48 protein-coding genes and 3 tRNA genes (2 of these 51 running past the window's edge) are annotated in these 57,671 nt (G+C 65.6%); 16 read left to right on the plus strand and 35 right to left on the minus strand.

Going from position 1 to position 57,671, the window contains the following annotated elements; genetic code table 11:
* The 3 genes from LTH96_RS06740 to LTH96_RS06750 form a co-directional block, all read right to left on the minus strand.
* Window positions 1–452 carry the beginning of an acyltransferase family protein gene (locus LTH96_RS06740; RefSeq protein WP_370644407.1) on the minus strand. The gene continues 1,744 nt to the left of window position 1, outside the view, so the window shows 452 of its 2,196 coding nt (coding positions 1–452); the start codon lies at window positions 450–452; its stop codon lies off the left edge, out of view.
* Window positions 364–1,587, minus strand: coding sequence for a polysaccharide pyruvyl transferase family protein (locus LTH96_RS06745; protein WP_241464951.1), 1,224 nt, complete (start codon window positions 1,585–1,587; stop codon window positions 364–366). Before LTH96_RS06745 ends, LTH96_RS06740 begins: the two co-directional genes overlap by 89 nt.
* Before the next feature lie 280 nt (window positions 1,588–1,867).
* Window positions 1,868–4,657 (minus strand): glycosyltransferase family 2 protein, encoded by a 2,790-nt coding sequence (locus LTH96_RS06750; protein WP_241464952.1) that lies wholly within the window; start codon window positions 4,655–4,657, stop codon window positions 1,868–1,870.
* A gap of 107 nt (window positions 4,658–4,764) precedes the next feature.
* On the opposite strand from LTH96_RS06750, the gene LTH96_RS06755 reads away from it, so the two are divergent.
* The 3 genes from LTH96_RS06755 to LTH96_RS06765 all read left to right on the plus strand — a co-directional run bounded on the left by LTH96_RS06755 (window position 4,765) and on the right by LTH96_RS06765 (window position 9,006).
* Window positions 4,765–6,885 (plus strand): acyltransferase family protein, encoded by a 2,121-nt coding sequence (locus LTH96_RS06755; protein WP_241464953.1) that lies wholly within the window; start codon window positions 4,765–4,767, stop codon window positions 6,883–6,885.
* A 148-nt stretch (window positions 6,886–7,033) separates the two neighbouring features.
* Window positions 7,034–7,972: an ABC transporter permease gene (locus tag LTH96_RS06760; RefSeq protein WP_241464954.1), complete on the plus strand. Its 939-nt coding sequence runs from the start codon at window positions 7,034–7,036 to the stop codon at window positions 7,970–7,972.
* On the plus strand, window positions 7,969–9,006 hold the full coding sequence (locus LTH96_RS06765; RefSeq protein WP_241464955.1) for an ABC transporter ATP-binding protein: 1,038 nt from the start codon (window positions 7,969–7,971) through the stop codon (window positions 9,004–9,006). Before LTH96_RS06760 ends, LTH96_RS06765 begins: the two co-directional genes overlap by 4 nt.
* 102 nt (window positions 9,007–9,108) lie before the next feature.
* On the opposite strand, the gene ndk is transcribed toward LTH96_RS06765, so the two are convergent.
* The 4 genes from ndk to ileS form a co-directional block, all read right to left on the minus strand.
* Complete coding sequence (gene ndk / locus LTH96_RS06770) at window positions 9,109–9,522, minus strand: nucleoside-diphosphate kinase (protein WP_241464956.1); 414 nt, start codon at window positions 9,520–9,522, stop codon at window positions 9,109–9,111.
* Entirely contained in the window at window positions 9,515–9,994 is a 480-nt protein-coding gene (locus LTH96_RS06775) for a DUF4233 domain-containing protein (RefSeq protein ID WP_241464957.1), read from the minus strand. Before LTH96_RS06775 ends, ndk begins: the two co-directional genes overlap by 8 nt.
* Window positions 9,995–10,080: 86 nt before the next feature.
* Window positions 10,081–11,457, minus strand: coding sequence for a folylpolyglutamate synthase/dihydrofolate synthase family protein (locus LTH96_RS06780; RefSeq protein ID WP_241464958.1), 1,377 nt, complete (start codon window positions 11,455–11,457; stop codon window positions 10,081–10,083).
* The gene (gene ileS, locus LTH96_RS06785; protein ID WP_241464959.1) at window positions 11,454–14,828 is read right to left on the minus strand and encodes an isoleucine--tRNA ligase; all 3,375 of its coding nucleotides are present in this window, start codon (window positions 14,826–14,828) and stop codon (window positions 11,454–11,456) included. The genes LTH96_RS06780 and ileS overlap by 4 nt, the downstream gene beginning before the upstream one ends.
* Window positions 14,829–15,453: 625 nt before the next feature.
* Here ileS and LTH96_RS06790 point away from each other — a divergent pair.
* The 3 genes from LTH96_RS06790 to LTH96_RS06800 all read left to right on the plus strand — a co-directional run bounded on the left by LTH96_RS06790 (window position 15,454) and on the right by LTH96_RS06800 (window position 18,112).
* On the plus strand, window positions 15,454–17,160 hold the full coding sequence (locus LTH96_RS06790; RefSeq protein ID WP_241464960.1) for a sodium:solute symporter family protein: 1,707 nt from the start codon (window positions 15,454–15,456) through the stop codon (window positions 17,158–17,160).
* On the plus strand, window positions 17,157–17,288 hold the full coding sequence (locus LTH96_RS06795) for a putative transporter small subunit (RefSeq protein WP_241464961.1): 132 nt from the start codon (window positions 17,157–17,159) through the stop codon (window positions 17,286–17,288). Before LTH96_RS06790 ends, LTH96_RS06795 begins: the two co-directional genes overlap by 4 nt.
* 116 nt (window positions 17,289–17,404) lie before the next feature.
* On the plus strand, window positions 17,405–18,112 hold the full coding sequence (locus LTH96_RS06800; protein ID WP_241464962.1) for an MgtC/SapB family protein: 708 nt from the start codon (window positions 17,405–17,407) through the stop codon (window positions 18,110–18,112).
* 142 nt (window positions 18,113–18,254) lie between these two features.
* Here the strand turns inward: LTH96_RS06800 and LTH96_RS06805 are convergent, their stop codons facing one another.
* Complete coding sequence (locus tag LTH96_RS06805) at window positions 18,255–19,559, minus strand: thermonuclease family protein (RefSeq protein ID WP_241464963.1); 1,305 nt, start codon at window positions 19,557–19,559, stop codon at window positions 18,255–18,257.
* Window positions 19,560–19,671: 112 nt separating this feature from the next.
* Window positions 19,672–22,359 (minus strand): valine--tRNA ligase, encoded by a 2,688-nt coding sequence (gene valS / locus LTH96_RS06810; RefSeq protein WP_241464964.1) that lies wholly within the window; start codon window positions 22,357–22,359, stop codon window positions 19,672–19,674.
* A gap of 81 nt (window positions 22,360–22,440) precedes the next feature.
* On the opposite strand from valS, the gene LTH96_RS06815 reads away from it, so the two are divergent.
* On the plus strand, window positions 22,441–23,205 hold the full coding sequence (locus LTH96_RS06815) for an SDR family oxidoreductase (protein ID WP_241464965.1): 765 nt from the start codon (window positions 22,441–22,443) through the stop codon (window positions 23,203–23,205).
* 165 nt (window positions 23,206–23,370) lie between these two features.
* On the opposite strand, the gene LTH96_RS06820 is transcribed toward LTH96_RS06815, so the two are convergent.
* From LTH96_RS06820 to LTH96_RS06835, 4 genes are all read right to left on the minus strand, one after another.
* Window positions 23,371–23,973 carry a DsbA family protein gene (locus LTH96_RS06820; protein WP_241464966.1) on the minus strand — a complete coding sequence of 201 codons (603 nt, stop codon included), beginning with the start codon at window positions 23,971–23,973 and terminating at the stop codon, window positions 23,371–23,373.
* Window positions 23,974–24,179: 206 nt separating this feature from the next.
* Window positions 24,180–25,628, minus strand: coding sequence for a mycothione reductase (locus LTH96_RS06825; RefSeq protein WP_241464967.1), 1,449 nt, complete (start codon window positions 25,626–25,628; stop codon window positions 24,180–24,182).
* A gap of 265 nt (window positions 25,629–25,893) precedes the next feature.
* Entirely contained in the window at window positions 25,894–26,172 is a 279-nt protein-coding gene (locus LTH96_RS06830) for a hypothetical protein (RefSeq protein WP_241464968.1), read from the minus strand.
* Between the two features lie 321 nt (window positions 26,173–26,493).
* Window positions 26,494–27,399 carry a DUF4190 domain-containing protein gene (locus tag LTH96_RS06835; RefSeq protein ID WP_241464969.1) on the minus strand — a complete coding sequence of 302 codons (906 nt, stop codon included), beginning with the start codon at window positions 27,397–27,399 and terminating at the stop codon, window positions 26,494–26,496.
* A gap of 253 nt (window positions 27,400–27,652) precedes the next feature.
* Between LTH96_RS06835 and LTH96_RS06840 the strand changes: the two genes are divergently transcribed.
* Both LTH96_RS06840 and LTH96_RS06845 read left to right on the plus strand, forming a co-directional pair.
* Complete coding sequence (locus LTH96_RS06840) at window positions 27,653–27,982, plus strand: putative quinol monooxygenase (RefSeq protein ID WP_241464970.1); 330 nt, start codon at window positions 27,653–27,655, stop codon at window positions 27,980–27,982.
* A gap of 65 nt (window positions 27,983–28,047) precedes the next feature.
* Complete coding sequence (locus tag LTH96_RS06845) at window positions 28,048–28,833, plus strand: ParA family protein (RefSeq protein WP_241464971.1); 786 nt, start codon at window positions 28,048–28,050, stop codon at window positions 28,831–28,833.
* 66 nt (window positions 28,834–28,899) lie between these two features.
* Here LTH96_RS06845 and LTH96_RS06850 read toward each other — a convergent pair whose 3' ends face one another.
* From LTH96_RS06850 to LTH96_RS06915, 14 genes are all read right to left on the minus strand, one after another.
* Window positions 28,900–29,505 (minus strand): MerR family transcriptional regulator, encoded by a 606-nt coding sequence (locus LTH96_RS06850; protein ID WP_342357718.1) that lies wholly within the window; start codon window positions 29,503–29,505, stop codon window positions 28,900–28,902.
* 193 nt (window positions 29,506–29,698) lie between these two features.
* On the minus strand, window positions 29,699–30,202 hold the full coding sequence (locus tag LTH96_RS06855) for a bifunctional nuclease family protein (protein ID WP_241464972.1): 504 nt from the start codon (window positions 30,200–30,202) through the stop codon (window positions 29,699–29,701).
* Window positions 30,203–30,216: 14 nt separating this feature from the next.
* The gene (locus LTH96_RS06860; RefSeq protein WP_241464973.1) at window positions 30,217–30,981 is read right to left on the minus strand and encodes a MerR family transcriptional regulator; all 765 of its coding nucleotides are present in this window, start codon (window positions 30,979–30,981) and stop codon (window positions 30,217–30,219) included.
* 91 nt (window positions 30,982–31,072) lie between these two features.
* Window positions 31,073–31,516: an FHA domain-containing protein gene (locus tag LTH96_RS06865; protein WP_241464974.1), complete on the minus strand. Its 444-nt coding sequence runs from the start codon at window positions 31,514–31,516 to the stop codon at window positions 31,073–31,075.
* A 36-nt stretch (window positions 31,517–31,552) separates the two neighbouring features.
* Window positions 31,553–31,939 (minus strand): glycine cleavage system protein GcvH, encoded by a 387-nt coding sequence (gcvH, locus tag LTH96_RS06870; protein ID WP_241464975.1) that lies wholly within the window; start codon window positions 31,937–31,939, stop codon window positions 31,553–31,555.
* 161 nt (window positions 31,940–32,100) lie between these two features.
* The gene (locus LTH96_RS06875) at window positions 32,101–33,348 is read right to left on the minus strand and encodes an ABC transporter ATP-binding protein (protein WP_241464976.1); all 1,248 of its coding nucleotides are present in this window, start codon (window positions 33,346–33,348) and stop codon (window positions 32,101–32,103) included.
* 21 nt (window positions 33,349–33,369) lie between these two features.
* The gene (locus LTH96_RS06880) at window positions 33,370–34,221 is read right to left on the minus strand and encodes a carbohydrate ABC transporter permease (RefSeq protein WP_241464977.1); all 852 of its coding nucleotides are present in this window, start codon (window positions 34,219–34,221) and stop codon (window positions 33,370–33,372) included.
* A 2-nt stretch (window positions 34,222–34,223) separates the two neighbouring features.
* Window positions 34,224–35,234, minus strand: a complete 1,011-nt coding sequence (locus LTH96_RS06885) for a carbohydrate ABC transporter permease (protein WP_241464978.1) — start codon at window positions 35,232–35,234, stop codon at window positions 34,224–34,226.
* Window positions 35,231–36,541 carry an extracellular solute-binding protein gene (locus tag LTH96_RS06890; RefSeq protein ID WP_241464979.1) on the minus strand — a complete coding sequence of 437 codons (1,311 nt, stop codon included), beginning with the start codon at window positions 36,539–36,541 and terminating at the stop codon, window positions 35,231–35,233. The genes LTH96_RS06885 and LTH96_RS06890 overlap by 4 nt, the downstream gene beginning before the upstream one ends.
* A gap of 135 nt (window positions 36,542–36,676) precedes the next feature.
* Complete coding sequence (clpX, locus tag LTH96_RS06895) at window positions 36,677–37,969, minus strand: ATP-dependent Clp protease ATP-binding subunit ClpX (RefSeq protein ID WP_241464980.1); 1,293 nt, start codon at window positions 37,967–37,969, stop codon at window positions 36,677–36,679.
* 122 nt (window positions 37,970–38,091) lie between these two features.
* Entirely contained in the window at window positions 38,092–38,760 is a 669-nt protein-coding gene (locus LTH96_RS06900) for an ATP-dependent Clp protease proteolytic subunit (RefSeq protein WP_304653911.1), read from the minus strand.
* 65 nt (window positions 38,761–38,825) lie between these two features.
* Window positions 38,826–39,434: an ATP-dependent Clp protease proteolytic subunit gene (locus LTH96_RS06905; protein ID WP_241464981.1), complete on the minus strand. Its 609-nt coding sequence runs from the start codon at window positions 39,432–39,434 to the stop codon at window positions 38,826–38,828.
* A gap of 203 nt (window positions 39,435–39,637) precedes the next feature.
* Complete coding sequence (tig, locus tag LTH96_RS06910) at window positions 39,638–41,038, minus strand: trigger factor (protein WP_241464982.1); 1,401 nt, start codon at window positions 41,036–41,038, stop codon at window positions 39,638–39,640.
* A 40-nt stretch (window positions 41,039–41,078) separates the two neighbouring features.
* A tRNA-Pro gene (locus tag LTH96_RS06915) sits at window positions 41,079–41,152 on the minus strand.
* Window positions 41,153–41,446: 294 nt separating this feature from the next.
* Between LTH96_RS06915 and LTH96_RS06920 the strand changes: the two genes are divergently transcribed.
* Window positions 41,447–41,519, plus strand: a tRNA-Lys gene (locus LTH96_RS06920).
* Between the two features lie 308 nt (window positions 41,520–41,827).
* Here the strand turns inward: LTH96_RS06920 and LTH96_RS06925 are convergent.
* A complete protein-coding gene (locus LTH96_RS06925; protein WP_241464983.1) occupies window positions 41,828–42,349 on the minus strand; it encodes a hypothetical protein in 522 nt (173 codons plus the stop codon).
* A gap of 87 nt (window positions 42,350–42,436) precedes the next feature.
* Here LTH96_RS06925 and bcp point away from each other — a divergent pair, with 87 nt between their 5' ends.
* The 5 genes from bcp (at window position 42,437) to LTH96_RS06950 (ending at window position 47,737) form a co-directional block, all read left to right on the plus strand.
* Window positions 42,437–42,904, plus strand: a complete 468-nt coding sequence (gene bcp, locus LTH96_RS06930; RefSeq protein WP_241464984.1) for a thioredoxin-dependent thiol peroxidase — start codon at window positions 42,437–42,439, stop codon at window positions 42,902–42,904.
* Window positions 42,905–43,055: 151 nt separating this feature from the next.
* A tRNA-Leu gene (locus tag LTH96_RS06935) sits at window positions 43,056–43,139 on the plus strand.
* A gap of 529 nt (window positions 43,140–43,668) precedes the next feature.
* Entirely contained in the window at window positions 43,669–45,315 is a 1,647-nt protein-coding gene (locus LTH96_RS06940) for an ABC transporter substrate-binding protein (RefSeq protein WP_241464985.1), read from the plus strand.
* Window positions 45,316–45,433: 118 nt separating this feature from the next.
* A complete protein-coding gene (locus tag LTH96_RS06945; RefSeq protein ID WP_241464986.1) occupies window positions 45,434–46,945 on the plus strand; it encodes a malate:quinone oxidoreductase in 1,512 nt (503 codons plus the stop codon).
* Window positions 46,946–46,948: 3 nt separating this feature from the next.
* Entirely contained in the window at window positions 46,949–47,737 is a 789-nt protein-coding gene (locus LTH96_RS06950; protein ID WP_241464987.1) for an alpha/beta fold hydrolase, read from the plus strand.
* A gap of 9 nt (window positions 47,738–47,746) precedes the next feature.
* Here the strand turns inward: LTH96_RS06950 and LTH96_RS06955 are convergent, their stop codons facing one another.
* The 3 genes from LTH96_RS06955 to LTH96_RS06965 are packed head-to-tail and all read right to left on the minus strand — an operon-like array spanning window position 47,747 to window position 53,507.
* Window positions 47,747–49,123, minus strand: coding sequence for a hypothetical protein (locus tag LTH96_RS06955; RefSeq protein ID WP_241464988.1), 1,377 nt, complete (start codon window positions 49,121–49,123; stop codon window positions 47,747–47,749).
* Window positions 49,120–52,293: an AAA family ATPase gene (locus LTH96_RS06960; RefSeq protein ID WP_241464989.1), complete on the minus strand. Its 3,174-nt coding sequence runs from the start codon at window positions 52,291–52,293 to the stop codon at window positions 49,120–49,122. Before LTH96_RS06960 ends, LTH96_RS06955 begins: the two co-directional genes overlap by 4 nt.
* A complete protein-coding gene (locus LTH96_RS06965; protein ID WP_241464990.1) occupies window positions 52,290–53,507 on the minus strand; it encodes an exonuclease SbcCD subunit D in 1,218 nt (405 codons plus the stop codon). Before LTH96_RS06965 ends, LTH96_RS06960 begins: the two co-directional genes overlap by 4 nt.
* 67 nt (window positions 53,508–53,574) lie before the next feature.
* On the opposite strand from LTH96_RS06965, the gene LTH96_RS13290 reads away from it, so the two are divergent.
* Window positions 53,575–54,429 (plus strand): ADP-ribosylglycohydrolase family protein, encoded by an 855-nt coding sequence (locus tag LTH96_RS13290; RefSeq protein WP_241464991.1) that lies wholly within the window; start codon window positions 53,575–53,577, stop codon window positions 54,427–54,429.
* On the opposite strand, the gene LTH96_RS06975 is transcribed toward LTH96_RS13290, so the two are convergent.
* The 4 genes in view from LTH96_RS06975 to LTH96_RS06990 are tightly spaced (each overlapping or abutting the next) and all read right to left on the minus strand, a layout consistent with a single transcriptional unit that may run on beyond the window.
* Window positions 54,413–55,525 (minus strand): exonuclease domain-containing protein, encoded by a 1,113-nt coding sequence (locus LTH96_RS06975; protein ID WP_241464992.1) that lies wholly within the window; start codon window positions 55,523–55,525, stop codon window positions 54,413–54,415. The two genes, LTH96_RS13290 and LTH96_RS06975, sit on opposite strands and share 17 nt — an antisense overlap.
* Window positions 55,522–56,160 (minus strand): RdgB/HAM1 family non-canonical purine NTP pyrophosphatase, encoded by a 639-nt coding sequence (rdgB, locus tag LTH96_RS06980; RefSeq protein WP_241464993.1) that lies wholly within the window; start codon window positions 56,158–56,160, stop codon window positions 55,522–55,524. The genes LTH96_RS06975 and rdgB overlap by 4 nt, the downstream gene beginning before the upstream one ends.
* Window positions 56,157–56,897, minus strand: coding sequence for a ribonuclease PH (rph, locus tag LTH96_RS06985; protein WP_342357719.1), 741 nt, complete (start codon window positions 56,895–56,897; stop codon window positions 56,157–56,159). Before rph ends, rdgB begins: the two co-directional genes overlap by 4 nt.
* Window positions 56,894–57,671: the 3' portion of an MBL fold metallo-hydrolase gene (locus LTH96_RS06990; protein ID WP_241464994.1), read on the minus strand. It continues 56 nt past the right edge of the window; only the last 778 of its 834 coding nucleotides appear in the window; the start codon falls outside the window, past its right edge; the stop codon is at window positions 56,894–56,896. The genes rph and LTH96_RS06990 overlap by 4 nt, the downstream gene beginning before the upstream one ends.

Genomic DNA, 57,671 nt, shown 5'->3' on the forward strand with positions numbered 1-57,671 from the left:
ACGAAGAACCCGACCACAGTGGTGACGCCAATCACCAGCACTGCGGGTGCAAGCAATCTTCGAGCAAGTCGAGACAAGTACCGACCCACGTCGATTCGTCCACCAGTCTCGGCAGCTTCCCTAAGGAGCATCGCAGTGAAGAGGAAACCGGAGACTGCCAGGAAGATGTCGATTCCACCGGAAACCCGTCCTGCTCCGAAAAGATGGAACAACACGACGCCGAGGATGGCCAGCCCCCGGAGACCATGAAGTTCTGGGCGGAATCGACGCCCGGGAAGACCGCGGACTAGTTGCTGTTCCTGCAGCCGAGCTGTATCGCTCCCGCTAAAGCTGGATTCCGCTCCAGGCCTAGAGGCCGTGACGTCACTTCTCACTGAACATCTTTGAGATGCGGCGCTGTCCGGACCTGACCACTCGCTTGCCGAAAAGTCCCAAGTCGTTCCCGCGAGCACTGAGACGAGTACGCAACGGGTATCCGGACCAGGAAAACTTCACTTTGGCCTTGGGCATCGCGGGTTCTGTACTACGTGGCCCCGTGATGGGGAGCGCCGCCTCGAGGGCATCGAGATCGATACTCAGACGAGGCAGGGTTGCCTGTTTGCTCACCTTCAGGAGTTCGAGGGTCTCGAGCTCAGTCGACACCATCTGATGTTCCGCAACAACCGAGGCGTCGAGCGTGGAGAAGTAGTCATCGAACTTGAAGCGTGCGCCAGCCAGCGCTTCGTCTGTGACGTTCAGCCACACCCAAGGCACGCCGAACGCCTGGGCAATGATCAGTCCGTGCAGCGATGTAGAGACGCAGATGTCGGAGCTTGCGATCTGATCGATCACTGTGGTCAGGTCATTCCGCACGTCGACCACGCTCACACCGTCGGTAGAGAGGGAGTCCAGCCATTTCCGATGTGAGTAGTGCGGAACGAACGACACGCCGGAAGTTCCGACATTCTCGACAGTCGGTGTGTATACACGCGGAAGCAGCAGAGCCGGATCTCCGAACACCTCTGGCACATCCCAGTCCAGCTGTGATGTCAGTTGGGCGTGTGTGAGCTTTCCTCTGACCGCATGCACACGAACGCCCTTGAGCTGCGTCAGATCGTGCAGATGCTTTTCGTTGATCTCACGGATGAGTCCACTTCCCCAGATGTCAGCGTTCGGACGCTTGATCATTTGAATCACAGAACCCACGCTGACCAACGTGCGTCCCGGGACCTTCATGAATCGAGCGTTGACCGTCGGCCGGCCGGAATACGCCGAGATTACCCAGGGACCGATAGAGTCTCCGAAGTTCGAGCGCTTGTCCCACCAGAATCCGGCGACGGGGTTCCTCGTTGGATGCGCCTTGCCCGCCTTGAGCAGCTCAAGAGCTGAGCTTTCCGAGATGAGAAACTGAGCCCACCCCGCAACGCGGTCCAAGACCGTCCGCGAAGACGCTGTCTCAGAGAAGTGCTCAATGACGTGGTGCTCACGAGGCTCAGCCACCAGCAGGGCTTGACCCAGAAGCGTGTTCCGGAGGAAGCGTTCGCTGGAGTCGGACTCGCCAAAAGCAATGAGTTCGGCTCCCCCAGCCTCGTTGGTGCGCAGCTCCAAAGACACGGTTCCATCACGCGTCTCCAACTCGAACACAGCTGAAGCTCGCTGGGACTTCCAACGGATGGCAACGCCCAAGACGCTCAAGGGCCGATGGTCTCGTGCTGCGGCGTGTGCTCTGCTAGCCGGTTGGGGGGCGCTCATTGTTCTCCAAATAGTTGCTTCTTGATTGGGCTCGACGAAACGCTACGCGCACCTCTCGGGACACTTCCACGATCGAACTCGTCAACGGTCCTCCGGTGATGATATGCGGACTGCCATAGTGCTCGGAATCAGTGCGTCACCCGATCCGGTGCAGGTAGTCGCTGACAGTGCGATGTGACTGGACGAACGCCAGACCACGTTCCTGTTGCGCGACGTACTCCTGAGGATTCCACGAACTGTCAATAACTTCGGGCACTTCGCGCGGCTCGGCGTAGATCGCTGCCTCACCGAACTGTCCTCGCAGCCGGGGCGGAAGGATGCAGACTACTCCCTGCCGCATTGCTTCGACGATGTAGGGTTCGGTCGATTCATCGGCCGAGTCACGGGTGTGTCCGAGGTAAAAGTCGATCCGACCCAGATATGCGCTCGGTCCTTCGGGAGAGGGATACTCGATGGTCCAACCCAGCGGGGCCAGCGGTTCCGCGAGAATACGCTCTCGGACCATCAGTTCCGGGCGACCCTCGAGAAGAACTTCAGCAGATCCGTTGGTCGGCAGGAGCGACTCCCGTGCCGACTTGGTCTTAGGCCAGTTCCGTTCCTCCTCATCCATCGGACGTCCCAAGATTGGTCGATTTCCAAAGTCGGGAACACGCGTCGGTCCATCTTTGGGCGCGATGCCTAGCCAGAGTTCTTTGGAGAGCTGAGTGCTGGGCAACATCGCACGCAAAGCCTCGTAGATGAAGGACGACTGGGCCGCCCAGACTGGGTGCTGTCCAAAGATCTCGCCGCAGTTTCGAGAGACGTCCGCGGCGTCGTAACTCTGGCGACTCTGTGACATGAGGCCAGGCAGCTGATTTGCGACGACCACAATCCTCTCCGGCTGTATGGCTGATTCGGCTGCGGGCAAGAGTTGCATCACTGTGGGCCAGTGAATGAGCATCAGCTCTGCAGTCGCAACTCGGTCCAGTGTCAACCTGTCTACGGAACCGTCGAGGAAGAGACGTTCCAACACTGGAACTATCCTGCGCTTAGATGCGCTCGGTATCAATCCGTTCTGAAGGGCGACGATTCCTACCTTGAGCCCGGAGTCCAAGGCAGTGCGAATCTCACGTTCGAGTGTGAGAGCGTTGCCTCCCTGAAGCCCGAATTCCGAAAGATAGATGACGTCGTAGTGCGGTACGTGACTCTTATCGCGTTCCGGCAAGAATGACGTCGGTCCCACGAATCTTCTGTCACCGGGATCTTCAGGCATGAACGGAGATGCCCCGCTTCGAATGCGCTTGTGCCAATCACCGTAGGCATCCTGGTAGATCTCTCGATCAGGATGCCGGTAGCCCAAACCGAAGTCGTTGCTCGTCAGATTCCCGTCACCCAATAGAGAGAACGCCATGGGGACATGATCAGTGGCGACCAGCTTCTCGCCGAAGGCGATCTCAAATCTTGTCCGATACTCCCCATCTGCGGACTTCCGCACAGCATCCCAGTAGCCGAGTTTTTCCATGACTTCAACACGTCGATACATGATCGACGCGAAGCTGGGATGCACTACTCGATCAGGACCCCACCGGACGAGGAACTTGAGGTCTTCGTCAACTCGAACCCAGTTGACGATGTTGGCGTGCTTTCGGGGGTGTGCCTGGAGATCTCGTGCTTGACGCTCGATCTTCTGTGGATGATGCCAATCATCTTTGTCCGCCACAGTGACAAATTCGCCCTGAGCCGAAGCGAATGCCTCGTTTCGAACGGCGTACGCCCCACGGTTCTGCTCGCAGAAGGTCAGTCGGATACGAGAATCCGTCCGGGCCCAAGCTTCTAGCTGCTGCCGATACGGCGTCGAAGTCCCATCCTCGAAATACTGCGGTGAGGCGTCGTCGATGATCAAGACCTCGATGTTGGTCCATGTCTGATTCAGAAGCGACTGGATGGCAACATCTGTGGAGGCATCTGGTTCGTAGATCGGCATGATGATCGAGACAAGCGGCAGATCCGGTTCCTCGAGAGGCTGAGCACGCACTCGGATCTTGTCGAACGAAGGACTGTCGCCCTCTTCGAAATCCAACGGTGCCAGTCCGATCTCGGTGAATCGTTCGTTCAGGCGGGCCAGCCATTCACCCTTCTTGTGAGGCAACCCTGTGACATTTGGGTTGACTGCATTGAGCTGAAGAAATCTTTGCGAGAACGCGCGCCATTCGACTGGTTCTCGATAGTCCAACACCTCATCCGCACGAGAAAACTGCGCATTCCACGTGAGAAGGTCCGAGTATAAGGAACGGTCGACGCCGTCGAAGTGCCGATCGATGTTGTAGATGCGGTTGGCAAGCTCGTAGAGAGTGAGGCAATTCCTCAGATCCCATTCGCTCAGTCGCTGACTGTAGAGAACGCGCGCAAGCCCGAAGAATCCCGGTCGCCACAGGGCGCGTCTCAACGCAGCCTGCTCTTCGAGGTTCTCGGGATGAAGAAGGGCCTGTTCCGCGAGCTTCATCAAAGTGCGATAGCCATAGGCCCCGTGTGTGGCACTCAGCGCCAGCACCTCTCGAGATCCTCGGGATCGCGTTTCACGCGCAAGCCTGATGAACCAATTAAGGCGATCGGGCCTTGAGCGTAGTTCCGCTGCCCACTGGTGCAGCACCTCGTCTGCCTCGAGTGCCTGTTCCTGCCGCTCCAACGAAGGCTGTCGCCCCATCCGACGAGGAGCAACGCGGTCTAGCCTGCGGTTTATCCGTCTCGTCAGCTGTCGGAAGCCGAATATCTCGACAGCTAGAAGAACCGCGAGCCCAAGGAGCAATCCGAGAACCACCATGCTCAAAACGTCGGCGGTTGACCCAATCAGGGCTACGGCGGCAGCCAAAACGAACACCGTTACTGCAGTCCACTGCATCTTCGTCAGACTGCGGATCTTGCCGGCTAGCGGGCGGACAAAACTCACGGTGGGAGGTTCCTTAATGTGGTCGCCGGTCAGGTTACGAAATCGACGGTAAGTATAGATGAGCCGAAGCAGTCGGCCTGGAATGCACTCCAGTAGCCTAGGCCACTATGCCCCGAAAGCCTCTTGACCTGAATCCGCGCGCCGTCGCAAGACCGGCCGTATCCCGCTGGGATCTTCCGGAGCGCCGCTACCGACCAGAGCTGCACGGCCTGCGCGGGCTCGCCATCGCCGGAGTGGTGCTGTTTCACCTCTTTGGCGCGGGCCGGGTCTCCGGTGGCATCGACATCTTTCTCGCTATCTCAGGCTTTCTCTTCACCGCCATGCTGCTGCGCGAGGTGGGCACCACCGGGCGCATCGACCTCATCCGCTACCTTGCGCGGCTGGCCCGAAGAATCCTCGCTCCCGCGGCGCTGGTCATTGCCGTGACCACCCTGGGGGGGCTGCTGCTGCTGCCGCTCACCCAGCACGCACAGCTTCTCACCGAGGCTCGAGCATCGCTTCTGTACTTCGAGAACATCGAGCTCATCCGCTCGCAGCTCTCCTACGAAGCTGCCGGAGCCGAGACGAGCCCCTTCCAACACTTCTGGTCCCTCTCCGTGCAGGGCCAGTTCTACCTCGTCTGGCCCGTCGTGGCGCTGCTCGCCGTCTGGCTCGCACGCCGGACCAGGTTCTCCCTCACCGTAACGATGGCCTCGCTGATCGGCCTGCTCATGGCGGCCTCGTTGACGACGGCCATCGTGGTCCAGCAGCAAAACCAGCAGGAGGCCTATCTTCTGACCCAGGCACGCATCTGGGAGCTTGGATTCGGCGGCCTTATGGCGCTTATCGGGGCCAGGCTCGTGCTGCCTGCTCGACTGCGAACCCTCGCGGGATGGCTGGGGCTTGCGCTCGTCGTCAGCTGTGGATTCGTCCTGGACGGGGCCGCGCTCTTCCCGGGTCCGTGGGCGCTCTGGCCGTTGGCCGGCATAGCGCTGATCTTCGCCTCGTCATCGCCCGGAGAGTCGGACCGGAACCCAGTGCATCGCGGCACCGCCGCCGGCCTGCTGGCCAGGGCCCCCTTCACCAGGCTCGGCGATATTGCCTACGGCCTCTTTCTCTGGCACTGGCCGCTGTTGATCTTCACCTTGGAATTCCGGGACGCCCCCGCCCTCTCCCTCGTGGACGCAGCGATCCTGCTCGCCGTCTCGCTCCTGCTGGGCTGGCTGACTTTCCGCTTCGTAGAAGAGCCGCTCGCTCGTGCGAGGCGCTCCCCTGAGCGACCGGCCCGCAAGGCGGGGCTCGTGACGCTTTCCCTGGCCGCCGGCACTCTGGTCATCGGCGGGGTCACAACTACGACTTATGTGCAGATGACCACCGCTCCCCAGGAGGACGGGATGGCGATGGCGGGCGTGGACCGCTTGCTCTATCCGGGTGCTGACATCATCCAGGCCGACGAATCCGCCCTAGACGTTGAGTTCTATCCCGAGCTTGGCGGCATCTCCCGCCGGGTGCCCGAGTATGCCCGGACCGACTGTCACCAGCCCACCGGCGATCAGCCCGGTACTGGAGAGGTCCTGGTCTGCGAAGATGCCGCACAGCCGCAGGAACCCGCCCAGACGATCATGCTTGCAGGCGGTTCGCACGCGGGACATTGGCACAACGCGTGGATCATCCTGGCCGAGAAGCACAACTGGGAGGTCCTGGTGTCGACCAAGGGCGGATGTGTCTTCCGCGCAAATGACCCCGCGGAGACCTCGACCTGCGATGACTGGAACGACCAATTCCCAGAGGTGCTGGCCGAACGGGAGCCAGATCTGGTGGTCACACCCGGCACGGCGATCCCCCGAGAAAACGGGAATGAAGAGATCCACCACGGCGCGCAGGAACGTTGGAAACAGATCACCGACACCGGGAGTCATCTTCTTCTCATGCGCGGCACTCCCCGCACCGAGGAGAATATCCCGGACTGCTTGGCAGATGGCGGGGATGAGCTCTCCTGCGCCCCAGAGTTCGGCAAGTACGCCGACGTAGATCCGTTGAGCCAGCTCAACCTCCCGGAGAACACCTACATCCTTGACCTCACCGAACACTTCTGCCCCGAGCAGAAGTGCTCAGCGGTCATCGGCAACGTCTTGGTCTACCGAGACAGCCACCATCTGACGAACGAATACGTGGAGACGATGGTTCCCCACCTCGAACGCGCGCTCCAGAAATCGGTTCCGGAACTCTTCGCCTCCCAGGCAAGTTGACCCAGGGAAGAAGAAGGTGCGCTGATAGACTGACTCGCGCTCGGTCGGTCTCAAGTCTCAGCACCGCTCAGTGGCAGATCCAGAATCTTTGGCTCAGAGTATGAAATCGCGCACCCGCCCGGTTGAGGCATCAGAAAGGAAGTCAGTGATGGCCGCACCTGCTCTAGAGCGCGCCGATGAGACCCCGGAACCTGGCGAAAGGGGCAGAGTCGCCCAGCTCGATGGCACGGGGCTCATCCGCGTCGGTGCCCGGCCCCGGCTCTTCGGCTATATTCGCGAGATCTGGTCCTTCCGCCATTTCTTGTACTACGACTCACACTCCCGAGTCGCTTCGGCCAACAGCTACGACTCCCTGGGCCGAGTCTGGATGATCCTGAACCCGATGTTCATGGGGTGCGCGTACTTCTTCATCTTTGGGCTGTTGCTACAGACCGGTCGAGGAATCGATAACTTCATCGGGTACCTGATCATCGGAGTGTTTACGTTTCGGTTCTTCACGACTGCAGTCTCAGGCGGGTCGAATGCCATCGCTGGCAACCAGAAGGTTGTTCAGGCGTTCAACTTCCCTCGAGCCTGTCTTGTCATTTCGACGACCGTGAGAGAGCTCTTCTCCAGCCTTCCGATGTTCTTCGTCATGGCGCTGCTGGTTCTGACTATTGGCGACATGAAGCTCGATGGCGCGGCGTCCATCCCGACCGCGTTGAGCTGGCACTGGTTGCTCTTCTTCCCTTGCATCGGCTTGGCGTTGATGGTGATGCTTGGGTGGTCGTTGGCATTGGCTCGCGCTGTGAATGCACATAACGACGTGAAGCACGTGATCGGCTTCGGAACACGGATCCTCTTCTACACCTCCGCAGTGTTCTTCTCCCCAGAGCGGTGGTCCAACATAGGCGCGGACTGGCTGGTGACGGTCATGAACCTGAATCCCCTGTTCTGCGTGCTCGACATCATCAGGCATGCGTGGCTGTATGACGGCTTCGCAGACCCGGCCCGCTGGATCGTGCTGGCGTCATGGGCTGTAGGCTCCTTGCTCATCGGGTTCTTGATCTTCTGGCAGGGCGAGGAGAGCTACGGAAAGGAACGATGACGACGTCAACTCCTTACATATCTCGTCGCAGCAGAGCTTCTGAAGCAGATCTGATCGCTGAAGATCTCGCAGTTGAGTTCGATGACAACGCTGGAGACGCAACCGAGACCCGAGACGACCATCCATTCACCCAGCAAACCCCTGTGATCCGGACCGTCAAGCCCGAGAATGTTTGTCTCGTGGTAGACGATGCGTCGATGACCTATCGTGTCCGTTCTTCATCGGACAAGCACGAGTCTTCGGGGCGCATAGCTCGAGGGATCAAGCGCGTCACAGGCGCTGGCTGGGCCGAGGTCCACGCCCTCTCGAGCCTCAGCTTCATCGTAAATCGCGGGGAATCGGTCGGCGTGATCGGAACCAACGGCTCCGGTAAGTCCACTCTGATGAAGCTGCTCACCGGTAAGGTCCGCCCGACCAGCGGTGAGGTTTACGCCACCTCGACCCCTGTGATGCTCGGCGTCAATGCCGCCCTGGTCAAAGAGATCTCCGGCCGAGAGAACATTCGCCTCGGCTGCCTGGCCATGGGACTTTCTCCCGAGCAGACCGCGGCGAAATACGATCAGATCGTGGAAATCTCCGGGCTCAGCGACGCCCTCGAGATGCCGTTGAAGACCTATTCCTCTGGCATGTCCTCCCGTCTTCAGTTCGCCATCGCGACCTCGGTCGACCCGGACATTCTTCTCATCGATGAGGCACTGAACACTGGAGACGCACAATTCCGAGCGCGCACCAAGGAGCGCTTGGATGAGGTGCGTTCCAACGCCGGCTGTGTCTTCCTGGTCTCTCACTCACTGGGCACCATCAAGCAGATGTGTACGCGTGTGATCTGGATCGAGCAGGGTGAGATGCTCGCTGACGGCGACCCCCAATGGGTGTGTGACCAGTATGAGGAGTACACCTCGCACAAAGCCAATGGCCGTATGCGCGCAGCAAAAGTGGTGTATGAGCGTACCCGGCTCCGGCTGGATCGGATGCAGATCGACTTCACCACTGGGACCCGCCCCAAGAAGGCCGGCACGGGCCGCAATCGCTGAACGTGCAAGAACGGCGGCCCAGGGATCCACATCCCCAAAGCCGCCGTTCTTCGGTCCAATCACACGCTCAGCTGCTCAACCACGCCGAGCGCCTACTCCCCTTCAGCTGAACCAGATGCCGATCTCGCGCTCGGCGGACTCCACCGAGTCGGAGCCGTGGACCAGGTTCTTCTGCACCTTCTCGCCCCAGTCCCGGCCGAGGTCTCCGCGGATCGTGCCCGGAGCCGCCGTCGTCGGCTCTGTGGTGCCGGCAAGGGAGCGGAAGCCTTCGATGACGCGCTCACCCTCCACGACCGCGGCGACCACCGGGCCGGAGAGCATGAAGTCCACCAGCGGCTGGTAGAAGGGCTTGCCCTCGTGCTCGGCGTAGTGCTGCGCCAGCTGCTCGGTGCTGGCGCTGAGCTGCTGCAGCGCGGTGACGCGGTAGCCCTTGGCCTCCACCCGACGCAGGATCTCACCGGTCAGACCTCGCTCAACACCGTCGGGCTTGACCAGGATCAGGGTACGTTCAGTCATTCTTGTGCTCCTCAGTTGTCGGGTTCTCTGCCAGGGCCTCTTCGGCCCGGAATCTGTCGAGCTTCTCGTCGTCAAGCTGATCGCCCTTGTTCAGCGCGTACCACCAGCAGGCCATGAAGGCCACGCCGGGGATCGCTGCCAGTGGCACGATCAGGCCTTCGCTGGTCACCAGCGCCACCGCGATGAAGCCGAAGAGCATCACGAACTGCAGCACCCAGCCGAACGCATAGCCGCCTCGGCGCTGCAGGATGGCGCAGGTGAAGATCAGGACCACCGCCAGGGCCAGCGAGCCGCCCAGCAGCCACCAGGCGTACCACTCGTTCTGGTTCAACCCCCAGGCCATGAGGCTGAAGAAGAACATCAGCACTGCCTCCAGGCACAGCACGGTGGAGGCGAACAGCGTCTTCACCGATCGTGGTGCCTTGACCTGTCCGGGGCGCCATTCGCGCTGTGCGCGGGTCTGCTTGGGCATCCTCTGCTCCTGCCTCGTGCTGGGTGCTGGTTCTTGCGGGGTTCTCTGAACTGGTTCTGGTTCGCCGCTCGACTCGGGGTCTTGACTCATGTTCCCTCGGGTGCTCCCAGCAGCGTGCGGGCCTCACCCACCAGGGTGATCGATCCGGTGATCAGCACGCCGCCGATCAGGCCCGGGTCGGCCTCGTCGGCGCGCCCCACCGCCCAGTCGATCGCGTCGTCGAGGCGTTCGGTGACGTAGATGTCCTGCTCGGCGTAGCCGACCTCGAGCGCGAGTGTTCCGAGCTGTCCTGCGGGAATGGCCCGCGGGGAGGTGGACTGCGTGAAGCAGATGTCCTCGACCAGACCCTCATACTCCTTGTACAGCGCGGTGAGCATCTCGCGGGCGTCCTTGTCCTGCAGGATCCCGACCACGAGCACCAGTCGGGAGAGCCCGAAGCTCTCCTTGAGCGCCTGCGCGCTGGCGGTGATCCCGGCAGGGTTGTGCGCGGCGTCGACGATGATGCTCGGGCCGGTGCGCAGGGTCTCGAGTCGTCCGGGGGCGCTGATGTTCTCCGCGGCCAGGCGCAGGTTCTCGATGTTGAGCTCCTGGTCTCCCCCGCCGATGAACGCCTCCAGAGCGGCTACCGCCACGGCGAAGTTCTGCGCCTGGTGCGCCCCGTGCAGGGGCAGCAGGATGTCCGGGTAGCGTCCGGCCAGGCCGGAGACGGTCAGCTGCTGACCCCCTACCCCAGGCACCCGGGATTCGACGCCGAACTCCACGCCTTCGAAGCGGTATGGCACATTCTTGGCCCGCGCCTCGGCGAGCAGCACATCGGCCGCGGCCGGGACCTGGGCGGCGGAGATCAGGAACCCGTCGGACTTGATGATGCCGGACTTTTCCAGGGCGATGTCGCGCTCGTCGTCGCCGAGCAGGTCGGTGTGGTCCAGGCTGATCGGGGTGACCACGCTGACCGATCCGTCGGCCACATTGGTGGCGTCGGTGATGCCGCCGAGGCCGACCTCGAGCACCATGACATCCACCGGGGCGTCGGCGAAGACCGCGAACGCCAGGATGGTGACACATTCGAAGTAGGTCAGCGGGACCTCGCCGCGGTCGGCCAGCTTCGCGTCGACCAGGCTTATGAAGGGGCGCACCTCGTCCCAGATCCGCACGAAGGTGCCGTCGTCGACCGGCTGGCCGTCGAGGCAGATCCGTTCGGTCACCGAGGTCAGGTGCGGGGAGGTGTAGCGCCCGACGCGCAGATCGTGGGCGAGCAGGCCGGCCTCGATCATCCGGGCGGTGGAGGTCTTGCCGTTGGTGCCGGTGATGTGGATGACCGGCGCGGTCCGGTTCGGCTCCCCCAGCAGGTCCATGGCCTCGACCATGGGCTGCATCCGCGGTTCCATCTTGTTCTCCGGTGCGCGCGAGAGCAGCTCCGCGTAGACGCTGGCCACTGAGAACTGATCAAGGTCTTCGCTCATGCTCGAGCTCCTTCGACGACGGACACATGAATGCTCGGTTCGGCTGAACTCTCGCAGGCGACCGGGTGCAGATCCACCGTGAGGGTCTCCTCGCTGACGAGCTGACGGTGGGCTTCCAGCGCCGCGACGATGGCCGGGGACGCCGTGACCGTGGTCTCGATCCGGTCTGAGACCTGCAGATCGGCGTCCTTGCGGGCCTGCTGGATGCTGCGGATCAGGTCCCGGGCGGTGCCCTCGGCAATCAGCTCCTCGCTGAGCTCCGTGTCCAGCACCAGGAAGCCGCCCGTACCGTCCAGGACCGTGACGGCCTTCTCGCCGAGCTCTTCGGAGACCGTGGTGCTCAAAGTGTACTCACCATCGAAGAGCTCCAACCCTCCAGCGGTCACCACGCCGGCCTCGACCGACCAGTCACCGGACTTCGCGCCCTTGATGGCCTGCTGGACCTGCTTGCCCAGTCGGGGGCCGACGACGCGGGCGTTGACCACCAGCTGCTGTCCGATGCCGAAGTCCGCCGCATCGGTCTGCGCGGCGTCGAGCAGCTGGACCTGTTTGAGGTTCAGCTCATCGGCGATGATCTGCTGGTAGGTGCCTTCCAGCGCCTGAGCCTGCGGCACGGCCACGGAGAGCTTGGCCAGCGGCTGGCGGACCCGGAGATTCGCCTGCTTGCGCAGCGAGGACCCGGCGGAGCTGACCAGACGGGTGAGCTCCATCAGCTCCACGGCACGCTCGTCGCGCAGATAGTCCTCAGGGTCTGGCCAGTCGGCCAGGTGCACCGAGCGCTTCCCGGTCAGGCCGCGCCAGATCTCCTCGCTGATCAGCGGCAGCAACGGAGCCGAGACCCGGGCGAAGGTCTCCAGCACCGTGTAGAGCACGTCGTAGGCGGCGAAGTCCTCGGCGTAGAAGCGGGCCCGAGACCGGCGGATGTACCAGTTGGTCAGCGTGTCGGAGAACCGGCGCAGCGACTCACACGCGGCGGAGACGTCGTAGGCGTCGAGCGAGGAGGTGACCTCGCGGACCAGATCACCGGTGGCGGCGAGGATGTAGCGGTCCAGCGGGCTGGCGACGTCGTCGGCCCCCACGGACTTGGCCTGGTAGCCGGCGCCCTGGTTGGCGGTGTTGGCGTAGAGCCCGAAGAAGTGCCAGGCGTTCCACATCGGCAGCAGCACCTGTCGGACGCTCTCACGGATGCCCTCCTCGGTGACCACCAGGTTGCCGCCGCGCAGGATCGGCGAGGACATCAGGAACCAGCGCATCGCGTCGGAGCCGTCGCGGTCCAGGACCTCGGAGACGTCCGGGTAGTTCTGCAGCGACTTCGACATCTTCTGGCCGTCGGAGCCCAGCACGATCCCGTGGCTGATCACGTTGGTGAAGGCCGGGCGGTCGAAGAGCGCGGTAGCCAGCACGTGCATGGTGTAGAACCAGCCGCGGGTCTGCCCGATGTACTCCACGATGAAGTCCGCCGGGTGGTGATCGGCGAACCACTGGGCGTTCTCGAAGGGGTAGTGGACCTGGGCGAACTGCATCGAGCCGGAGTCGAACCAGACGTCGAGGACGTCCTCGACCCGGCGCATCGTGGAGGCGCCCGTGGGGTCGTCGGGGTTCGGGCGGGTCAGCGCATCGATCCAGGGCCGGTGCAGGTCGGGCTCGCCCTCGGCGTTGCGCGGGTAGTCGCCGAAGGCCTCCTTGAGCTCCTCCAGCGAGCCGTAGACCTCGGTCCGCGGGTGCTCCGGATCGTCCGAGACCCAGACCGGCAGCGGACTGCCCCAGTAGCGGTTGCGGGAGATCGACCAGTCGCGGGCGTTCTCCAGCCATTTGCCGAACTGGCCGTGCTTGACGTTGCCCGGGATCCAGTTGATCTGCTCGTTGAGCTCGAGCATCCGCTCCTTGACCTGGGTGACAGCCACGTACCAGGAGGTCACCGCCTTGTAGATCAGCGGGGTGCGGCAGCGCCAGCAGTGCGGGTAGGAGTGCACATAGGATGCCTCACGAACCAGTCGCCCGGAGGTCTTGAGCTCGTTGATGATGGTGCGGTTGGCCTCGAAGACCTGGACCCCGGCGATCTCGGCCAGCGGGGTCTTGCCCGTGGGGGTGGGCTGGGCGAACATCGGCAGGAACCGGGCGCCCTCGTCCACGGAGAGGATCACCGGGATCCCGGCCTCCTCGGAGGAGCGCTGATCCTCTTCACCGTAGGCCGAGGCCTGGTGGACCAGCCCGGTCCCGTCGGTGGTGGTCACGTAGTCCTCCACCAGCACCCGGAAGGCGTGCTCGGTGCCCCAGGTCTCGGCGTCGGTGTAGTAGTCCCACAGCGGCGCGTACTCGAGCCCGGCCAGCTCGGTGCCCTGGTAGCGGGCGACGACGGCGGCGGCTGCCGCCTCGGCCGCGGTGGCAGGCACCGCTTCGGAGGCTTGCACGTCTGTGGCTTGCACGTCGGTGGCTTCAGCGTCGGTGAACCCCAGGTCCTTGGCGTAGGCGCCGAGCAGCTCGGCAGCGATCAGGTGCCGGCCGGGCAGCGCGGAATCTGCGGGTGCCTGGACGACGACGTATTCCACCTCAGGACCCACGGCGACGGAGAAGTTGGTGGGCAGGGTCCAGGGTGTGGTGGTCCAGGCCAACAGGTTGACCCCGGTGAGGGCGTCGCCGTGCGCGCCGCCTCCGGTGATCGGGAAAGCCACGGTGACCGAGGGGTCCTGGCGGTCCTTGTAGACGTCGTCGTCCATGCGCAGCTCGTGGTTGGACAGCGGGGTCTCGTCCTTCCAGCAGTACGGCAGCACGCGGAAGCCCTGGTAGGTCAGGCCCTTCTCGTGCAGCTGCTTGAAGGCCCAGATGACCGATTCCATGTAGTCCACGTTGAGCGTCTTGTAGTCATTCTCGAAGTCCACCCAACGGGCCTGCCGGTGCACATAGGATTCCCATTCGCCGGTGTACCTCAGCACTGAGGCACGGCAGGCGTCGTTGAACTTGTCCACGCCGAAGGCCTCGATCTCGGCCTTGTCGGTCATGCCGAGTTCCTTCATGGCGGTCAGCTCGGCGGGCAGCCCATGGGTGTCCCAGCCGAAGCGCCGCTCCACCCGGGAGCCGCGCTGGGTCTGGTAACGCGCCACGAGGTCTTTGACGTAGCCGGTGAGCAGATGACCGTAGTGCGGCAGACCGTTGGCGAAGGGCGGACCGTCGTAGAAGACGAACTCGTTGGCCTCACCGGAGGCGTCCTCGGTGGGCCGGTTGTCGATGGAGGCCTGGAAGGTGCCGTCCTTCTCCCACTGCGCCAGCACGCGCTCTTCGATCTTCGGGAAGCGCGGGGAGGCGGGGATCCGACGTGCGCCTGACTCGGCGGCTGATGCGCGGGGATACACGGGAGAGTTGTTCTCGGTCATGGAGGTCCGTCCTGCTGTGGTGCTGAGCGATGGTCTGACGCACTCACAAGGACGCCTGCCGGGCGCGGTACCACCTTGCTTGCCCCACGCCTGCCGTCCCTGCTCCGTGAAGGAGCTGAGGACGCGCCGTCGTCGGGCCTCTCCATGACTGCTGTGACGGGCTTACCCGTCCGGCTCTACTGAGGCGCCGCGGAGGTGATGCCGCGGGACCGGTTCTACCGGAAGCTCACCGGTGATGGCCGGGTCAAAGCTGCTGGTGTTCAGTCTACTGGGTCCGTGCCTGAGGGGCCATCCGGGGCCGGTGCCCCGGGCACCGGGAACGGTCGAGTGAAATAGGCAGTGTGTTACGGTCTACTGCTTGTGGCCTGGTTCACCCCCTTTGATGGATGAGGGTGCGGCCCGGCCGCCACGAGGGGACACCGTCCCGCGCCATCTGCACCAGCTCCGCCGAGGCCTGAGAACAGGCCCGCGTCATGAGCTCAGAGCGCGGCCACGGATCCGTTGAAGCACGATGCGGCGTCACGCGATGCCTTGCCTGTGCGCGCCCAAAAATGCGGCGCCAGGCGGATGTGACGACGAGTGAATGCAGCGAGACGACTGATACTCAACGAGGGGAACATACGACGTGAACGAATCAAGCGCAGTCCAGTTCGGCGCCATCACGGTGGTGCTGCTGCTGGTGGCCTTCTACGGGGGGACTTACCTGGTCTCGCATCGGATCAGGAAGAAGAAGGAGAACGCTGACCAGTACATGACGGCCGGCAACAAGATCGGCTTCGGGATCTCCGCGGCGTCCATGACCGCGACCTGGATCTGGGCGTCGTCGATGTACGCCTCCGCCGAGGCCGGGTACACCTACGGGATCTCCGGGCCCATCCACTACGGGCTCTGGGGGGCGCTGATGATCCTGTTCATCTACCCCTTCGGCAAGCGGATCCGCGCGGTGGCGCCGCGGGCGCACAGCATCGCCGAGGTGATGTACGCCCGGCACGGACGCTCGAGTCAGCTGATGCTCGCGGGCTCCAATGTGGTGGGCAGCCTGATCTCGCTGATGTCGAACTTCATCGCCGGCGGGGTGCTGATCGCGATGCTCTCTCCGTTCACCTTCATCCAGGGCGTGCTCACCGTGGCCGCCGGGGTGCTGCTCTACACGCTGTGGTCCGGCTTCCGCGCCTCGGTGCTCACCGACTTCATCCAGGTCATGGCGATGTTCGGGGCCGTGGCCGTGATCATCCCGTTCATCTTCTTCGCCGCGGACTTCCCGTCCGCCTTCGAGACCGGCGCGCAGAACCTCTCGCCCGAGCAGCAGAGCTTCTTCTCCAGCGAGGCGTTCCTGAATCAGGGCGCGCCCTATATCGCGGCGGTGCTCGCCTACGCGATCGGCAACCAGACCATCGCCCAGCGGCTCTTCGCCGTGCGCGAGGATCTGATCAAGCCGACCTTCATCACCGCCACCATCGGCTATGGCGCCATGGTCATCGGGGTGGGCATGTTCGGCGTGATGGCCCTCTACCTGGGCTTCGAACCCACCGACGGCGACGTCAACAACATCATTCCCGAGATGGCGGCGAGCTACCTGCCCGCGGCGCTGCTGGCGATCTTCTTCGTGATGATCATCGGCGCCCTCTCCTCCACCGCTGACTCCGACCTCTCAGCGATGTCCTCGATCATGATGGCCGATGTCTACGGGCAGAACGTGGCAGGCAAGGCCAAGGCCAACCCGCAGACCATGCTTCTGGTAGGCCGAGTGACCATGCTGCTGGCCACCGCCGCGGCGGTGAGCTTCGCCAGCCTGCAGCTGAGCATCCTGGACCTGCTGGTGTTCGTCGGCGCGCTCTGGGGCGCGCTGGTCTTCCCGGTGCTGGCCAGCTTCTACTGGAAGAAGGTCACCAACAAGGCCTTCACCGTCTCGGTGCTCGCGGCGCTGGCCTGCTTCGTGCCGGTGCGCTTCGAATGGTTCCCGCTCTCCGGGGCGGTCGGGATCTTCGTGGACCTGCTCTCGGTGGTCGGCATCGCGGTGATCCTGGGGCTGATGTGCTTCGGCTTCTTCGGAATGAAGGTCGCCAAGGTGGTGGCGGTGATCGCCGCCGTGGTCTCGGCGCCGTTCGTCATCGGCTTCCTGCACGACTACGCCACGCTCAGCGCCTCGCTGGTCGCCTATGCGGTCAGCACCATCGTCTGCTGGGCGATGTCGGTGCGCGGCAACGCCGAGTTCGACTTCGCGCTGATCGCGCAGCGGACCGGCAACTTCGACGACGACGCGGCAGCCGGCCCCGCAGATGCTGCCAGCACCGCCAACCCTGAACCGACAACAGTGGGAGACACCCGATGAGCCCCCTTGCGATGACCCTCTACACCCTGATGTGGCCGCTGATCGTGCTCGCGGTCATGGGCGTGATCGGCTACGCCTTCTTCGCCGACTGGAAGAAGGCTCGCGAGTCCGGGCAGGACATCATCTGAGTCTGGACGCAGGGCCGCCCCATGGGGGCTGCCCTGCCCTGGGGCGGCCCCCGGCAGGACTGTGCCGCGCGACGACGGCGCTATAGGGTGATGTGGGATCTCGAGAGGAGCCGGTGATGAACATCGATGTCTGGCCGGAGACGGCCCCGACGCAGATTCTGCTCCTGACCCTCGCGTTCCTGATGTCCGCGACCATCGGGATCGAGCGTGACATCCGGCAGAAGTCCGCCGGAGCGCGCACCCACATCCTGGTCGGCATGGGCTCGGCCCTGTTCACCCTGGTCTCCGCCTACGGGTTCTCGCACCTCATCGGCGGGGACGTGGTCCTGGACCCGTCGCGGATCGCCGCGCAGATCGTCAGCGGGATCGGCTTCATCGGCGCAGGGGTGATCTTCGTCCGGCAGAACGTCGTCTCCGGGCTGACCACCGCGGCGTCGATCTGGGTGACGGCCGCCGTCGGGATGGCCTGCGGGGCCGGCATGCCGGTGATCGCTGGGCTGACCGTGGTCTTCTACCTGCTCTCGGTCACCGTGGTGACGAACCTGGTCCGCCGACTCCCCCGCCACGACCGCTCCGAACGCTATATCGTGCGCTACGCAGACGGTCGCGGGATCCTGCGCGAGATCCTCGGCGCCGCGGCTCAGTGGGGCTATGAGACCCGGCTGGTGCGTACCCGACGGCTCGAGGTCGGCGATGGGTTCGCGGTGGACGCCACGATGACCTTCACCCGCACCCAGCGCGTGGGCCGGGAACACCTCTTCGAAGCACTCCAGGAGCTCGACGGCGTCCTGGAGATCCGCACCGTGACCGAGGAGAACGACTGACCGGTCGGGCTGCCCAGCCCAGATGGGTCGAATAATCGCACAGCAGCGCAGAACTCGTCGAGCTATCGCCTGACGATCGGCTGTAGCTCCATGATTTCTCGCCCTCCGCAGGCAAAGTCACTCAAGTATTCGGTGCGCAGAGTCAGCACGGCTTCCACCAGTTGCCACCGGGGAGGAAACAGCGCGGTCCGGTGTAACTGGTCGGTTCCTCCCGGTGGGTATACCCGGCGGGTCGGTCCGACGGTCCAAGGTTCGGTGTTCCGCCACCGCCCCCGGGAGAACCGTTGCTCGGTGGCGGCGGTGCGGGCCCAGGCGCCGGCGCAGGTGCCGGTGCAGGTGCTGGCGCCGGTGTCGGTGCAGGGGCTGGCGCCGGGGCCGGGGCCGGCTGTTGCCTGGGTGGTGGTGCCGGGGCAGGCTGAGGAGCCTGGCTTGGGGCTGGCTGCGGAGCCGCGGGAGGCTGAGCTTTCTCTCTTTCGCGACTCTCCGCGGCACGCCGCTGTTCTTCCGCTTCACGGTCAGCCTCAGCCTGCTCCGCGGAACGCCGCTGTTCTTCCGCTTCACGGTCAGCCTCAGCCTGCTCCGCGGCGGCTCGTTCAGCGTCTCGCTCCTCATCAATACGCTGAATCTCGGCTTCGTCCTCGGAGACTCGTTGCTCGACCGCAGTGATCGCCCTATCGAGGCGCTCCTCGTATAAGTCGAGGTGAGCACCGTGCGCGCGGTGGTGGACTCCCGGCTCGTCTGCGTCCAGGGAAAGTATCAGGTCCCGGGCCGCGTCGACGAGGAGCAAGGCAGCCGCCGCGGCGGCAGCTGACTCTTTCAGAGCCTCATACTCCTCGGGAGGTTCGGCAGCCAATCCGACCACCCCATCGAGCGCTTCCTGCACCTGCGCTGGAACTGTGCAGGGCAGCGAATCGTCGAAGAGGCCTCGACCAGCAGATTCAGCCTCAGCCTGCGCCTCTTGCACCGGTGGAAGGAATCTGTCATTGGGTGCGAAGTAGACCGCGATGCCGAACCCGGCTCTTGCGATGGCTGCGTTGACGAGCTCATCCCCCTTGTACACTCCGGCGAGCACCCGGTCGTACCGATCCGTGCGCTCCTCATCAAATTCGAGGCGGACAGAGTCGCCGGGCGCCAGCAGTTCGTTCAGATACTCCGATGCTTCGGGACCCAGACACTCCACTCCACGATCTGGGTGTTTCGTCTCTGGGGTATCAATGTTGAGCAGCCGAACACTGTGGCGTTCACCGGCATATTCGACGCGGATGGTGTCACCGTCGATCACATCGACCACCCGCGCGTCGACCCAGCTGTCGCTCGCCGGAGAAGACGCGGACGCACAACCGCTGCTGGCGAGTAGTCCGATCAAAACCGCTGGAACTAGAAGAGACCTGTTCAAACTGAGTACTCCCACCACGAAAGCTTGACATTGCCTGTGCAGAGAATACACGTCCTGGGGCAGAAGTCTCGGTGGTCGAATCATCCTAGAGCTGCGCCAAAATCGTAGAGCCATAGCCCGATGATCGGCTATGGCTCTACGATTTCTTGACTTCGCGGAAGCGTCAGACCTGGGCGGGCTGCTCTTCCTCGACGAGCTCCACGTCGGTGACGACCACGTGCTGCACGGCTTCGGACTGAACCACCAGTTCCAGGGAGCGCGCCCGAGTGGCCGCCTGCACGTCCGCGATCGCCGCGTCGATGTGGGCCAGCGTCCGCTCCGGCGCGAAGACCTTGGCGGTGATCACTTCGGTGCGCTGCTTGACCTTGGCCTCGGACTTGACCTTGCGCAGACCCGAGAGCACCTGCGCGACGGAGTCCAGCATCCCGGCCGAGCCCTGCACGGATTCCAGCCCGGAGGTTTCCGGCCACTGGGTGGAGTGCACCGAGCCGATGCGCCACCAGCGCCAGACCTCATCGGTCACGAACGGCAGCACCGGAGCGAAGAGCCGCAGCAGCGAATCCAGCGTGGTGGCCAGGGCCGCCAGCACCGAGTCCTGCGCCTGCTCGCCGCGTGAGCCGTAGGCGCGATCCTTGACCAGCTCCACGTAGTCGTCGGTGAAGGACCAGAAGAATGACTCCACCAGCTGCAGCGCCCGGGCGTAGTCATAGTCGGCGAAGTGCTTGGTGGCCTGCTCCACCACGGTGCGCAGCTCGGCGATCAGGGCGCGGTCCAGGGGCTCGGTGAGGACCTGGGCTCCAGCGTCGTCGGTGATGATGTGGGCCTCGGTCACGCCCAGGTTCAGTGCGAACTTCGAGGCGTTGAGCAGCTTGATCGCCAGCCGTCGACCGATCTTCATCTGCGCGACCTCGTAGGCGGTGTCCGCGCCGAGCTTGGCCGAGGCAGCCCAGTAGCGCACCGCGTCAGAGCCGAACTGCTCCAGCGGCTCGGTGGGCACGACCACGTTGCCCTTGGACTTGGACATCTTCTTCCGGTCCGGGTCCAGGATCCATCCGGAGATCGCGGTGTTGGTCCACGGCACGGAGTCGTTCAACGAGTTCGCGCGGACCGCGGAGGCGAAGAGCCAGGTGCGGATGATGTCGTGGCCCTGCGGGCGCAGGTCGAAGGGGAAGACCTTGTTGAAGAAGTCGTTGTCCTTCTCCCAGCGGCCTGCGATGTGCGGGGTGATCGCCGAGGTGGCCCAGGTGTCCAGCACGTCGGCCTCGCCGATGAAGCCGCCGGCGGCGCCGCGCTGGGACTCCTCATACCCGGCGGGGACCTGCGAGGCCGGGTCCACCGGCAGCAGCGCCTCCTCGGGCAGCAGCGGGTTGTCATAGTCGGGCTCGGCGTCGGCGTTGAGCGGGTACCAGACCGGGATCGGCACGCCGAAGAAGCGCTGCCGAGAGACCAGCCAGTCACCGTTGAGGCCCTCCACCCAGTTCTCGTAGCGCGAGCGCATGAAGGCCGGGTGCCAGGAGATCTCCTTGCCGCGGGCGACCATCTTCTCCCGGCGGGCGGCGTCGCGGCCGCCGTTGCGGATGTACCACTGCCGCGAGGTCACGACCTCCAGCGGCTTGTCGCCCTTCTCGTAGAAGTGCACCGCGTGGGTGATCTTCTTCGGCTCACCGTCGAGCAGATCGGCGGCCTTGAGCAGCTCCACCACGGCTTCCTTGGCAGAATGCACGGTCTTGCCGGCGAGCTGCTCGTAGTTCGCCCGGCCTTCGGCGGAGCTGATCCATTCCGGGGTCTCGCGGGAGAAGCGGCCGTCGCGGCCGATCAGCGCGCGGGTGGGCAGCTGCAGCTCACGCCACCAGGTCACGTCCGTCATGTCGCCGAAGGTGCAGATCATGGCGGCCCCGGAGCCCTTGTCCGGCTGTGCCAGTCCGTGCGCCTTGACCTCGACCTCGACGCCGAAGAGCGGGGAGATCACGGTCTTGCCGAAGAGCTGCTGGTAGCGCTCATCGTCAGGGTGCGCGACCAGGGCCACGCAGGAGGGCAGAAGCTCAGGGCGGGTGGTCTCGATGAAGACCTGCTCACCGGTGTCCTTCACGGTGAAGGGATAGCGGTGGTACGCCCCGGGGTGGTCCTTGGCCTCCAGCTCGGCCTGGGCCACTGCGGTGCGGAAGGTGATGTCCCACAGAGTCGGCGCCTGGGCGGTGTAGGCGTTGCCGGCATGGATGTCGCGCAGAAAGGCGCGCTGGGAGGCGGCGCGAGAATCGTCGTCGATGGTGCGGTAGGTCTGGCGCCAGTCCACGGAGAGGCCCAGCCGGGAGAAGAGATCTTCGAAGATCTTCTCGTCCTCCACGGTGAGTGTCTCGCAGAGCTCGATGAAGTTCGCCCGGCTGATGGCGTCCCAGTCGCGCTGGTTCTTGGCCGGCTTCTCCGGCGGGGTGTAGTCCGGGTCGTAGGGCTGCGCGGGGTCACAGCGCACGCCGTAGTAGTTCTGCACCCGGCGCTCGGTGGGCAGACCGTTGTCGTCCCAGCCCAACGGATAGAAGACGTTCTTGCCCGACATCCGCATGAAGCGCGCCATCACGTCGGTCTGCGTGTAGGAGAACATGTGCCCCACGTGCAGCGCCCCGGAGGCGGTGGGCGGCGGAGTGTCGATGGAGTAGACATCCGCGCGCTCGGTGTCCTCGTTGAAGTGGTAGATCTCCTCGGCCTGCCAGGCGGTGTGGAGCTTCTCCTCGAGGCCCTCCAGCGCCGGGCGGTCCGGGACCACGGGGGTCTTGCGCGCGGCGGTGCCGTGGGATGCGTCTGTGGAAAGGGTCTCGGTGGCGGGCGCGTCTGTGCCCGGAGTGTGATCAGCCATGCTGGCCATTCTCTCACGGCGGCAGTGTCACATATTGAACGGGCGGTTCTCCCGGAGCACCCCGCTCACTAGGCTGTCTTCATGATTGACACTGATGCCTCCACCCGCAGCGCCCTGGTCACCGGCGCCTCCTCCGGGATCGGCGCCGCCACCGCGCACCGCCTCACCACCGAGGGCTGGCGGGTCTTCGCCGTCGCCCGCCGGGCCGAGAAGCTCGAGAGCCTGGCCGAGCAGGAGGGGATCATTCCGATCATCTGCGACGTCACCGACCCGGAGCAGGTGGCGGCCGCGCTGGAAGAGGTCACCGCGGCCGGCGGGATCGACACGCTGATCAACAACGCCGGCGGCGCGCTGGGCATGGACACGGTCGCCGAGGGACGGCCCGAGGACTGGCTCTGGATGTACGAGGTCAACGTGCTGGGCGCGTTGAACATGATCAAGGCCTTCGTCCCGATGCTGCGCGCCCACGGCGAGGGCACGATCCTCACCGTGACCTCCACCGCCGCCCTCGCCCCCTATGAGGGCGGGGCAGGCTATAACGCGGCGAAGTTCGGCGAGCACGCACTCACCGGCGCGCTGCGCCTGGAGGAGGCCGAGCACAACATCCGCGTGATCGAGGTGCTGCCCGGCATGGTGGCCACCGAGGAGTTCACCGCCAAGCGGCTGCGCGGCGATGTGGCCGCCGCCGAGGCGGTCTACCGCGGAGTCAAGCACCCGCTGGTGGCCGAGGACATCGCCGAGGTCATCGCCGCCGCAGTCACCCTCCCTCACCACGTGAACCTGGACCAGGTGGTGGTCCGCCCGGTCGCTCAGGCCGCCCAGCACAAGGTGATCCGCGAGGAGTGATCAGCCGCGGCACCCCGGCCGCCTGACGCGGCACCGACCCGAGGCTGCTGCCTCGAGGGCCGACGCCAGCAGAACCGACGACGACGCCGGCGCGGGCTCTCAAGCCCGCGCCGGCGTCGTCGTGTGGTGGCGTCCTGAAGTGACGTCACATGGTGGAAGTCCCGATCAGTCGAAGACTGGGGACTCCGTGCGTGAGCGCTTGAGCTCGAAGAAGTACGGGAACTGCGCCAGGGCCACGGCGCCGTCGAAGACCTTGCCGGCGTCCTCGCCGCGCGGAATCCGGGTGAGCACCGGACCGAAGAACGCGGTGCCCTGGAACGCCACGACCGGGGTGCCGACGTCCTGACCGACCAGGGAGATGCCCTTGTCGTGGGAGGCGCGCATCTCGGCGTCGTTCTTATCCGTCTTGGCCTCGGCGAGGAGGTCCTCCTGCAGGCCCACGGCGCGCAGCGCGTTGAGCGTGGCGGACTCGAAGTCCTTGTTGCCGTTGTTGTGGATCTCGGTGCCGGCGGCGGTGTAGAACTCGCCGACCTTGGCCTCACCGTGCTGCAGCGCGACAGCGGTGGCGGCGCGGGCGGGGATCCAGCGGGCGAGCTGCTCGGGATCTTCGGCCGGTGAGGGGTTCTTGGCCTCGTTGAGCACGCCCAGACTCATCACGTTCCAGTGCACCTCGATGTCGCGGACCTTCTCCGCCTCCAGGATCCAGCGTGATGTCACCCAGGCGAAGGGGCACAGCGGGTCAAACCAGAAATCGACGCGTTCAGCCATGAAGGACTCCTCTCGGCGCGGGGCATTCAGCCTCCGCGCACGGATCAGTGTTGGTTCGTGTCAGCTGCAGCTCGTCAACGGAGATGATTCTGCTGCAGGTGCTTCTCGTGGTCACAACTGGGGCGCTGCTGATTCCATTCCTGCGGCGGCGCTGTCAGTGGCGCCACCTGTGCTCCCGGGATCAGATCGGATCCGCCCAGGTCACCTCAGAGCGGGGCGTCCTCTGCGATCGGGACTTCCAGGCCCAGGAGCGCATTCTCGGTGACCTCCATCAGGGCCGGATGGATCCAGTACTGGCCGCGGGCGGCGGTGTAGGCGTCCTGGCCGAAGCTCATCGCGTGGATGACCGGCTGGATCAGGTTCGAAGCCTGGTAGCCCATGACGTGGGCCCCAAGGATCTGGCCGGTGCGGCGGTCCGCGATCACCTTGAAGATCCCGCTGCCATCCTCCATCGCCCAGCCGTAGGCGGTGTCGCCGTACCTCTGGATCTTGGTGGTGAGGTGCTCCTCACCGATGGCTTGGGCCGCCTGCGCCTCGGTCGCCCCGACCTGGGCGATCTCGGGGAAGGAGAAGATCGCCGAGGGGATGGCCTCATGCCGTGAGGGCCGGATCCGGTCCGGATGCACCAGGTTGTGGGCGACCACCCGGGCCTCCTGATTCGCCACGTGCTTGAGCATCGCCTCGGAACTGACGTCGCCGAGCGCATAGAGGCCGTCCACGGGCTCGCCCTGCATGAGCACCCGCTGGTATTCATCCACCAAGAGGCGTCCGTTCGGGTGGACATCGAGCCCGATCTCTCGGGCACCGATGAGGTCGGTGTTCGGGGTGCGGCCGATGGCCACCAGGACCGCGTCCACGTCGTAGTGCTCGACCCGGCCGTCAGAGGTGACCAGCTCGACTCGCAGGCCCGGGCCGTGCTCGGAGATGCTCGTGATGGTGCGCTCGTAGTGCACGGTCCAGTTCTTCTCCGCCTCGGCCGTATAGGCCGCGGAGATGTCGTGGTCCAGTGCGGTCATCAGTCCGTGGCTGCGGTTGATCTGGATGACCTCTGTTCCGAAGCCTGAGAACACCCCTGCGAACTCGCAGGCGATGTAGCCGCCACCGAGGATCAGCAGCTTGTCGGGCCGCTGGTCGATGCGCATGATGGTGTCCGAGGTGTGCACCCCGGGGAGGCCTATGCCCGCGACGTCCGGGAGCACCGGACGGGAGCCGGCGGCGATGACCAGCTGGTCAGCCTCGGCCCGGACCCCTGATTCGGAGACGAAGGCGAAGGGCGTCTGGCTGAAGTCCCCGGTGAGCGTGACCTTCTCGGCGACGAGGTCGACGTTGTCCAGCTCGACCTCCCGGTAGTGCCGGCCGCCGGCCGAGATGGCGTCGATGCGGGAGAAGACCCGGTCCCGCATGGCGGGCCAGTCCACGTCGGTGGTCTCCTGGGTGACGTTGAGCCGGGCCGCTTCGACAGGCCCTCGGGCCAGCGCCGCCGGGCGGACGAACATCTTGGTGGGGATGCAGCCCACATTGAGGCAGGTGCCGCCGAAGGCTCCCGTGCCCCCTGCACCCTTGTCCGCCAGGACGACGCTTTTGTCATCCCAGAAGGGTGTGATCAGGGAGTTCCCGGAGCCGGAGCCGATGATGGAGAGGTCATAGTGGGCCATGCGGCCATCCTAGACGGGAACGTCGGACCGGCTTCACAGCGGCCTCACGAGAATCCCTCGGCGGTCAGGTCCGTTGTCGTGGGGGAACCACCTCCCATCTGCGGCGCCACGCCGCAGATCCACCTCCCGGATCTACACCAAGGAACAGCCCGTGATCTTCATCGTCGTGAAGCTTCCAGGGTCCGATTCGATGAGATCAGCCTAGATCTGCGGATGTAGGCCGCGGTTCTCAGAGCCCGCGCACCACGATGGTCCCGCTTCTGCCTTACCCATCTCGCCCCCCCTCCCCGATCACCGGGTGGAGCAGCCTGGACAGCAGGTCTCGGCGCACCCCCACGGAGAGCTCGTCCCAGTCCCACAACAGGTCCGGCATGAGGGTCCCCACGGGGATGCGATCCTGCACGTTCAGGTCTCGCAACTGGCCCTGAAGCTCCGCAGACTCGGCGTGGGTGGTGGTCTTTATCTGCTCGTAGGTGTCTCGATCGACTTCCCCATCCAGGTACCGGAGGGTCTGGGTGTCGAGCCGGTTCTGAGGCTTTATCAACTACCGCTGCATCGCGCCCAGATGGGCCCTACTGCAGTCCGCTGGTGCTGTTTCGGGGCGACCGCTCCAACTTCGGACGTAACCACTCGGAGTCAGGCCAGGACGACCTCTTCAACTGTGTACCGCACGACGCTCAGACGGACCGGGTGCGGCCCGATCGCGGCCCCGGATATCCGGCTACCCCAGGAGTGCCCTCGCCGGGTGACCCTGGAGGTGTCTCCGAGCCATCCACGAGATTCAGGAGGATCGTCGCCTCTGGTCGTGCCACTGCGCGAAAGGCCCCCACCTGTTCACCTTCAAATGGGGGCCCTTTCGGCTACGTCAGGAGGTTTCGAAGAAGAAGTCCTGGGTGTCGAAGAATCCTACGCGGACGCGGAGAGTGCCGTCGTCGTCGTTTGGCACGGCCAGGGCAACATTTCCGGTCTCTGAGCCACCATTGTAAAGCTCCACGAGGGAGTCGAAAGCGTCTGGAGCGACGACAGCGAAGTCGTAGTCGGAGATGGTCTCCCCTGTGCCGGTCACGTAAGCAAGCTCTGCTGCCATCATCGGTGAGTCCGAGTCGTCACCGAGGTAGGTGGCGGTCATATTCACCAGCATGTAGCTCTGTCCCTCCGGGGCGGGATCGTTGAACTCGTTCTCTGCTGCGATCGCGTCATCCGCGTTGGGGCTAACGCTGTTGATGGTGACTTCCCAATCCTCGTGTGAGACCGATTCTCCGAGCGGCAGTGGGTTATCGCGGGTACCCTCGTCCCCGTCGGTGCCGGCTGCTTCTGGCTCCTCACGCTCCTCGGCAAGGTCTTCCTGCTCGCCCTGGATGTCCTCTTCGAGCTCAGCAACCTCTTCGTCGTCATCAGGGTCGACGTCCTGAGACTCTTCTTCCATCTGCTGCATCTCGTCGTCGAATGCTGAGAGGAAGGCCCCTGCGAAGACGAGACCGATGATTGCAATGACGGTGCCGATCGCGCCGGTGATCGCGCCGGCTATGCCCTGCCCACGGCCCCGACGTTTCACGATCGCGACGACGCCGAGGATGACGGCAAGAGGGCCGAGAATAAAGGTAATCAGACCTATGACTGGGATGAATGCGAAGACGATGGCGATGATGCCGAGCACCATAGCGGCGATACCGATGCCCTTGCTCTCTGGCGGCGCCTGCGCCGCCGGGTACTGCTGATGCTGGTCGTACTGCTGCGGTTGCTGAGGGTTCTGTGGGTACTGGTCAGACATGGTTACCTCGTCAAGGTGGGGTACATTGCTGTGCGCGAGTGATGCCGCCGCGGTCGAAGTTGCAGGGAATCACCTTGAAGACTACGTGAAACGAATTGCCCTCGAGAAGCGAAAAATGCTGCTGATTTTACGTCGTCGGCCCTGGTCATGGTGTGAACTGGGGAGAACCGGGAGACTGGACGGCATGCCATTGAAATGGCATCGAACGCAACGCCGACGTCTCCTTCCCTCATCGTCAGAAAGTAGTACTTACATGATCTTCATCGTCGTGAAATTCCAGGTCAAGCCCGAACACGCAGAAAAGTGGCCTGCGATCACGGCTGAGTTCACCGAAGCCACCCGCGCCGAGCCCGGGAACAAGTGGTTCCAATGGTCCCGCAGCGTGGAGGACCCCAACGAGTATGTGCTCATCGAGGCCTTCGACGACGACGCCGCCGGTCCGCACGTGGAATCGGCGCACTTCCAGCGGGCGGTCAGCTCGGACGGCGCCATGGCAGCGGCCCTGGTCTCCACCCCGAAGATCATCTCCCGGCAGATCGAGGGTGAGGACTGGGAGGAGATGGGCGAGATGAAGATCAACTGACCCCACTCTCGCCGCGCGGAGCGCCGGGGCAGGGAACACCGCAGATCATCCCTATGATGGGTAGCGTGCAGATCTTGAGCGTTTCCAGTCTGAAGGGCGGGGTCGGTAAGACCTCGGTCACCATGGGCCTTGCCTCGGCCGCCCTCCATCAGGGGGTGCGGACCCTCGTCGTCGACCTCGACCCCCATGCGGACTCCACCACCGGGCTCGCGGTCGCCCGCGGCACCGGCACGGAGGCAGGTCAGCTGCTGCGCGACGCCAAGCGCGCCAACCTCAGTGACCATGTGGTCCGCTCCGGCTGGGTGGATCTGCTCCCCCAGGAACATCGCTCCGACGCGACGCTGGACGTCGTCGTGGGCTCCGCGCTCTCCGCCGCATTCGATCGCCCCGATATCCGGCCCCGCGACATGCGGCGGCTGCGGCTGCTGCTGGATCGTGTCACCGGCTATGACCTGGTGCTCATCGACTGCCCGCCCTCGCTGGCCGGGCTGACCCGGATCGGCTGGTCGGCGTCCAACGGTGTGCTGATGGTGGCCGAGCCGAGCCTGTTCTCCGTGGCCGGCACAGAGCGTACGATGCGCGCCATCCGGATGTTCTCCAACGAGTACGCGCCGCAGCTCAAGTCGGCCGGTGTGGTGGTCAACCGTGTCCGCGCGGACTCCGCCGAGCACGAATACCGGCTGCTCGAGATGGAACGGCTCTACAAGGACAAGCTGATGCTTCCGGTCCTGGAGGAGAACCCCTTCTGGCAGCAGATCCAGGGCGCGGCCTACCCGGTGCACCAGTGGCCGAGCGATCAGGTCAGGGACCTGGCGAGGTCCTTCGACCAGCTGCTTGAGCAGCTGGTCTGAGCGGTCTCGCCTGGATCGCACTCAGGTGCACCGAGACTCCGCCCCTCGATGGAGACGGGTGGGGCACTAAGAGGCTTGGGAGCGGCGGGCTCTGAGCTGGGCAAGCTCGTCGCCGGCGGAACCGAAGGCTTCGAGCTCGGGGACCGCGTCGGGCTCGGTGCGCTCACGCGGGAGCTCCACCAGGCTGGCCTCGACTTCGCGCCAGACCCGGCCTACGGCGATGCCGAAGACTCCCTGTCCGCCCTGCACGAGGTCGATGACCTCGTCGGCGGAGGTGCATTCATAGACCGACGCACCGTCTGACATCAGGGTGATCTGCGCGAGGTCATCGACGCCGCGTTCGCGCAGGTGCTCGATCGCGCTGCGGATCTGCTGGAGCGAGACGCCGGTGTCCAGCAGGCGTTTGACGACTTTCAGGACCAGGACGTCGCGGAAGGAATAGAGACGCGCCGAGCCGGACCCGGCGGCGTTGCGCATGGAGGGCTGGACAAGCTTCGTGCGCGCCCAGTAGTCCAGCTGGCGGTAGGTGATTCCGGCGGCGGCGCAGGCGACCGGACCGCGGTAGCCCAGCTCCTCGTCGAGCTCGGGCAGGCCGTCACTGAACAGGGGCTGCTGGGCAGCCGCCTGCCCTGGCCGAACACGCTCAGTGCCCGCGTGCGATTCTGGACCCACCTGGTACCCTCCTGAAGTGCTCGACTCCGCCGGGGAAGCGCGTCCCTGCGACGCGAGAGCGACGAGGAAGGTGCGTGCGAGAGTCTTGTCCCTTGACGGTATTGCCGCAGCCGCTATGGGTCAAAGACATTTGAAATTTACTCTACGGCGTGTCGCGCGATTGCACTAGTCCCGCGCCCGCAGCGGGCCTGCTTCACTGGAAATCCTCCGGCTCGGCGTTGTCCAGGAACCGGCGGAACTCCTTGATCTCATCCTCGGAGATGGGACGCTGCCCGGTGGCGGCGGTGCGCGGGGTGATCCCGACCCGAGTGAGCATCTCGCGGTCCATGGTGACCAGGCACTGCACCCGCACCGCCACTGCGATGGCGTCTGAGGCCCGGGCATCGAAGCTGCGACCACTGCCCAGCGTGATGGTCCCGCGGTAGGTCGAGGAGTCGAGCATGCCGATCTCCACGGAGCGCACTCCCGAGCCGAGCCTGGTCATGACCTCGGCGAGCAGGTCGTGAGTCATCGGCCGGGGCGGGACCTTCTTCTCCATCGCCATGGCGACGGCATTGGCCTCGGCAGGTCCCACCAGGACGGCCACATGGAGATTCTCCAGTCCGGGTTCGGCGCCTCGGAGCACCACCACAGGCTGTTTCGATGGAAGCTCGATCCGAACTCCCACGACATCCAGCGGCACAAGCTGGCTCTCCATGATCCAAGTCTAGGTCAGTTTTTGTCCAACTGCTCGACCGATGTGTCCATGATTGAAGCTCGCAGGTCTTTCAGGCACTGGAGCATCTCCTTGGAGGACTCTGCCACCCGCGCTCGGGCGGCGGTGTCCTTGCGGGCGGCATGCGGGGCCATGGCGCGCGCGATCAGGTCCAGCTCATTGTCCGCGGAGCGCCGGATGTTGACCAGGTGCTTCGGTTCAAGCCCATAGCGTGCCAGCACCCGGACCGCCTTGACGGCCTTGAGATCGTGGTGGCTGTAGTTGCCCTCGCCATCGGCCTGGATGATGCGGAACTTCTCCAGCGTGTCGAGCATCCCGCGCGTGGCGCCGGAGTGGGCGCGCAGCTCCTTGCGGCACATCGGCCGGATGCGTCCGGTGATCTGAGCTGCCATCTCATCGGTGACTTCACGGGGACCCACCGGAGGCGCCTGCGGCAGCTCTTCGGGGGTCTCGCCTGAGTCGATGACGTCCATCGTCTGCTTGATGACGTCCAGCGGCATGTACCGGTCGCGCTGCAGCGCCAGGATGAAGCGCAGCCGCTCGACGTCGGACGCACAGTACTTGCGGTAGCCCGAGGCGGTCCGGGCCGGTTCCACCAGATCGCGCTCCTCGAGGAAGCGCAGCTTCGATGCGGTGAGATCCGGGAATTCGTTCTGCAGCTCCCGCAGGACTTCAGAGATGGTGAAGACATGCTTGGCGGCGCGCTCGGTCGAGGGCGGGGCCGGTTTCGGCTTCGACTTCGACGCTGCGGAAGCACTCACTGCGTGTCCTCTTTCGGGCTGTGGGGAAGGGACGAGATCGGCTTCAGGATAACGTTCCCCTCCGGTCCGCCCTGGGATCTCGAGTCACCGGTCAGTCGGATTCTTTGGATCCGGCATAGAAGGTCAGCCGGAATTTGCCGATCTGCACCTCGTCACCTGGCCTCAACGCATACTCGTCCACGCGGTCGTGGTTCACGTATGTGCCGTTGAGGCTGCCGAGATCCCGGATCTGGAAGCCCAGACCCTCCCGATTCAGTTCTACGTGACGCCGTGACACGGTGACATCGTCGAGAAAGATCCCCGCCTCCGGATGCCTGCCTACAGTGGTCAGGTCCTGATCCAACAAGAACCGAGCTCCCTGATTGGCGCCGCTGTGGGCGATCAGCAGAGCGGAGTTCTTGGGCAGCGCCGCGATGGCCTGCTTGTCATCCTCAGATAGGTGAGGCTCCCCCGCGTGCGCATCGGCTGGCGGCAACGAGATGCTCGTCGTCTCCGCCGCACTCTGACTGCTGTCATGTTCTCGCGTGCTCTCCACGTCGCCTCCTCTCGCCGGCCTGCCTGCTGGCGGCCTTCAGCCTACTTGGTTTTTGTAATCCTCGGCAGAGAGCAGCGAATCTGCCCCCGAGGATTCTGCGAGCTTGATCTCGAACAGCCAGCCCGCGGCGTAGGGGGCCGAGTTCACGGCACCGGGGTTCTCGTCGAGATCCGTGTTGACGGAGACGATCTCTCCCGCGACCGGCGCGAAGATGTCTGATACAGATTTGGTGGATTCGACCTCGCCGACCACATCACCGGAGGCGACGGTAGCGCCGACCTCGGGGTGCTCCACGTAGACGACCTCACCGAGGGCGTCCTGAGCGAAGTCGGTGATGCCCACGCGCACCACGAGTGAATCCTCGGTGGTGCCGATCCATTCGTGCTCGGCACTGTACTTGAAATCTTCGGGGACGGTGCTCATGCTTGCGCTCCAACTCTTCGGCCTGGTGTTGACTGCTCAGCGGACAGCCGCCTCGCGGCGGTCTGTCCTGCTGAGCGTCAGGTCTGTCTGCGAACAACTTAGCACCCCAGGCCGACCTGACGGTATGACCCCGCAGGTCAATCGGGACGGCGGCGCTCCGGTCAGCCCTGCCGGGCGACGAACCGCTCGGCGTCGCGCTTGCGGTCCTCGCGGGCCTCGCGAGTGAGCTCCGCGCCGGCTTCTTCGTCCCGGGTGAGGTTCTCCCCGGTGGCTGGGTCGAAGAGGTGCATCCTGCGGGTGTCCAGCCAGAGCTCGGCCGTGTCACCGCTGCGGAAGCGCGAGGTCGCATCGACCTCGACCACGAGCTGCGTGCGCAGCTCGTCGGCGTCCATCTCTTCGGCGAGGTTGCGCAGCGTCTCGTGGACCCGTTCGTCGGTCTCGTAGGAGACATAGGCGTACTGCTCATTGCCCATCCACTCGCTGTGGCTGATCTCTGCGGTGAAGGTCGTGCCCTTGGAGAGCTGAGCCTCGCTGAGCTGGGAGGCATCGTCGAAGAACTCCGGGCGGATGCCCGCCAGGACGATGTCGCGCCCTTCGCCCGCCTTTGCCGCACGGTCGGGGATCTCGATCTTGCCCAGCGGAGTGGAGAAGACATTGCCCTCCACGGTGCCGGGCAGGAAGTTCATCGACGGTGAGCCGATGAATCCGGCGACGAAGAGGTTCGCCGGCTGCTCATAGAGCTCCCGCGGGGAGGCGATCTGCTGGAGCAGACCCTTCTTCAGCACTGCCACCCGGTCCCCCAGGGTCATCGCCTCGGTCTGATCGTGCGTGACGTAGACGCTGGTGGTGTTGAGCTCACGCTGGAGCCTGGCGATCTCTGCGCGCATCTGCCCGCGGAGCTTCGCATCGAGGTTCGAGAGCGGCTCATCGAAGAGGAACGCGTCGGCCTCGCGGACGATCGCGCGGCCCATGGCCACACGCTGACGCTGACCGCCGGAGAGATTCGCCGGCTTGCGGTCCAGGTGCTCGGTGAGCTCGAGCATGGTTGCCGCGTGGCGGACCTTCTCATCGATCTCTTCCTTGGTGAACTTCCCCTTGGTCAGCCGCATCGGGAACGCGATGTTCTCGTAGACGGTCAGGTGCGGGTAGAGCGCGTAGCTCTGGAAGACCATGGCGAGGTTGCGTTCGCGCGGGGCCTTCTCATTGACGCGCTCCCCGCCGATGAGCAGGTCACCCTCGGTGATGTCCTCGAGGCCCACGATCATGCGCAGCAGCGTGGACTTTCCGCAGCCGGAGGGTCCCACCAGGATGATGAACTCGCCGTCTTCGATGTCTATGGAGATGTCGTTGACAGCTGGGAAGCCATCGTCGTATTTCTTGACGAGATTCTTAAGCGTGATGGATGACATTGCAGTGGAGTCCTTATCTACTCAGCCCTTGACGGCGCCCTGGGTCAGTCCGGATACGATCTGGCGCTGGAAGAGCAGCACCAGAACGACGACGGGGATGGTCACGACGATGGCAGCCGCGGAGATTGCGCCGGTGGGTTCCTCGAACTGGGAAGCCCCGGTGAAGAAGGCCAGCGCCGCAGGAACGGGTCTGGCGGCTTCGGTGGAGGTCAGCGAGATCCCATAGACGAAGTCGTTCCAGGCGATGAAGAACGCGATGATCGCGGTGGTGAATACACCGGGCATGGCCAGCGGCACGATCGCTCGTCGGAAGGCCTGCCACTGGGTGGCGCCGTCCACCTGCGCCGCCTGCTCGAGGTCCCAGGGGATCTGCCGGAAGAACGCGGCGAGCGTCCAGATCGAGATCGGCAGCGTCAGCGACAGATACGGGATGATCAGCCCGAGCCAGGTGTCATAGAGCCCGATGTTGCGCCACAGGTTGAACAGCGGAATGACCACTGAGATCACGGGGAAGACCGACACCGCCAGAGCGGATCCGAGGATGATCTTCTTGCCCGGAAAGTCCAGCCGCGCGATGGCGTAGGCACACAGGGTGGCCAGCACCACGGCGATGAAGGTGGCGATCAGGGTGATGCCGATGGAGTTGCGCAGCGCCGTGAGGAACAGGCCCTGGGCGTCCCCGAAGAGGATCATCTCGTAGTTCGCCCAGGTGGGGCTGCCAGGCAGGAAGGAGGCAGTGCCGAGGTCCGCCTGAGTCTTGAAGCTGGTGGCCAGGATCGCGGCCACTGGGAACAGTGCATAGACCAGGACGACGACGCTCAGCACCGTCCATCCCAGGCGCTGCTTTCCGGTGAGCTTGCCGTTGGAGGCCATCTCTACTTACCTCCCTTAGAGTCGGTGCCGCTGGCGAGATCGACCTTGAACAACTTGATCGCGATGACACAGATCAGCAGCACGCAGATGAAGAGGATGACCGAGACCGCGGAGCCGAGTCCGATCTCCAACCGTCCGATGGAGGTCCGATAGGCCAGCAGCGAGAGCACCTCGGTGCCCGCGGCGCCATTCGTCATGATGAAGACGTTGTCGAATATTCGGAAGGCGTCCAGTGCGCGGAAGAGCACTGCGACCATGATCGCAGCCTTCATGTTGGGCAGGATCACCCGGGTCATCTGCTGACGCCAGCTGGCGCCGTCGACCTTGGAGGCTTCGACGAGCTCATCGGGGACCTGGGCGAGGCCCGCCAGGAGCAGCAGGGCGATGAACGGGGTCGTCTTCCAGATCTCCGAGGCCATGATCACGGTGATCGCCGTGCCGAAGTTGGCGAACCAGTCGAGGTCGCTGTCGATCCCGGGGACCCAGCCGAACCAGTTGTTCACGAAGCCTGAGTTGATGTCGAACATGTAGAACCAGGCGAAGGCGGAGACCACGGTGATGATGCCGTAGGGAACGAGGATTGCGGTGCGCAGCGCCCCACGGATCCGCTTCAGCGCCTTATGCATCACCAGCGCCAGCGCGAAGCCGAGGACCAGCTCGACAGCCACGGTGACCACGGTGACCAGCAAGGTCACCAGCAGCGCCCGCCAGAAGACCCCGGTGTCGGAGAGGATCGTCAGGTAGTTCTGCAGGAACACGAAGGAGCGCTCATCCGGTGCCGTCAGGCGGAAGGAGAACATCGAATCGTAGATGGCCTGCGCGATCGGGTAGGCAGTGACCGCGAGCATGACGAAGAACGCTGGTCCCGCGATGAGCCAGCCCAGGCGAGCCTCTGACTTCGCGCGGTTGGTCCGTTTCGCGTTGTTGCCGTTCTTGCGGTCTGCGCTCTTGCCTTTGGATGACTCGGCGCTCTCGCGCTTCTGCCTCCGCGAGGTTTCTGGTGCGGTCGTCACAGGAGACGCTCCCCTCTGAGCACTTCAACGATGAAGGCATCGGTCTGCGCGGGGGTCTGCTCGGCGCGGACCCCGGAGATGGGTGTGAAGTCTTGCTGGATCGCGGTGGAGATCTCGTTGTAGAAGGGAGTCTGAGGTCTCGGGGCTGCATTTTCGAGCGCCTCCCGGATGGCGTCGGCCATCGGGAAGTTGTCCTCGAGGGCTGGATCCTCGTAGGCGGCCTCCGATGACGGCGGGTTGCCGTTGGTGATGAAGTACTCCGTCTGGTTCTCCGGCTGCACGATGCACTCGATGGCCTCGAAGGCGAGATCCTGGTTGAGGGAGTCGGCGCCCACCGCGAGGTTGATTCCGCCCAGCGGAGGCGCGGACGGGGTGTCCTCGTCGACGCGGGGGTACTGCGCCCAGCCGATGTCATCGACGAGCTCCTCGTCCAATGCACCTTCCTCGGCGGCTGCGTTTGTCGCCGGCCAGACGAAGGGCCAGTTGACCATGAAGGAGCCCTCATCTCGCTGGAACAGCAGCATCGACTGGTTCTCATCCATGGAGGCGACTCCGGGCCCTGCCAGACCCTCGGTGCCGATCAGGCCGATGATCTCCGCGGCCCGCATCCCCTGCTCAGTGTCGAGGTTGGTCTGCAGCTCTGCGGCAGGGGCCTCGGGGTTCGCCAGGATCGACTCGTCCTGGGACTCCACCAGCGCGTTGAGCCAGACCGTCATGGACTCGGCCCGGACCCCCTGGACGCCGAGGAGCTTGTCCTGTTCGAGCGCGGTGTCGATGACCTGGTCCCAGGTGATCGGCTGCTCCATGTCCAGACCTGCTTCTTCGACCACAGATTTGCGGTACCAGAGGAGCTGCGTGTTGGCCCAGAACGGGACGGTGACCAGTTCGTCGTTCCACATCGCGCCGGCCAGCGCTCCTTCGAGGGTGTCCTCGGTGGTGCGTTCAGCGACGTCGTCCGGGACCGGGGCCAGGAATTCGGGCTCCGCAAGTTCAGGGATGAACGGGGGGTCCAAGGACATGATGTCCAGCGATGAGTCGTTGGCCGCCAGACGGCGGGCCAGCTGTTCCCGCTGGGAGGGGGCGTCGGCCGGGAGCAGCGACGTCTGGATCACGTAGGCGCCCTCTGCTTCTTCGGTGCAGACCTGCGCGAGGGCCACCTGTCCGCCGTCGTCCGGGTTGATGTACCAGGTGAGGACCGGCACGTCCTCACTGTCCGAGCAGCCGCTCAGCAGGATGGCCGCCGCGAGTGCGGCGCCTGATGCGCGAGCCGTCCGTCCCCTGCGCGGGGAGCCTTGGGATTCACCCATGAATCTTCCACCTCTCGTCACCCGGCGTGGTGGCCCGGCCACTTAATGTGGCCTAGGTCACTACGTGTGAGCGAGCCTACACCTCAGCTCCCGTCCAGCAAATAGACAGGCGCAAAAAAGGGTCGAAGAGGCAGGTCAGGCGGATTTCTTGCGGAACTTTTTGGCTTCGGACAGGGTGACCAGCTCCGCCTCGGCGCCCTCGCGGACCACGGCTGCGGTGATGGTCACCGAGGCGACGTCATCGCGGGAGGGCAGCTCGAACATCACAGGTCCCAGCACATTCTCCAGGATGGATCGCAGACCGCGCGCACCGGTGCCACGCAGCTCTGCCTGCTCCACCACGGCGCCCAGCGCCTCGGGGGTGAACTCGAGCTCGATCCCGTCGATGGAGAAGATCTTCTGGTACTGCTTGACCAATGCATTCCGGGGCTTGGTCAGGATGTCGGTGAGCGCCGCGGCGTCGAGCTGTTCGACCGTGGCGATGACCGGGAGCCGCCCGATGAGTTCGGGGATGAGCCCGAACTTGTGCAGGTCCTCCGGTTCGACGTCCGCGTAGCTGGCCTCGCTCTTGGTGATCGTCGACAGCGGTGCGCCGAAGCCGATCCCCTTGCGGCCGGCCCGTGACTCGATGAGCTCCTCAAGACCGGCGAAGGCACCGGCGACGATGAACAGGATGTTCGAGGTGTCGATCTGGATGAATTCCTGCTGGGGGTGCTTGCGTCCACCCTGCGGGGCCACCGAGGCTACCGTCCCCTCGAGGATCTTCAGCAGGGCCTGCTGGACGCCCTCGCCGGAGACGTCGCGGGTGATGGAGGGGTTCTCCGACTTTCGCGAGATCTTATCGATCTCGTCGATGTAGATGATGCCCTGCTCGGCCTTCTTGACGTCTCCGTCGGCGGCCTGGATGAGCTTCAGCAGGATGTTCTCCACGTCTTCCCCGACGTAGCCGGCCTCGGTGAGGCTGGTGGCGTCGGCGACGATGAAGGGCACCTGGAGCTTCCTGGCCAGAGACTGCGCCAGGTAGGTCTTTCCTGAGCCGGTCGGGCCGACCATCATGATGTTGGACTTGCCGATCTCGACGTCGTCCAGAGGGCCCTTCTCCAGAGAAGTGGTCTTCTTCGCCGAACCTGTGGCCTGGATACGCTTGTAATGGTTGTGCACGGCCACGGAGAGGGTGCGCTTGGCCTTGTCCTGCCCGACCACGTACTCGTCGAGGAAATCATAGATCTCACGCGGTTTGGGCAGCTCGAAATCGTCGGGCTCCTGGACCTCATTGAGGTATTCCTCGATGATCTCGTTGCAGAGCTCGATGCACTCGTCGCAGATGTAGACGCCGGGGCCGGCGATCAGCTTGTACCGGACCTGCTTCTGGCTCTTGCCGCAGAACGAGCACTTGAGCAGATCTGCGCTCTCACCGATACGTGCCATGGACGTGGATCCCCTTCGGAACTGTTGTGCTTTCGGCTCTAGCGTACTTCAGGGCGCTGACACGTTCGGGGACGTTCCTGTGGAACGTCCCCGAACGGGTCGCATCTTGTCGCTGAAAAGCGTCAGAGTGGGAGCTTGCGGGAGGCCAGAACCTCATCCACCAGGCCGTAGTCCTTCGCGCCGGCGGCGGAGAGGAACTTGTCACGGTCGATGTCCTCGGCGATCTCGTCCGGGGACTTCTTGGTGAGGTCTCCCAGCACGTCTTCCATCCAGGTGCGGATGCGCCGCACCTCATCGGCCTGGATCTGCAGATCCGTGGCGGTGCCACGGGTGCCGCCCACGGCGGGCTGGTGGATCAGCACGCGCGCGTTGGGCAGGGCCAGCCGCTTGCCGGGCGTGCCGGCGGCGAGCAGCACCGCGGCTGCGGAGGCTGCCTGACCCAGGCAGACCGTCTGGATGTGCGGCCGGACGAACTGCATCGTGTCGTAGATGGCGGTCATGGCCGTGAACGATCCGCCCGGGGAGTTGATGTAGAGCGTGATGTCGCGCTCGGAGTCCATCGACTCCAGCACGAGAAGCTGCGCCATGATGTCATCGGCCGAGGCGTCGTCGACCTGGCTGCCCAGGAACACGATGCGATCTTCGAAGAGCTTCGCGTAGGGGTCCTGGCGCTTGAAGCCGTAGGGGGTGCGCTCCTCGAAGGAGGGAAGGATATAGCGTGAATCCGGCATGGCGGGGCCGGTTGGCTGCGCCGAGGGAAGGCCTGGTGCCGAAGGATCAATTGGGTTCATGTCAGATGTGCTCCTGTGGTCCTGGTGCGAATCGTTGGCTGAGGGTGATCTGCTCCCGTGAGGGCTCAGACTCCCCCGCCGCCGGAGACGGTGGAAGACCGCTGGGCGATCTTGTCGAAGAATCCATACGCAAGGCCATCCTCAGCGGTGAACCACTTGTCGCGTGCGTTGTCCCGCAGGATCGTCTCAATGCTCTGGCCGGTCTGATCGGCCGTGAGCTCAGCCATGACCTGCTTCATGTGCTGGATCAGCTGCGCCTGGATGCGGACGTCAGACTCGGTGCCGCCGATGCCGCCGGAGGGCTGGTGCATCAGGATGCGCGCATGCGGGGTGGCGAAGCGCTTGCCCGGGGTGCCCGAGGAGAGCAGGAACTGTCCCATCGAGGCGGCAAGACCGGTGGCGACGGTGACGATGTCGTTCGGGATGAACTTCATCGTGTCGTAGATCGCCATGCCCGCGGTCACGGATCCACCTGGGGAGTTGATGTAGAGGTAGATGTCCTTCTCGGTGTCTTCGGCGGAGAGAAGGAGCAGCTGGGAACAGATGGCGTTGGCGTTGTCGTCGCGGACCTCTGAACCGAGCCAGATGATCCGTTCTTTGAGCAGACGGTTGTAGATATAGTCGTCGCGGGACGCGGCGTCCACGCTGGACATGCTCGGCAGGCTCTGGGTCATGGACTCATCCTCCACTGGTGGGTCAAGCTGGGGTCGGCACTGGAAGTGCCCTCGGCAAGAACATTACTGGTTGTTCCGCTCCAGGTGAGCCCCTGGCGCGGGACTGTTCGCTGTTGGCACACGGTTTCAACTCACAGAGAACACCTTGACGCGCAGAAGGGCCCCACCTGTGCGGTGACGCCCTTCTGCTGCTGCGAGTTGTATCAGTTCTGCTTGGTGTCCTCGGAGGCCTCGGCCTCGGTGGTCTCAGCATCGGCAGCCTCGACCTCGGCGGTCTCGGCTTCAACAGCGTCAGTCTCGTCCTCGTCACCGGCGGGGGTCACGAAGTCGGTCAGATCGACGACGTTGCCCTCGGTGTCCTTGACGACGGCGAGCTCGAGCACCTTGGCCAGCGCCTTGCGACGGCGAACCTCTCCCATGATCATGGGGACCTGTCCGGCCTGATCGAGCATCTGCGCGAACTGGTTCGGCTCCATGCCGTACTGGGAGGCGGTGGAGACGATGTACTCGATGACCTCGCTCTGCTCGACGCCGATCTCTTCCTTCTGCGCGATCTCGTCGAGGACGAGCTCGTTGCGGAAGGCGTCGGCGGTCTGCTTGGAGAGCTCCTCGCGGTGCTCCTCGGTGTCGTGATCGTCACCGACTTCGTGGCCCTGGGAGGAGAAGTGCTGCTCGACCTGCTCTGCGATCACGGACTCGGGCACGGGGACCTCGATGAGCTCCATGAGCTTCTCGAGGACCTTGTCGCGTGCTTCCACGCCCTGCTCCACGACGAGGTTCTCCTCGGCCTTGGAGGTCAGGTCCGCGCGGAGCTCCTCGATGGTGTCGAACTCCGAGGCCAGCTGAGCGAACTCGTCGTCGGCCTCCGGAAGCTCGCGCTCCTTGACGGCCTGAAGGGTGACCTTGACCGATGCGGTCTCACCGGAGTGATCGCCGCCGGCCAGGGTGGTGTCGAAGGTGGCATCCTCGCCGGCCGAGAGACCCTCGAGGGCCTCGTCGATGCCCTCGAGCATGGTGCCTGCGCCGACCTGGTAGGAGAGGCCGGACGCGGTGTCGACCTCTTCCTCGCCCACGGTGGCGATCAGATCGATGGTGACGAAGTCGTCGTTGGCGGCGGGGCGTTCGACGTCCTTGAGCGTGCCGAACCGGCCGCGGAGCTCGTCGAGCTGCTCCTGCACGGCTGCTTCATCTGCCGAGCGTGACTCGACCTCGACCTCGAGGCCGGAGTACTCGGGCAGCTCGATGACTGGCTTGATGTCCAGCTCGCCGGTGAACTTGAGCACGCCTTCGTTGGTCTTGACGTCGGGGATCTCTTCGATCTCCACCTCAGGACGGGACAGCGGGGCGAGATCGGCCTCGGCCAGGCCCTGCTGGTAGAAGTCGTTGAGGCCGTCGTTGATGGCCTGCTGGATGACGTACTCGCGGCCGACGCGCTGATCGATGATCGGAGCCGGCACCTTGCCCTTGCGGAAGCCGGGGACCTGGACCTGCTCGGCGATGCTCTTGTACGCCGCCTTGATCTTGGGTTCCAGCTCCTCGGAAGTCACCTCGACGGTGAGCTTGACGCGGGTCGGGTTCAGATTCTCTACGGTGCTCTTGACCACGTGTGGGGCTCCTGATCGATGACTGGTGAATCGTCTGCTGTCGGGGTGACAGGATTTGAACCTGCGGCCTCACGCTCCCAAAGCGCGCGCTCTACCAAGCTGAGCTACACCCCGATCGACTGCCCGTCCTGATGCTGGTGACCCACCGCTTGCACGGCAGACCTCCATGGGACTTCAGGCGGACCGGTCCACAGTACCGTGTCCTCCCCCAAGCCGACGAATCCTCGTCTGTGCGCCCAGGTGAGACCCGCGGAAGAGCGTCCAGACCGGCCGCGCCGCCTGGTTGTCCGGTGAGATCACGATCACTGATTCTCAATTGGCGCACCCGCCGACCTGGTGCTAGAGTTCTATGTCGTTGCCCTGCTGAGATGCAGAGCGGCGAAAGTCAGTACAGCGCTTGCAGTTCAAGGGCCTCTAGCTCAATTGGTAGAGCATCAGACTCTTAATCTGCAGGTTTCGGGTTCAAGTCCCGAGGGGCCCACTTCCACCGGGCAGGCGCTGTCCGCGATTCAGGCCGTCGGATCACGAGAATCTCTCGTGGACCGACGGTCTTTTTCGTGCTCCGGCCAGAGGTTCCTGCACCTTGCCCCCGCCCCACGCTCCGCCTCGAGACGAGCCGTCCGCGGCGCAGGTCGCAGAAGCGGTGAGAACAGTGCTCTCGGAAAGCTCCTATCCGGAGTCGGGCGCGGGCATTGTCGGCGGAGATCTCGGGAACTCCCCCGGTCTCGGAAGCCTCGGCGCCGTGCTAGACGCTCACCGCGCCCTCACCGCAGCGTCGACCCGGAACCGTCAGGCCGCGTTCATCCGCTCGACGACGTCCATGAAGTAGTCGATGAACTCGTAGAAGTCTTCCACGTCCCGTCCCTGATGCAGCGCGATCTCCGGGAACTGATCGAAGCTCACCTCCTCATGGAGGTCAAGCTTCATCCGTCGTCCGGTGGAAAGGGTCACCTCCACGAAATTGTCCTGAGACGCCATCCCGGCGAGGTTCGTGAGGTTCACCAGGGTGGGGATGGCGGCCGCAGCACGTCCCGGTTCTTCACCCTGCTGCAACGACTGCACCCGGCACAGCGCGTCGTCGAGATCCACTGGACAGAGCACGATCTCGACAGGCTCGCGGCGGTAGCCCACCAGCAGCAGAGACCCGCCCCAGGCACGGGCGGCGCCGATCTTCGCAGGGGCTCCCAGACGGTCCACCGTGCAGAGGATGTTGTAGGACCCGAAGTTCATCACCGAGGCGTCGAAGCTTGCGCGCAGGGCGTCGACCAGGTGCTGCTCCGGCTGGCTGCGCTCGGTGAGGATGACCATCACTGCCTCTACTCTCGCGGGGGCTTGGTCGATCTATTCTACGGATAGGGTGGTTTCGGCGCATCAGCCATATCCGTTGAAAGGACTTCGATGAGCATTCGACTTGAGACCGGCGACGTCGCTCCCAGCTTCATCCTGCCGGCTGCCGGCGGGGATTCGGTGAGTCTGGACCAGCTGCGCGGACAGAAGGTCATCCTCTATTTCTATCCCAAGGCCTCCACCCCTGGATGCACCACCCAGGCCTGCGACTTCCGTGACTCACTGGACTCCCTCGCCGCCTCGGGCTATACGGTGCTGGGAATCTCCCCGGACCCGGTCTCGGCTCTGGACAAGTTCACCGACGAACAGTGCTTGAGCTTCCCGCTCCTCGCCGACGAGGACCACGCGGTGGCGGAGTCCTATGGCGCCTGGGGTGAGAAGAAGAACTACGGTCGCGTCATCGAGGGCCTGATCCGCTCCACGATCGTGCTCGACGAGGACGGCAAGGTCACGCTCGCCCAGTACAACGTCAAAGCCACCGGCCATGTCGCACGCCTGCGCGAGAAGCTCGCAGCATGAGCCCTTCGGCGCAGTTCTGACCCGAGTCCCGACCTGCGCCAGATGGCGGGCGTCGCACTCGCGGCCCGCACCCTGCCCGGGTTCGGGCCCGGCTCTCCTGTAGACTGAAATGTCGCCGCGGGGAGGTCAAAGCACTCCCCCAGCGACATCTGCGGGCGTGGCGGAATTGGTAGACGCGCTGGATTTAGGATCCAGTGTCTTAGACGTGGGGGTTCAAGTCCCCCCGCCCGCACCATTTCAATCTGCTCCCGCGGCGAATCTGACCAGCACCGTCGGTGATGCGTTGGAGATCTGCCGCGGTGAAGAAGCCCAGCGGCACCACCACGTCCTGGATATCGGGGCATGATCCTCGCCCGACTGCGGGTGACCAGCCGCAGAAGACCCGATTTCCGCAGAGCGGCGATCAACCGGGTGAACCGGGCGTCTGACCAGGCCGTGTAGTAGCCGACCCCTCCAGCCCTGAACCGGTCCAGCAGGACCTCGCGTTCATCGCAGCGCATCAGTCGCACAGTCACCGCCCGCTCACCGAAATGCATGCGCCGGGGCCTGCTGAATCCCGGCTTCAGCCCCTCCCGCGTGGCGACTTCGCGGGCCCGCAGCGCCGCGCAGGTCTGCCGGCCCAGTGCGCCGGAGGAGCCGATCACCAGGATCTTCCCCATGGGTCGATCAGGGCGCACGGATGGGTGACGCGGAAGGGGCTCAGGTAGTCTGAACGGCGACCAGCGGGCATCCCGCAGGTCCTGCCCCGATCGAGAGGACGCGAGATGCATTCACCCATGCAGCGCCGTCGCTTTCTCGGGGCGCTCGGCCTGGCGGGCACTGCCGGTGCCCTGCAGTGGCCGGCTTCGGCGTTCACCCCCGGCTCCGCAATGCAGGCCCGCGCCACCGAAGTCCCCGAGGTGAACGAGCCGCGCGGCGTCGTCCTCTCGGGCGTCTCCTCCGTGGAGTCGATGGACCCTGCGCTGTCGGTGGACACCGAGACCGCGCGGGTCTGCCGGCAGGTCTTTGAGACCCTCGTCGGGATCGACGGCGAGACCGGCGCCACCGCTCCGCTGCTGGCTACGGACTGGGAGGCCAGCGACGACGGGTTGACCTATACCTTCACCCTGCGCGAGGACGTGCTCTTCCACGACGGCAGCGAACTGACCGCCGAGGTGGTGGTCGCGAACTTCCGGCGCTGGGGCCGGATGAATGAGCTGCTCGGCTCCGATGCCCCGGCGCGGACCACGCTGGCCTTCGAGTCGCTCTTCGGCGGGTTCTTCGACGACGAAGACTGCCTGCTGGAATCGGTGGAGGCGGCCGGGGAGTTCACAGTGGAGCTCACCCTGTCCGAGCAGCTGGTGTTCCTCCCGCAGGCGCTGGCGATGCCTGCCTTCGGGATCGCCTCCGCCGAGGTGCTCTCCGACGCTGATCCGGAGCGGCTCGCCCGCGAACCCCGCGGCACCGGGGCGTACCGGCTTCTCAGCGTGGACCCCGAGGAGGTGGTGCTCCAGGCGTTCGAGGACTACTGGGACGGCGAGCCCCCTGCCGAACGGGTGGTGGTGCGCACCCTGCCCCGTTCCTTCGATCGGCTGCGTGAGCTGCAGCGCGGCAAGGTCGATGTCTATGACTACATCACGGCGGACAATCTTCGCTCTCTGGTGCAGTCGGGCCGGCTGATCCTGCAGCGGGACCCCTTCTCGGTCCTCTACCTCGGGTTCAACCAGGATCACCCGGTGATGGGGGATGTTCAGGTGCGCGAGGCGGCGGCTCGCGCCATCAACCTCAACACCCTGGTCGAGTCCTTCTTCCTGGAGGGCAGCCGGCCCGCCTACCAGTTCACCCCGGCGGCGCTGGGGGTCCACTCGGAGCAGGCCACACGCTATGGCTACAACGTCGAGGAGGCCCAGGAGCTGCTGGCGGACACCGGATATGACGGTGAGCCGCTGCGCTTCTACTACCCGATGAACGCGACTCGCAGCTACTTTCCCCGTCCCGAGGCGGTGTTCGCCTCGATCGCCCGCGACCTGACGGCGGTAGGGTTCAACATCACTCCCCGACCGGTGTCTTGGGACGACGGGTACGTGGATTCGCTGCTCGATGATGACGATCGAGCCATGCACCTGTTGGGACGCAACGGCGGCTACCGGTCGCCGCACTCCTTCTTCGGTCCGCTCTTCTCGCACCAGACGTCCGAGTTCAACTACGACTCCGCCGAGGTCCGCGAGCTGATCCAGGACGCGCGCAGCGAGGATGACGAGCAGTCACGCAATGACATATATAGGGAGATCGCCGACATCGTCGCAGAGGACCTGCCAGCGCTGCCACTGGTGCACCCGATCTCCGGAGTGGCGCTGGGCCGGGGCGTCGCGGACTATCCGATGTCCCCGGTGCTGCATGAGCTCTTCAAGGACATCACTCCGGCCGATTAGCCCCCGCCCCTGGGCGGCGGCGGATTTCCCGGGCCTGCGCGGGCGCAGGTAGAGTCGATTCAAGGACAACGCGTACCACCCCCGGGTCTCATCAGGGGGAACACTCAAGGAGAATTCTGTGGCCAAGTCATCGTCGACAAGCGCTCAGCAGTCCAGTGAAGGACAGAAGTTCGACGTCGTGCTCATCGGCGCCGGGATCATGTCCACCACTCTCGGCGCCATGCTCAAGGAGCTGGAGCCGAACTGGTCCATCGGGCTGTTCGAAGCGCTGGACCAGGCGGGCCAGGAGTCCTCCGATCCATGGAACAACGCCGGCACCGGCCACGCAGCGCTGTGCGAGCTCAACTACACCCCGCGCGGGGCGGACGGCAAGGTCTCCACCGCGAAGGCCCAAGGCATCAACGAGCAGTTCACCGTCTCCAAGCAGCTGTACTCGCACTGGGTCAAAGAGGGCACGATCGGTTCGCCGCGCACGTTCATCAACGGACTGCCGCACATCAGCTTCGTCTGGGGCGACAAGAACGCCCAGTACCTGCAGGACCGCTACGATGCGATGAAGGCCCAGCCGCTCTTCTCCGACATCGTGCACACCGAGGACCACGCGGAGATCGCCGAATGGGCCCCGCTGCTGATCGAGGGACGTGATCCCTCCCAGCGGATCGCCGCCTCGAAGTTCGACAGCGGCACCGATGTCGACTTCGGCTCACTCACGCGTCAGCTGGCAACACATCTGGACAGCAGCGGCGCGGACCTGCACTACGGCCACGAGGTGCAGTCGATCAAGCGCGGGGTCGACGGCCGCTGGGACATCAAGGTCAAGGACAAGGCCACCGGAGACCGCAGCGTGGCCAGTGCCCGCTTCGTCTTCGTCGGCGCCGGCGGCGGCGCGCTGGGACTCCTCCAGGGCGCCGGCATCGACGAGATCAAGGGCTTCGGAGGCTTCCCCGTCTCCGGGAAGTTCCTGCGCAGCACCGACCCTGCAGTCGCCGCGCAGCACCACGCCAAGGTCTACGGCCTGGCCTCGGTGGGCGCACCGCCGATGTCGGTGCCGCACCTGGACACCCGATTCGTCGAAGGCCGACGCACGCTGATGTTCGGCCCCTATGCCGGGTTCTCCACAAACTTCCTCAAGAGCGGCTCCTTCATGGACCTGCCGCTCTCGGTCCGCCCGCACAACCTGCTGCCGATGCTGCAGGTGGGCAAGGACAACACCGATCTGGTGACCTATCTGGTCAAGGAGGTCACCAAGTCCTCCCGCTCGAAGTTCGAAGAGCTGCACGCCTTCTTCCCCAGCGCCGGCTCGGATGCCTGGGAGATGATCACTGCCGGACAGCGCGTGCAGGTGATGAAGAAGAACGACAAGGGCAAGGGCGTGCTGCAGTTCGGCACCGAGCTGATCTCTGCCCGGGACGGCTCCATCGCCGGCCTGCTCGGCGCCTCCCCCGGCGCCTCCACCGCGCCGTCGATCATGTTCTCGCTGCTCGAGCGGTGCTTCGGCGCGCAGATGGACCGCTGGCGTCCGAAGCTGGAACAGATGGTCCCCTCCTTCGGCCGGGCGCTCAACGAGAACCCCGCGCTGCTCTCCGAGGTCACAGCTGACACCGTCGCGACACTGCAGCTGCAGCCCTGATCCATGGCGCGCCTAGAGTTTCCGGCCCCGGAGTCTGTGCGGACCCCGGCAGGGCTGACGCTGCACACCTGGACCCATGCAGACCCGACCGGGCCCCCGGTGCTGCTCATCCACGGCTTCGCCAGCAGCACGCTCTACAACTGGGTGAAGACCGGCTGGCTCGATCCGCTGGCGGGGACTGGGCGCAGCATCATCGCCGTCGACCTGCCCGGTCACGGCGCGTCTCAGGACCTCAACCCAGTGGACGTCCGGGTGCGGGACATCCTCTCCGATCTCGGCTCGCACCTGCAGGAGCAGGGGCACGAGACGGTCGCCGTCCACGGGTACTCGCTGGGATCCCGTCTCGCCTGGGAGTTCAGCGCCGCCCACCCCGAGATGGTCACGCACCTGATCATGGGCGGCTCCCCCACCGATGATCGCCTCGGTGCGCTGAAGGCCAAGCAGGCCCGGCTCTGGGTGCAGGAGGGCGTGCGACCCGTCGACGACCTGACGCGGAATCTGGTGACCCTGGCCGGCGCCCTGCCAGGAGCGAATGTGCCCCATACCGTGGAGCTGCTGCTGAGCCTCTCGGTGGACCCCTACGACCCCGCCGCGGCCGTGCCGCCGGTGCCGACACTGGTGGTGGCCGGTTCAAGAGACGAGATCGCCGCGGAGGCCGCCTCCCTGGTGCCGCTGGTGACCGCCCAGGGCGCCGTCGCCGCGTTCGTCCAGATCCCCGAGCGCGATCACATCAATGCGGTGACCTCGCGGGACTATAAGGCGGCTGTCCTCAGCTTCCTGCAGGCCGGCTGAGGTCAGCGTTCAGTCCGGGCGGCCTGCAGCCGCCGGGTGCTCGACGCGGGACCCGGGGCTGCCCCAGAGCTGTCCCGAGAAGACCACGACAGCGGCCACCACGCTTCCCGCAGTGACCACCGCGGCCGAGGCGCCGGTGCCGAGCTCATCGGCGGCGACCCCTGCCAGGGTGAGGCCGAGTGCGAGCCCCAGCAGCATTCCCCCGGCGACGGCGGTGAGTGCGGTCGGCACCCGATGAGCCGGCACGCCGATCGCCAGACCGGCATAGAGTCCGAGCACCAGCCGTCCCAGCACCGCTGACTGCAGCACGGCGATGATGCTGAGCAGCAGCAGCGACGTCAGCCCCTCGGGCAGCCACACGGCCAGCGGCAGCAGGAGCAGACTCAGCACGAACAGAGTCGTGGCATGCAGCCTCCGTCGCCTCAGCATCAGCGGTGCGGTGAAGCTCGAGCGCCTCCAGCGTGCGCAGACCACCCCCGCGGCGGCCATCAGTCCCAGCGTGACCGCGAAGAGACTGGGCCGGAACAGGGTCTGGGCGGCGTCCAGCACCGTGATCCAGAGTCCGCCCAGCACCAGTCCCATGGTGGCGACCAGGACGATCGCTGCGCTGATGCGCCGCGCCCAGTCGGTCGGGTGCGGCGGCCGCCGGATCTCCGGCGAGCCAAGCTCCGACTGCCCAAGCTCCGGCTCTCCCCGCTGCGCGGGCTGATCGGGAGCGAGTCCGCGCTGTTCCAGGAGCTGCTGCTGGGCGTGTTCTGCTCCTCCCAGGGGCAGTCGCGCAGTGTCTGGCGGGACCTCGGTGGGATGAGCGCGATCCACCGCGTAGAGCGGCACCGCGACCGCGGTGAGCACCGCTGAGCTGAGCAGGCCCACGGTGGGCCCGAAGCTGAAGCTCAGCAGAGCCAGCAGCAACGGCGCTGTGATCAGTGCAGCGTCATCGAGCCGGGCTTCCGCGCGCAGTCTCTGGCGCACCGAGAACCCTCCTGACCGGGTCGAGCTGACCGCCCGGCTGAAGGTGGCCGCCGCAGGGGTGCTCAGACCCGCGCCGAGCGTGAAGACCAGGAGCAGCGCATAGATCGTCGCATTGGAGGTGAGCGTGTCGCCCCGGGTGAGTCGTTCCACGCTGCTGACCATCAGGACCAGCATCAGCACATGCGCGATGGCGCTGCTGAGCAGGACGTTGCGCACACCGAAACGCTCGGCTCCTGCGATGGCCGCGGGGGCGGAGATCGAGATTCCGACGAGCGCTGCGGCGGTGAGGGTGGCGGTGGTGAACATCGATCCGGTGCTGGCCGCCGATGCCGCCATGACACCCACGGGCAGCATCGGGCCAGGCATTCGGGCCGCCAGTGCGACCGTCTTGTTCATCGTGGACCAGCGGCTCATGGGATGACCATCTCGGTGGTGGATCCGGTGCGGTGCCGGTGGATGCGCAGCTGGGTCGGGATGACTCGGTGCATCTCGGTCACGTGGCTGACCAGTCCCACCCGGCGGCCCTCACCCTGCAGCCGGTGCAGCGCGCTCATGACGTGTTCCAGCGTGTCCTCGTCCAGCGAGCCGAATCCTTCATCGATGAACAGGGACTCCATGCCGATCCCGCCCGACTCGGCCTGGACCACCTCGGCGAGCCCCAGCGCCATCGAGAGCGAGGCCATGAAGGTCTCGCCGCCTGAGAGCGAGGAGGTGGGCCGCTCGACGTCGCTGTGGTCGTCGTGGACCTTCAGCTCCAGCCCGCGCAGTCCGCGCCCGCCCGCCTCGTCGCTGTGACGCAGCCGGTACCTGCCCTCGGACATCGTGGCCAGGTGACGGGTCGCCGCCTCCGCCACACGCTCGAGGCGGGCGGCCAGCACGTAGGTGGTCAGCGTCATCTTCAGCGAGTTCTCCGGTCCGGCACCATTGATGGTCGCAGCCAGCTCGCTTCGCATGCGCTGCGCACCCAGCGCCGCGTCACGATGCCGCAGCGCCGTCAGAAGCTTGGCGCTCATGTCCTCGACGGCCTCACGCTGCGCGTCGAAGCGGAGCAGAACCGCCGTGGCGTCCCGTGCGGCCTGCGCGGCGGATGCGCTGAGCTCGGCTGCGGCGTGCAGCTCCTCGGCTCCGGGCCGGATCTGACCTTCATCATGGCGACGCCTGCCGGCCTGGATGTCGTCCTGCGCGGACTCATAGTCGAGCTGTGTCTTGAGCTCATCCCAGGTCTGCACGGTCGAAAGGTGGCCGTCCAGAACATGCTCAGGCAGCTGCGCGGCCTGAAGCTCCGCTGCGTCGGCGAACTCTGAGCTCGCAAGCTGGGCGGCGGCCCCGGTCTGGGCCCGATCGCGGTGGGACTGCTGGACAGCGGCGGCCTCGATCCGCGCCTGCGCATCGCGCAGCCCCTGCAGCACTCGCTCGAGCGCCTCACGGCGCAGCTGCAGGGAGTCGTAGGGGCCCCGAAGCCCCTCCAGCGCCGATGCGAGTTCGCTCGCCTGTGTCCGCTGCTGCGTGAGCGTGGCCTGTGCCCGTTCAGCACTGTGCCGTGCCTCGGCATGCCGGGCCTGGACGCGCTGTCGCTCGGCAACGTCGGCGTCCAGACGCTCGCGCAGCTCGCGCTGATCCGATCTGCGCTGTTCGGCGTGGATGAGAGATCCACGCGCCTGCGCCAGGTCGGCCTCGGTGCGCTCGATGTCGATCTCCGCATGTTCCGCAAGCTCAACGAGCACCGCGTCGTGCTGTTCGGTGACGCTTCGACGTTGGATCGCAGCTTCACGGAGCTCATCCCGGGCGTTCTGCAGCAGCTGCTGCGTCTGTTCCACCTCCTCCCGGGTGACGTCAGGATCCTCGTCCACCGCCGGATGGGGGTGATCGGTGGATCCACACACCAGACAGGGCATGCCGTCCTCGAGCTCGCCGGCGAGCTGTAGAGCCATGTTGCGCAGGTAGCTCTGAAGCCGCTGTTCGTGCTCACGCTTCATCTCAGCGTGGGCGCGTTCGCGCTCTTCCTGCTTGTCGCCCCAGCTCGCGCATCGGGCGGCGAGTGCATCCCGGGTGCGCTGGGCCTGCACGCGGGTCGCGAGCAGCTCAGCATCGGCGCGGGCCGCGTCTCTGGCGGCTTCGAGCTCTTCCGGATCCTCCAGCTGCTGCTGCAGCGCCTGCTGCGCGGCGCCCAGGCTCTCCTGCTGCACTGCCAGGTCCTCGGCCTCGGCCTGGGCCTGCTCGTGCTGCTGCTGGATCTCGGCCGCAGCCTGGAGCAGCTGGTCGAGCCGAGTCTCCAGCTCATCGGTGTCAGATCCTGAGAGCCGAGCGCGCAGCGCGATCAGCTCCTCGATGGCCGCACCGACCTCAGCGGGGGCGGGTTCCTGGTCCAGGGTGGTCAGCACACGGGGAGCGGCGACATCGGGCTGGCGTGCGGCGAACCCAGCCAAGGTCGACTCGGCCTCCTGGGTCACCTTCGAGGCGGCCGCAACGGCGGCCCGATGTTCCTGGGACGCGTCGGCGGCGGCGTCGAACCAGGTCTGGATCAGCTGCGCCGCCTCATGCCGACGCAGCTGCGCTCGAAGCGCCGTCACGTCCTCGCGCTGCTTCTCGTGCGCCGCGTGCCGTGCTGCATGGTCGGTGAAGCGGCGCAGGGTCTCCTCACGGACGCGCAGCTCCTCCTGCACGGCCGAGGCGTCTTGTGCCGCGGAGTCGGCAGCCTCGGCCCCCCGGCGCAGCTGGGCGAGCCGGGTCGTGATGGCCCGATCCACACGCTCGCTCAGCTCCACCTCGCTGAGCTCCGTGAGCTCCGCCTCCTGCAGGGCTGGCAGCGCCTCGGGCTCGTCGCGCTCTGCGGGACTGCCCCGTCCAGCGGCACCCGGCTCAGCGGCACTCAGCTCAGCAGGACCCGGCTCGGCATCGGCAGGCGCGGGGAGCATCGCCAGCGCGGCCTGGGTGAGGTTCTCGCGGTGCATCGCGATCCTGGTGTCGCTGTCTTTGAGCTGCTGCTCGGCCTCCCGGGCCATCTCCCGAAGGTGCTTCTCCAGCAGGGTGAACCGGTCGGTGTCGAAGAGCCGCTCGAGGAGGTCCTGCTTGTCCTTGCTGCTGGCGTGCAGGAAATGCGCGAAGGCGCCCTGAGGCAGCAGGATGACCTTGGTGAACTGGTTCAGGTCCAGTCCGAGCATCCGCTGCATCTCATCATTGGCCGCCTGGATGCCGGAGGTGTAGGGCACCCAGGCGCCGTCCTGGAAGAATTCGACGACGACGCGCTGCCCGACCTCACGCTGGCGGCTCGCGTCGCGCTTCTGCGGGCGGCCGTGATGCGGTGAGCGCCAGACCCGGCAGCGGCGCCCGCCCTGGGTGAACTCCAGCGTCACCGACGGCTCACTCTCGGCAGGCGCGTGGGTGCTCTTGAGCTGGGTCTTGTCGCGCTGTCCGGGGACGTCGCCATAGAGCGCGAAGGTCACCGCATCGAGGATCGAGGTCTTGCCCGCACCGGTGCGCCCACGCAGCAGGAACAGCCCGTCGGCGCCGAGCCGGTCGAAGTCGACCAGTTCCGTGCCGGCGAAGGGACCGAAGGCATGCAGGGTGAGCTGGTGAAGCTTCACGGCCGCACCGCCTGGACACTCTGCGTGATCAGCTGGGTCTCGTCAGCACTGGGTCCGCGTCCCCCGCGCACATGCTCCAGGAAGCCTTCGATGACTTCGGCGTCGGTGCGCGCCTGCTCCACCTTCGCCGAATAGGTCCGGTGCGGGGTGTCCTGACGTCCTGTGTGGGCGAACGAGGCCATATACGGGTACACCTCCTGGAGACGCTGGAAGGCGCGCGCCGGCCGGATCGGGTCGGTGAGCTTGACCTGGACATAGGCCTCCTGATGCTTCTCCACCGTCGATGGGCTCAGCAGCTCCTCGAGGGTCGATTCCAGCTGCGCCAGCGGCCGGCCGATCTGCCAGTCCAGCGGCTGAGCCGGCTCCCCCGAATGTGAGTCCCAGAGCCACGCCCCCTTGGCCTGGCGGGTCTCGGAGAACGACAGACGCAGCGGCGACCCGCTGTAGCGGACGGTCTCGGACAACCGCTGACGCCCATGCAGATGCCCCAGTGCCACGTAGTCGAAGCCCTCGAAGATCTCCAGCGGCACCACGGCCAGCCCGCCGATGCTGTCTTGATGGTGTGTGGGCTGGTCCCCCGCGGCGACGTCCACCCCGATATTGCGCTCCGAGTCCGAGGCCGCTCCAGCGGCGGCGAAGAGGTGTGCCATGAGCACCACCTTCAGCTCAGCGCTGGAATCCTGATCCCCGGCGTTCTGCGCGGCGGCCTCACGGCGCTGGCCCACGTCCTCCCAGATCCTTCCGATCACCTCCGCGGTGACGCCGGTGTGATGTCCGCGGTCCAGCCCGAGGCTCGGCGCAAAAAGCTGCGGCTCCAGGTAGGGAATGCCGTAGACCAGGGTGGTGCCCCCGCTGGGCTCCGGGACCACCACCGGGGTCCATGCGTCGCTCAGCGCACTGCGGATGTGAACGCCGGAGCCGCGCATCAGCCCGCGCCCGAATCCCAGGCGCTGGGCGGAATCGTGGTTGCCGGGCGTGATGATCACCTGGGTTCCGCCGTCGGTCAGGCGCTGCAGCGTCTCCTCCAGCGCGACGACCGCCCATTCGGGGGGAAGCGCACGGTCATAGACGTCTCCGGCGATCAGCACCACGTCCACCTGATGCTCGGTCACGGCGGCGCAGACCGTCTCGAGCATCTGCTCCTGCTCGTCGCGCAGGGAATGTCCGTGGAAGCCGCGACCGAGGTGCCAGTCCGAAGTGTGTAGCCAGCGCATGCCACCACGCTATCGGCTGGCACGGACATGGCCGGATCACCACCCCGCAGGAGACTATTCTGGTCAGGTGGAGACCGCCGAGATACTTATCAGCCGCTTGCGCCCGGTGCTGGCCGCCGGCGTCGAACCCTCGAGACTGGGTGGCCCTGGCGATGCCGGCGTCCTGGCGGGCAGCCGGGGCGCTGCTGGACCGATCGTTCTGCACGCCGAGGTGCTGCACCAGCTCTGCACCGCCGATGGCCTCATGGAGCTGCTGGACTGGAGCCGCCAGGGACTCGGCGCTGACCCGCTGGCCTGCATGTGGCTCGGCTCGCTGCGCTGGTACCGTCTGATCACCGGGTCCTACCCCGAGAACGCCCCGCAGCCTCCGGCGCGCCCGTTGGATCAGGCGCTTCAGCGGCTGATCCTCCAAGGCATGTTCACCGCGCAGGCCGGCTCCGCCGCGACGAGCCTGCGCGGACTCGCCCACGGTCAGATGGCCTATCCCAGCGCCCCGGCGCAGCCAGAGTCCACCGATGCCACGGCGCTGCTGCGCGCGGTGCCGGTGGGTCTGGTCCCCTATATCGACGCCTCGATGCGGCGCGCCTGGGCGCGCCAGACCATGGCGCTCACGCACGGACATCCGGAGCTGACGCGCAAGGCCGAAGACCTGGCGGACCTGGTGCACCTGCTCGCCAGCGGCGCGCCCTCGGACGTTCTGCCCGACGCCGCGGCCGCGCGGCAGCAGAAGATCACCGCAGGTCTCGACGACGACGTCGCCGCCATCCTGGACCGTCAGCTCCTCGCCGCGGCGGGAGCTGCGCCCGCAGCGGCAGCCTCGGGCCCAGGCAGCTCTGGCTCCACCCGCCAGGAGGGTCAGAGCGTCTATGCCGTCATCGACGAGCTCGCGCGGGACTGGGAAGAGGTCACCCGCGCGCGCTGAGCGGCCGAGAAGCCTCGACAGCAGGCTGAGCATCCTCAGGGTCAGTCACGGCAGGAGAGCTCACCGGCCAGCGGGAGCCCAGCAGGGCGCGGAACTCCTCTTCGGCGATGAACCTCAGCGGCTGACCCTCGCGCTGTCGGCGCAGCGCCTCGCGCGCCTTGCTGCTGCGCAGCGGGAAGGACTCCTCAGGGGCGCTCAGCTCCCAGGGTTCGAATCCGTCCCCGACCACCAGCAGCGTGGTGCCCGCCGTGACCCGCGAAGCGGTGGCCGCGCCCAGGGCGGCGACCAGCTCCTTGGCCTCGGCACGCGGTATCGAGAGGTTCCCGGTGAAGGCCAGCTGCTGGGCGAACAGCGGATGGGCGGGATCAGCCACGGAGGACGGCGGGAGGTTCTTCCCCTCGTCCTGCCACCGCATCAGATCCGGCATATGCCGTGGCTGCGGGGCCGGCAGCCGGGCGTCGAAGAGGTGCGCCATGGTGCGCACCTGTCGGGTCGCCCGGGACTCCCGCGTCCGCGGGGCCTGCCAGGGCTCCATGGTGCGCGGGGCGATTCCGCTCTCCTGGAACAGCCGATCGGTGGCCCCGACGTTGCGCCGTGCGGCGATGTCGCAGACCACCGCCGCCGAGGCGCGCGCGTCGTCCAGCGCGTAGTGGTGCTGGGTGAGCTGGTAGCCGGCCTCTGCGGCCGCCTTGGGCAGCGCGTGCGAGGGGAGCTGGTAGTTCGCGCGGGAGAGTCGCACGGAGCACAGGCAGCTCAGACCCGGGGAATCGAGTCCGCTGACCTCCAGCGCGGCTTCGAAGACCTCGATGTCGAAGCCGGCGTTGTGGGCCACCAGCATGTCCTCACCGATGAATCCGTGGATGTCCTCGAAGAGCTCCCCGAAGCGTGGCGCCTGGGCCACCGCCTCCGCGGTGATCCCATGGATCGCGACATTGTGCGGATCGAAACGGTCGAAGCCCTCCGGCGGACGCATCGCGGAGTAGTAGGTGTCGACCTCCTCGCCGTCGCGGACCTTGACCAGCCCTATGGCGCAGGGCGAGCCGCGGAAGCCGTTGGCGGTCTCGAAGTCCACGGCCGTGAAGTTCAAGCCCCTCACTGCGTCAGCGCCTCCACGATGTGGCCGCGCAGCGCGGCGAAGGCGGTGCCTCGGTGGGAGATCGCGTTCTTCTCCGCCATGGAGAGCTCGGCGGCGCTGCGGGTCTCCCCCTCCGGCTGCAGGATCGGGTCATAGCCGAAGCCTCCCAGGCCCTGCGGCTCGCGCAGCAGCGTGCCCTCCAGCCGTCCGGTGGTGGTGAACTCTCTCGTCGGTCTGCCCTGGGCGTCGGGGATCACCAAGGAGGCGACGCAGACGAACGCCGCGCCCCGATGAGCTGGGGCGATGTCGGCGAGCTGTTCCAGCAGCAGCATGAGATTCGCCTCGTCCGAGGCTCGGGCGCCGGCCCACCGGGCAGAGAAGATTCCGGGGGCGCCGCCGAGGACGTCCACGGCGAGTCCTGAATCATCGGCGACGGCGGGCAGTCCGGTCTCGGCGGCCACCGCGCGCGCCTTCAGCAGCGAGTTCTGCTCAAAGGTGAGGCCCGTCTCCGGGACCTCGGCGCAGCCGGCGGTCGCAGCGTCGATGACAGCGGTGTCCAGGTCGAGGTCATCCAGCTGCGGACTGGAGCCGAGCAGGGCGCGGAATTCGCGGAGCTTCCCCTGGTTCCGGGTGGCCAGGACGATCCTCGCGGTCACTGGGCCAGCGCCTCCCGCTGCAGCTGGGCCAGCCTGTCGGTCCCGCCCAGGGCGAGGTCGAGCAGGCTGTCCAGCTCTGTGCGGTTGAACGGTGATCCCTCGGCGGTGCCCTGGATCTCCACGAAGTCTCCGGAGCCGGTGACCACGACGTTCATATCGGTGCCTGCGGTGGAGTCTTCCGCGTAGGGCAGGTCGAGCACGGACTGGCCGTCGGGGAGCACGCCGACCGAGATCGCCGCGACGGAGTCCTTGAGCACCTCGGCGCGCTTGGACACGTGGCCCTGTTGGCGCGCCCATTCCACCGCGTCGGCCAGCGCCACGTAGGCCCCGGTGATCGCGGCGGTGCGGGTGCCGCCGTCGGCCTGGAGCACGTCGCAGTCCAGGGTGATCATGTTCTCCCCCAGGGCCTTGGTGTCCACGACCGCCCGCAGCGAGCGGCCGATGAGTCGGGAGATCTCATGGGTGCGCCCACCGATCTTTCCCTTCACGGATTCGCGTCCGGAGCGGGTGTTCGTGGCGCGGGGCAGCATCGCGTACTCGGCGGTGACCCACCCTTCGCCCTTCCCCTTGAGCCAGCGCGGCACATTGGACTCGAAGGAGGCGGTGCACAGCACCCGGGTGCCGCCGAACTCGATCAGCGCCGACCCTTCGGCGTGGGCGTTCCAGTTTCGGGTGATGATGACCGGGCGCAGCTCATCGGCTGCGCGTCCGTCGGTCCGCAGGGTGGTGATAGTCACTGCTCACTCTCTCCGTGGTGGTGGGGCGTGCTGGCACCGATCTCATAGGTGACACCGGCGACGGCGACCGCGAGGTCGCCTGCGTATTGTTCTCGTGCTTTGGCCAACAGGACCCGCTGGGAGGTCCAGACCGGGATATGGGTCAGCAGCAGCCGTCCCACCCCCGCCGATCGCGCCATGACTCCGGCGCGGTGGCCGTTCAGGTGCACTCCCTCGATGTGGTCGTCGCGGCCATCCTCGAAGGCGGCCTCGCAGAGGAACACGTCAGCGTCCTGGGCTGCTTCGACCAGTCCATCACAGGCGTCGGTGTCACCGGAGTAGGTCAGCGTATGCGCACGGGCATCGGCCGAGGCCTCGGCTGCTATGTCGATCCGCAGCGCGTAGGCCTCCTCGATCGGGTGGCGCACCGGCACCGGGGTGATCGTGAACGGTCCGATGGTCTCGGCCTGCCGGGGCCGCCAGGTCCTGAAGTCGAAGTCGGGATGCATCCCGGGATTGGGATCCATCCCGTAGGCGCTGGCGATCCGCTGGTCTGTGGTGGAGGGTCCGTAGACGGGCACATGCCTGCCCGGCCAGCCCCCGGGCCGCCAACGGATGGCCACGTGGAGCCCACACAGGTCCATGAAGTGGTCCGGGTGTAGATGGGAGAGGCACACGGCGTCGATGTCCTCCAGCGCCAGGTGCTGCTGGAGCTTGCCCAGGGCCCCATTGCCCAGGTCCACGACGACGCGCCAGGTCCGGCCCTGATACTGGGCGGTCAACAGGTAGCACGAG

Source organism: Nesterenkonia sp. LB17, assembly GCF_022565915.1.
Taxonomy (GTDB): domain Bacteria; phylum Actinomycetota; class Actinomycetes; order Actinomycetales; family Micrococcaceae; genus Nesterenkonia.

Excerpts from the sequence above, each read along its gene's own strand:
- LTH96_RS06940 (WP_241464985.1), top strand. The coding sequence starts at position 43,669 with ATGCATTCACCCATGCAGCGCCGTCGCTTTCTCGGGGCGCTCGGCCTG.
- LTH96_RS06855 (WP_241464972.1), bottom strand. The coding sequence starts at position 30,202 with ATGGAGAGCCAGCTTGTGCCGCTGGATGTCGTGGGAGTTCGGATCGAG.
- LTH96_RS06760 (WP_241464954.1), top strand. The coding sequence starts at position 7,034 with ATGGCCGCACCTGCTCTAGAGCGCGCCGATGAGACCCCGGAACCTGGC.
- ndk (WP_241464956.1), bottom strand. The coding sequence starts at position 9,522 with ATGACTGAACGTACCCTGATCCTGGTCAAGCCCGACGGTGTTGAGCGA.
- LTH96_RS06755 (WP_241464953.1), top strand. The coding sequence starts at position 4,765 with ATGCCCCGAAAGCCTCTTGACCTGAATCCGCGCGCCGTCGCAAGACCG.
- LTH96_RS06875 (WP_241464976.1), bottom strand. The coding sequence starts at position 33,348 with ATGTCATCCATCACGCTTAAGAATCTCGTCAAGAAATACGACGATGGC.
- LTH96_RS06815 (WP_241464965.1), top strand. The coding sequence starts at position 22,441 with ATGATTGACACTGATGCCTCCACCCGCAGCGCCCTGGTCACCGGCGCC.
- ileS (WP_241464959.1), bottom strand. The coding sequence starts at position 14,828 with ATGACCGAGAACAACTCTCCCGTGTATCCCCGCGCATCAGCCGCCGAG.
- valS (WP_241464964.1), bottom strand. The coding sequence starts at position 22,359 with ATGGCTGATCACACTCCGGGCACAGACGCGCCCGCCACCGAGACCCTT.
- LTH96_RS06955 (WP_241464988.1), bottom strand. The coding sequence starts at position 49,123 with ATGAGCCGCTGGTCCACGATGAACAAGACGGTCGCACTGGCGGCCCGA.
- LTH96_RS06825 (WP_241464967.1), bottom strand. The coding sequence starts at position 25,628 with ATGGCCCACTATGACCTCTCCATCATCGGCTCCGGCTCCGGGAACTCC.
- LTH96_RS06890 (WP_241464979.1), bottom strand. The coding sequence starts at position 36,541 with ATGGGTGAATCCCAAGGCTCCCCGCGCAGGGGACGGACGGCTCGCGCA.
- LTH96_RS06840 (WP_241464970.1), top strand. The coding sequence starts at position 27,653 with ATGATCTTCATCGTCGTGAAATTCCAGGTCAAGCCCGAACACGCAGAA.
- LTH96_RS06780 (WP_241464958.1), bottom strand. The coding sequence starts at position 11,457 with ATGAGCGAAGACCTTGATCAGTTCTCAGTGGCCAGCGTCTACGCGGAG.
- LTH96_RS06795 (WP_241464961.1), top strand. The coding sequence starts at position 17,157 with ATGAGCCCCCTTGCGATGACCCTCTACACCCTGATGTGGCCGCTGATC.
- LTH96_RS06800 (WP_241464962.1), top strand. The coding sequence starts at position 17,405 with ATGAACATCGATGTCTGGCCGGAGACGGCCCCGACGCAGATTCTGCTC.
- LTH96_RS06820 (WP_241464966.1), bottom strand. The coding sequence starts at position 23,973 with ATGGCTGAACGCGTCGATTTCTGGTTTGACCCGCTGTGCCCCTTCGCC.
- clpX (WP_241464980.1), bottom strand. The coding sequence starts at position 37,969 with ATGGCACGTATCGGTGAGAGCGCAGATCTGCTCAAGTGCTCGTTCTGC.
- LTH96_RS06765 (WP_241464955.1), top strand. The coding sequence starts at position 7,969 with ATGACGACGTCAACTCCTTACATATCTCGTCGCAGCAGAGCTTCTGAA.
- bcp (WP_241464984.1), top strand. The coding sequence starts at position 42,437 with ATGAGCATTCGACTTGAGACCGGCGACGTCGCTCCCAGCTTCATCCTG.
- LTH96_RS06905 (WP_241464981.1), bottom strand. The coding sequence starts at position 39,434 with ATGACCCAGAGCCTGCCGAGCATGTCCAGCGTGGACGCCGCGTCCCGC.
- gcvH (WP_241464975.1), bottom strand. The coding sequence starts at position 31,939 with ATGAGCACCGTCCCCGAAGATTTCAAGTACAGTGCCGAGCACGAATGG.
- LTH96_RS06835 (WP_241464969.1), bottom strand. The coding sequence starts at position 27,399 with ATGTCTGACCAGTACCCACAGAACCCTCAGCAACCGCAGCAGTACGAC.
- LTH96_RS06775 (WP_241464957.1), bottom strand. The coding sequence starts at position 9,994 with ATGCCCAAGCAGACCCGCGCACAGCGCGAATGGCGCCCCGGACAGGTC.
- LTH96_RS06950 (WP_241464987.1), top strand. The coding sequence starts at position 46,949 with ATGGCGCGCCTAGAGTTTCCGGCCCCGGAGTCTGTGCGGACCCCGGCA.
- LTH96_RS06900 (WP_304653911.1), bottom strand. The coding sequence starts at position 38,760 with ATGAACCCAATTGATCCTTCGGCACCAGGCCTTCCCTCGGCGCAGCCA.
- LTH96_RS06880 (WP_241464977.1), bottom strand. The coding sequence starts at position 34,221 with ATGGCCTCCAACGGCAAGCTCACCGGAAAGCAGCGCCTGGGATGGACG.
- LTH96_RS06965 (WP_241464990.1), bottom strand. The coding sequence starts at position 53,507 with ATGCGCTGGCTACACACTTCGGACTGGCACCTCGGTCGCGGCTTCCAC.